This is a genomic window from Sphingomonas sp. GW821-FHT10F09 (assembly GCF_058809195.1).
Genome location: NZ_JBXASI010000004.1, coordinates 1 through 53657 on the forward strand (window position 1 = coordinate 1; position 53657 = coordinate 53657).

The following is a 53657-nucleotide window of genomic DNA, read 5'->3' on the forward strand; positions in this document are numbered from 1 at the left end:
TTGAATACGCCGCAGACCGCAAGCCGCCGCCCACATGTCCCTTCATCAATCAACAATGTCAAAGAGCCGACAAAAACCGACGCCTGGTCACACCCTCTTTTCGGAGGGCGACCTATGCGCCTGATTTTCGGTGACCGTAGAAGCGAACCGTGTGGCCCGTCGCTGCGGTGACGTCCCTCTAGGCGGGAGGTTCCGGCCGGTCAAACGCTTTTTGCATTTTTCTTGTCATATTCCTCGAAAAGCCCAGAAATCTGCGGGTTTACGGGATGTGAAGCATGGGGTCGCCATAGCTGCGGTCATGACATCCCCCCCGAATCACGCCGGCGACAAATCGGAATCGCTGGAAGCCCAGGTCCGCCGCGCGGTGCTGTGGCGGTCCGGCAGCCAGATTCTCGCGCAGATGGTGCAATGGGGCGCGACCTTCCTCGTCATCCGCATCCTCGATCCGCGCGATTACGGTCTCTATGCGATGACCGGGGTGGTGCTCGTCTTCCTCAACATGCTCAACGGATACGGGCTGGCGAGCGGACTGATCCAGCGCGACGACGTGACGCCGCGTCAGACGCGGCAATTGTTCGGGATGCTGATCGCGCTCAACGGCCTACTCGCCATCCTCCAGATCGCGATCGCGCCGATCGCTGCCGCCTATTACCGGCAACCGGAGGTGGCGCAGCTGCTGCGGGTGCAGGCGCTGATCTATCTCATCACGCCGTTCGCCGCGCTTCCCTATGCGTTGCTCAGCCGGGCTATGGAGTTCCGGCGGCAGGCGACCGCCAATATCGCGGCCTCGTTCGCCGGGGCCGCGGCGGCACTGGGCGGCGCGCTGGCCGGCCTGGGGGTGTGGACGCTCGTCTGGGCACCGATCGCGCTCTATGCGGTGCGCGCCGCGATGCTGACCTGGGGCGCGCGGTCGCTGATGTGGCCGAGCTTCGACTTTCGCGGGGCGGGGCATCTGGCGCGCTATGGCGGCGTGATGGCGGCGGGGCAGTTCTTCTGGTTCCTGCAGAGCCAGGTCGACGTGTTCATCGGCGGCCGCTGGTTCGATCCGCACCAGCTCGGCATCTACACCACCGCGCTGTTCCTCGCGCAGATCTTCGTCTCGAAGTTCGTGCCGCCGCTCAACGAGGTGGCGTTCAGCGCCTATGCGCGCATCCAGCATGACGAGGGTGCGGTGGCGCGGGCGTTCGTGCGGTCGGTGCGGATCATCATGCTGGTCGCTCTACCCTTCTACCTCGGGCTCGCTGCAACGGCCGAGCCGCTGGTGCTGACCGCGCTCGATTCGAAATGGGCGGAGGTGGCGCCGGTGGTGCGGCTGATCGCGCTGGCGATGCCGTTCATGACCGTGCAGGTGCTCTATTCGCCGGCCTGCGATGCGCGCGGGCGGCCGGGGATCGGCGCGCGCAACGGCGCCTTCGGGGCGGTCGTACTCGCCGCGGCCTTCCTCGTCGGCGTGCGCTGGGGGCCGGTCGGGCTCGCGTGGAGCTGGCTCGCGGCCTATCCGGTCTATCTGGCCGTCAGCACGTGGCGGTCGCTGCCGGTCATCGGCGCGCGCGTCCGCGATCTGGCCGATGCGATCGCACCGGCGGCCTGTGCCGCGATCGGCATGGCCGTGGTGGTGACGCTGGTCGATCGCAGCCTGCCCCCGCTCGCCCCGCCGGCTCGGCTCGCGGCGCTCGTCGCCATCGGCGCGGCCACCTATGGCGCGTGGCTGGCGCTGTTCGCACGCGGTACGGTGCGCGAGCTGATCGCGGTGGTACGCAAGCGCCCCGTCCCAGCGGCCAGCTAGGCGGTCTGGATATAGTCGCGCATCGCCGCGGCATCCGCCTCGATCCGGTCGATGCGGTATTTGACGAGGTCGCCGATCGAGACGAAGCCGACCATCCGCCCGTCCTCGACCACCGGCAGGTGACGGATGCGGCGACGGGTCATCAGCGACAGCGCGCCGATCGCCGGTTCGGCGGTGCCGACGCTCTGCACCGGCTGCGTCATCACCTCCGCCACCGGGCGGTCGAGCGCGGCGGGGCCGTGCGCCGCGAGGCAATAGACGACGTCGCGTTCGGAAAAGATGCCGACCACGGCCTCTCCCCCGCCGTCACCGTCGACCACCGGCACCGCGCCGATCCGCCGCTCGGCGAGCAACGCCACCGCCTGCCGCACCGTCGCGTCGCGTGGGAGCGATATGACCGCACCGCCCTTGCCGTTGAGAATTGCGCCAATCGTCATGCTTCCTCTCCTCATCGCCCGGCCTCGTGCGCAACGAAGACGGTGCTGGATTGAGCAGACCACGTTTGCGGGCCATTGGCAAAGCCATGCACGAAAAGCGGACAGGATTGGACGACCCCGCACAGGCTGCCCATGCGTGGCGCCGCTTTCGCGGGATCATGGCGTGGATGATCCTGGTCGGCGCGATCTGCAGCGCCGGGGCGATCGTCGCGCTGGCCTGGGTACAGGGGCCGCTGCGGCTGGTGACGATGGCCGCGGTGATCGGCGGGGTCGGCGGGTCGATCGTGATGGCCGGCGCGCTGATGGGACTGGTGTTCCTCAGCTCCGGCACCGGGCATGACGAGGATGTCGAGCGGTTCGACGGCTGAACGGACGCCGCGCCCAGGGTCCCGAACGCACGAAGGGCCGGCTCCCATAAGGAACCGGCCCTTCGCCTGTCCGACGGAGGCCGCCGGTTATTCGGCGGGCGCTTCCGCGGCCGGGGTGCGGACGGTGCGACGACGGCGGGGCTTGGGTGCCTCGTCGCCGGCATCGTTGGCCGCCGCGATGTTGAGCGAGGGCGGCAGGCGATCGGCGTCGACGCCGTTGCTCTCCGCCGCATCGTGGCCGGCACGATCGTCGCCCGCATCGGCCGTCGGCGCGGCCACCGGATCGACCTGCGCATCGCGGCGCGGACGGCCGCGGCGCGGCTTGGGCGCGAGCATCGGCGCATCCGCCTCGAGCACCGCTTCGGCACGTTCGTGCAGCGATTCCCCCGCGCTCACCGGATCGGCGCGGCGCTGGCCGGCGACCTCGACCGGCTGATCGGCGGTTTCGAAGCGCGGACGGCGGACGCGGTCCTCACGCTGCGGGCGATCCTCACGAGCGGCACGCTCTTCGCGTTGCGGACGATCGTCGCGCTGAGGACGGTCGTCGCGAGCGGCGCGCTCCTCGCGCTGCTGCGGACGATCGTCGCGATTGCCGTCGCGATTGCCATTGGCATCGCGGTTGCCGTTGCCGCGGTCTTCCCAGTTGCGGGCCTGACGCTGTTCGCCATCCTGACGGTCGCGGCGCTGCGGCCGGTCGTCGCGCTGCTGATAGTCGCGCTGGTTGCCCTCGCGCTGGCCACCGTCGCGCTGCTGCGTGTCGCGGGTGTCGCCGTCCTGCTCGCCGGCGCGGACCGGTTCGCCCTCGTCGCCGTAATCGTCGTCGTCGTTCAGGTCGAACGGCTGCTGGCGCTTGGGCTGGCTGTTGTCCTCGAACCGGCCACGCTGGTCGGCGAGCACGCGGAAATAATGGTCCGCGAACTGAAGGTAATATTCGGTGTTGACGCGGTCGCCCTGGCGCTGCGCTTCGCCGGCGAGGTTCTTGTATTTCTCGAACAGCTGGTTCGCGTTGCCGCGCGCACGGCTGTCGATGCGATTGCCGTTGTCGGGCCGTCCCTGGCCACCCTGGCGCGGACCGTTGCCGCCACCGTTATTGTTGCCGCCACGACCGCGACGACGGCCGTTCTGCTGCCGATTGTTGATCAAGCTACTGTCCCACGATCAGAGTATATCTGGTCCTCAAAACCAATTCGGCCACTACGGCCTTGCTCCCGGTCAACGGTGCAACCCTCCGGGTCGCGGCGTGCCATAAGCGACGCTCGAGCCTGTCACGGCCACCGGACACCAGCGGCTTCATGACGAAGGATGCGGGTCACCGCCCTGCGATCAACTCGAAAATCTGTTGATAGTGCGTGCCCCGGCCCGACCAATAGCTGGCGTGGGACCGATCCTACAAGCGAAATATGAGGATCATGACCGGTTCTTTCAAGGTGATGGCGCCAAAGTGACCAGAAGGCACCGATCGCGCATGCCGAGGTCGCGATGCACGACGCTGTCCAGCCCCTGTCCGGCGAACAGCGCGGACACCGCCGCCGCCTGGGTGTGGCCGATCTCCACCGCCGCGCAGCCGCCCGCCGCGATCAACCGGGGCAGCTGCCGCGCGAGGACGCGATAATCGTCGAGCCCGTCCGCACCGGCGAACAGCGCGGCGGCGGGTTCGTGGCCGCGCACCTCGTCGGGCAAGGGCTCGTCGATGCCGATATAGGGGGGATTGGCGAGGATCAGGTCGAAGCGCGCATCGATCGCCGCCGCCCAGTCGCCCAGCTCAAAGGTGGCCCGATCGCGCATGCCGAGCGCCGCGGCGTTGCGAACGGCATAGCCCAGCGCCTCCGGCGAGCGATCGATGCCCAGCCCCCGCGCCGGCCATTCGTCCAGCGCGGCGAGCAACAGCGTGCCTGGACCGGTGCCGAGGTCGAGCACGCTCGCCGGTGCGCGCGGCCCGAAATGCGCCGCGGCGGCGATCAGCAGCGTCTCGCTGTCGGGCCGCGGCACGAGCGCACCCGGACCCACCGCGATGTCGATTGTCCAGAAGCCGCGGGTGCCGGTGATATAGGCGACCGGCTCATGGCCGGCGCGGCGTTCGACCAACGCGGCGAAGCCCGGCGGGACGGGACGGTCCATGTCGAGCAGCAACCGGTTGCGATCGATCCCGATCGCATGCGCCATCAGCAGCTCCGCATCGAGCCGTGCGGTGGGCGAAAAGGCAAAGCGCGCGGCCGCCTCGGCGAGCGCGGTGCGAAGGGGGGTCATATTACCCGGTCCCGTCGCTGGAGGGGCCGGTAGAGAGAGTTCGCGCGAAGACGCGAAGACGCGAAAAAGACCGTATGCACGCAGACGCACGGAGGACGCGGCGATTTGCATACGGCGCAGCCGTTCTGCGTCTCGCCGTCGTTACGGGTCGGGAGAGCCAGATACCGAAACGGGCCACCCGCCCGATGCGAAACACCTCCGCGCCTCCGCGTCTCCGCGCGCCCCCCCTCTTCCCTGGCGTCTGCCTGTCGCGCGACCCTTCACGCCTCACGGCAAAGCAGCTCACATACGCCGCTTGCCCGCACTGCGTGCTGTCCCACTGAGGATATGATCGCTCGCGAAAATACGAAGCGGCCGAGAACGACGTATTCGCGCGGAGGCGCGGAGAACGCACAGAGTTGCGCCCGGCGCAGCCGTTTTTCGTCCCGCCGCCCGTCCGGGTCCAGAAACCCAAATATTCAGGCGGGCCACCCGCCCGAAGTGACACATCTCCGCGCCTCCGCGCCTCCGCGCGAACCCCCTTCTTCCCTGGCGTCTTCCTGTCGCGCGACCCTTCACGCCTCACGGCACAGCAGCTCACATACGCCGCTTGCCCGCACTGCGTGCCGTCCCACTGCGGATATGATCGCTCGCGAACATACGAAGCGGCCGAGAACGACGTATGCGCGCGGAGGCGCGGAGAACGCCGCGAATTGCGCCCGGCGCAGCCGTTTTTCATCCTGCCGCCGGTCCGGGTCCGGAAACCCGGATATTCAGGCGGGCCACCCGCCCGAAGTGACACATCTCCGCGCCTTCGCGCCTCCGCGCGAACCACTTTCTTCCTTCGCGGCTTCGCGCCTGCGCGTGAACACCCGTCTTTCACGCCGCCGCTCGGATGACGGAGGAGGTCAGCCATCCAGCGACGCCAGCCGCTCCGCCTCGTCCTCGGCGATCAGCGCGCCGATCAGTTCGTCCATCTCGCCCTGCAGGATTTCGGGCAGGCGATGTAGCGTCAGGTTGATGCGGTGGTCGGTCACCCGGCCCTGCGGAAAATTGTAGGTGCGGATGCGTTCGGAGCGATCGCCCGACCCGACCATCGCCTTGCGCGTGCCCGACCGTTCGCTTGCCAGCCGCTCGCGCTCCGCCTCGTACAGGCGGGTGCGCAACACCTTGAGCGCCTTGGCCTTGTTCTTGTGCTGCGACTTCTCGTCCTGCTGGATCACCACCAGCCCGGTGGGCAGATGGGTGATGCGCACCGCGCTATCTGTGGTGTTGACCGATTGGCCGCCCGGGCCGGACGAACGATAGACGTCGATGCGCAAGTCCCTCGCCTCGTCGATGCGGACGTCGACATCCTCCGCCTCGGGCAGCACCGCAACGGTGGCGGCGGAGGTGTGGATGCGCCCGCCCGCCTCGGTCGCGGGGACGCGCTGGACGCGGTGGACGCCGGCCTCGAACTTGAGCTTGGCGAACACGCCCGATCCGGTGACGCTGGCGACGACCTCCTTGAAGCCGCCCGCATCGGACGACGAGCCGCTGATGAGTTCGACGCGCCAGCCCTGCCCCTCGGCGTAGCGCTGGTACATGCGAAACAGATCGCCGGCGAACAGCGCCGCCTCGTCGCCGCCGGTGCCGGCGCGGATTTCCAGCATCGCCGCGCGTTCGTCGGCGGCATCGCGCGGCAGCAGCGCGAGCGCGAGCCGCCGGTCGGCGGCATCGAGCGAGCGCGCATTGTCGCGCAGCTCCTCGGCGGCCATCTGGCGCAACTCCTCGTCGCCGGTATCCTCGGCCATCCAGGCGAGGCTGTCCGCCTCCTGCCGCAGCCGCCGCACCTCGCCCGCGGCCTGCGCGACGGGTTCGAGCTCGGCATATTCCTTGGACACCGCGACGAAGCGGTCGGAGGGCAGGTCGCCGGTCGCCATCAGCGCCTGCAACTCGTCCCGCCGCGCCTCGATCTGCGCGATCCGTTCGAGGGAGATGGTGGTCATGCCCCGAGGGCCCCGTCATTCCCGCGAAGGCGGGAATCCATATTGGCTGACCGTACGGCTCCATCGCAATCGACGTGATTATGGATCCCCGCCTGCGCCGGGATGACGAAGGCAGCGATCACCGGGCCACCCCCTCGAGGATCGCAACGACAGCGCTCGACGTGTCGGTCGACGTTGCCGATCGCGTATTGATGACAGGAGCACCCTCGCGATTCCGCGTAACAGACGCGAGAACCTCCGCGTTCGCCTTCATGGCCTTGTCGAACCGCTTCCGCGGCGAACCGCTCGCGATGAGATCGGCGGAAAAGCCTCCGCTACGCAACGCCTTGAGCGCCTGAAACGCAAGGCCCATCAGGGCGTCGTCTTCCAACGCGACGATGACATTGAGTGGCGATGGGACCGGCTCCTCCAGCAGCATCGCCAGCCGCTCGACACCCGCTGCCCAGCCCACACCCGCGGTCGGCGCGCCGCCAAGCGACTCGACCAGCCCGTCATACCGCCCGCCCGCCAGCACCGTCCCCTGCGCGCCGAGCCGGTCGGTGACGAATTCGAAAGCGGTATGCCGGTAGTAATCCAAGCCGCGCACCAGCCGCGCGTTGCGCGTCCACGCCACGCCAGCCGCATCCAGCCCGGCGGTGACCGCGTCGAAAAACGCCTGCGCCTCCTCCGTCAGATACGCGTCGATATCGGGCGCGGCATCGGCGATCGGCCGGTCGCGCGGGTCCTTCGAATCGAGGATGCGCATCGGGTTCTTTTCCAGCCGGGTGAGGCTGTCTTCGGACAGGTCACCGCGATGCGCCTCGAAATGCGCGACCAGACCGGCGCGCCAGGCGTCGCGCGTCTCGGCATCGCCCAGCGTATTGAGCTGCAACGTCACGCCATCGGCGATGCCCAGTTCGCGCAGCAGCTGGTCGGCCATCACCAGCAGTTCGACGTCCGCCGCCGGTTCGGGCGCACCGAGGATCTCGGCATCGATCTGGTGGAACTGGCGATAGCGCCCCTTCTGCGGGCGTTCGTAGCGGAACACCGCGCCGCTGGTCGACAGCTTGAGCGGCGCATATTGCTGCCAGCCCTCGGTCAGGAACGCGCGGGCGATGCCGGCGGTGAATTCCGGCCGCAGGGTGAGCGAGTCGCCGCCGCGGTCGGGGAAGGTGTACATCTCCTTCGACACGACGTCGGTCGTCTCGCCGATCGAGCGGGCGAAGACCTCCGTCGCCTCGAACACCGGCAGGTCGACGCGCTGGAAGCAATAGAGCCGGCGCACGCGCTCGAACGTGTCGAGCACATGGGAAAAGCGGCGCTGTTCCTCGCCGAAGATGTCCTGGGTTCCGCGCACCCGGCGCGGCGTTTCGATACGGGCCATATGGCGGCGGTATCTAGGCGAGGTCGCGGGCAAGCGCTAGCACCTCGGCATGGCAGGATCGCAACGCTATTGGGGGATCGGCAGCCGGGTGGCGCCGCCGCGCTTTGCGCTCTTCGCCCTGCTGTTCGTGGTCGGGCTGGCCGCATTCATTCCGGCGTTCGGCCCCGGCCGCGGCACGATGGTGGCGTTCGACGTCGCCGCGACGGTGTTCCTGCTGACGGTCGCGACGCTGTTCCGCGACGCGGATCCGGTGCGGATGCGGCAGGCGGCGCGCGACAACGACGCCAATCGCGCGCTGCTGCTGGCGATCACGGGCGCAACCATGATCGTCATCCTCGTCGCGGTGGCAGGCGAGCTGAAGGGCAAGAGCGACACGCTGGCGATCGTGCTGGTGATCGCGACCCTGGTGCTGGCCTGGGCGTTCACCAACATGGTCTATGCGCTGCATTACGCCCACCTGTTCTACAGCGCGGACGCGTCGGGCAAGGATGCCGGCGGGCTGGAATTCCCCGCCTGCAACCAGCCCGACTATTGGGATTTCCTGTATTTCAGCGCGACGCTGGGGATGACGTTCCAGACGTCGGACGTGTCGATCACCGCGCGGTCGATCCGGCGCGTGGTGCTGGGCCACAGCCTTGCCGCCTTCGTCTTCAACCTCGGCGTGCTGGCGTTCACGATCAACGTGCTCGGCGGCGGCTAAGGGGCTGGACGGCTGACGTTTCGCGCGCTTACACCTCCGCAACAATCTTTCGCCGAAGGCTTCCTATGATCCGCACCGCCGCCATCGCCTCCCTCCTCCTGTCCGCCGCCGCGCCTGCGCTCGCGCAGGTCCCCGCCGGCAACAGCGCGCCGCAGCCGGTGCCGTTCGTCGACACCATCCCGATGGCGCGCGACGTCCCCTATCCCGGCACGCTGAAGCTCGACGTCGACGCGACCGACACCGAACGCGGCATCTTCCGCGTCCGCGAGACGATCCCGGTTGCCAAATCCGGCCCGATGGCGCTGCTGTTCCCCAAATGGCTGCCCGGGGCGCATAGCCCGCGCGGCGAGATCGAGAAGCTCGCCGGCCTCGTCATCCGCGGCAACGGCCGCATCCTGCCGTGGACGCGCGATCCGGTCGACGTCTTCGCCTTCCACATCGACGTGCCGGCCGGCGTCAAGACGCTCGACGCCGAATTCCAGTTCATCTCGGCGACCAAGCCGGATCAGGGCCGCATCGCGGTGACGCCCAATCTCATCAGCCTGCAGCCCAATTCGGTCAGCCTCTATCCGGCCGGCTATTTCACCCGGCAGATTCCGGTGCAGATGACGGTCAAGTTCCCGGCCGGCTGGACCGCGGCGGGTGCGATCCCCGCGAAGACCGGTTCGGGCGCGGCGGCATCGACCTACACCTACGACCAGACCAATTACGAGATCCTGGTCGATTCGCCGATCCTCGCCGGCCGCTACGGCAAGGTGTGGGCGCTGTCCCCGCGCGTCGACCTCAACGTCTTCGCCGATTCGCCCGACCAGCTCGCGGCCAAGCCCGAACAGATTGACGCGCACAAGCGGCTGGTCGAACAGGCCGCCAGGACCTTCGGCGCGCAGCATTACGATCGCTACGAATTCCTGCTGTCGATCTCCGACCAGCTCGGCGGCATCGGGCTGGAGCATCATCGCAGCTCCGAGAATGGCGTGCGTCCCGGCTATTTCACCGAATGGGATGCGGGCCCGGGCAGCCGCAACCTGCTGCCGCACGAATTCACCCACAGCTGGGACGGCAAGTTCCGCCGCGGCGCCGACCTGTGGACGCCCGATTTCCGCACGCCGATGCGCGATTCGCTGTTGTGGGTGTACGAAGGGCAGACGCAATTCTGGGGCTATGTGCTGCAGGCGCGCTCGGGGCTGGTCAGCAAGCAGGACACGCTCGACGCCTATGCCGGTATCGCCGGCAGCTACGACCTCGCGCCCGCACGCCAGTGGCGCAACCTGCTCGACACCACCAACGATCCGGTCATCTCGTCGCGCCGGCCCAAGGGCTGGACCAGCTGGCAGCGCAGCGAGGATTATTACAACGAGGGCCTGATGGTCTGGATGGAGGTCGACGCGATGCTCCGCCAGCAGTCGGGCGGCACCAAATCGATCGACGATTTCGCCAAGGCCTTCTTCGGCGTGCGCGACGGCGACTGGGGCGAGCTGACCTATTCGTTCGACGACGTCGCCGCGACGCTCAACGCGATCCAGCCCTATGACTGGGCCGGCTTCCTGAAGAAGCGGATCACCGAGACGGGCCAGCCCGCCCCGGTCAACGGCTTCGCGATGAACGGCTACAAGCTCGTCTACACCGCCGAACCGACCAGATACTTCACCAATGCCGAAAAGAGCGGCCCGACCAACGTCACCTATTCGATCGGCCTGTCGATCGCCAAGGACGGCGAGATCGGCGCGGTGATCTGGGACAGCCCGGCGTTCAAGGCGGGGCTGGACGTCGGCACCGTCGTGCAGGCGGTCAATGGCGTCGGCTATAGCGGCGATGTGATGAAGGCCGCGATCGTCACCGCACAGACATCGAAGGAGCCCATCCGACTTCTGGTCAAGAACGGAACACGCTATCGCGAAGTCCCCATCGACTATCACAATGGTCCCCGCTATCCGCGCCTGCAGAAGATTGGCACCGGTGACAGCGGCCTCGACAAACTTCTCATGCCGCGCTGAGGGGCAGTGCAGCAACAAGATTACACCGAAAGGTTATAGGGGACTTCCATGCGTATCGATCTGATTCCGGTCGGCAAGAGCCCGCCCGACGACCTCAACGTCATCATCGAGGTGCCGACCGGCGGCGAGCCCGTGAAGTATGAATTCGACAAGGCCAGCGGCGCGCTGTTCGTCGATCGCATCCTGCACACGCCGATGCGCTATCCGGCGAACTACGGCTTCGTGCCCCACACGCTCTCGCCCGACGGCGATCCGCTCGACGCGCTGGTGATCGCGCGCTCGCCGTTCATCCCGGGCTGCGTCGTGCGTGCGCGTCCGATCGCGGTGCTCAACCTCGAGGACGAGGCCGGCGGCGACGAAAAGCTCGTCTGCGTGCCGGTGAACGAGGTCTTCCCTTATTACTCCAACGTCGACGGCCGCGCCGACGTGCCGGAGATCGTGTTCGAACAGATCGAGCACTTCTTCACGCACTACAAGGACCTGGAAAAGAAGAAGTGGGTCCGCGTCGGCACCTGGGGCGACCGCGACGAGGCGCGCCGCATCACGATGGAGGCCGTGCAGCGCTACGACGAGGCCAAGGCCAAGGGCGAAGAACCGCACGACCACGACGTCCCGGGTCGCGAATTCTAAGATACAAGATCACGTCCGATGCGGAGACGGTTCCGCTCGGACGTGGTTCGCCGCTCGTCTAGTCCTTGAAAACAAACAAGGAGACGAGAGGATGACGTACCGGCGCAGGAACGCGAACGACACATGGCATTTCTGCCGCAATTGTTCGCTTTGGCCGACCAGCGATTACAAGGAACAGCAGAGCAAACCGACAACCGGCGAACTCTGCAACCAGTGCCGCAGCAAGGATAATGCCGGCACCTGCACGAAGTAGATCACACGGATCGGCGACCGGCCAGCTGCAGCAGCGCATCACCGCTGACGCGCTGGACGGTCCATTCCTCCAGACCGATCGCCCCCATCTGCCGGTAGAAGGCGATCGCATCGGCGTTCCAGTCGAGCACCGACCATTCGAACCGCCCACAGTCCCGCTCCACGGCCAACGCGGCGAGGTGGCGCAGCAGCGCCGTGCCGACGCCTTTGCCGCGCGCCTCGGGCGTGACGTACAGATCCTCGAGATACAGGCCACGGCGGCCCGTCCAAGTCGAGAAATTGTGGAAGAACAACGCGAAGCCGAGCGGCCCGCTGTCGTCCTCCGCGATCACCGCCTCCGCTGCCGGCGCGGCCCCGAACAGCGCCTCGGCCAGCGTCGCCTCGGTCGCTTCGACCGCGTCGGGCTCGCGTTCGAACGCGGCGAGATCGCGGACGAAGCGCAGGATCGTCGCGACATCGGCCGATGCGGCCGGGCGGATCACGGGTTCGTTCACAGGCTCGTTCACAGGGCGGCTTCCGTTTGCGGGCCGGGCGCGGGGCCGCGGATCGCGACCAGGCACCCGGCAATGATGAGCAACGCACCGGCCACCGTGTACGGCGACACGCGCTCGGCAAAGACCAGCCAGCCGAGCAGCGCCGACCAGACGAAGGCGGTATATTCGACCGGCGCCAGCACCTGCGCCTCCGCACGGGCATAGGCCCAGGCGAGCGCCACTGCCGAGATCGACCCGAGCAGCGCCGCCGCGACGATCGCGGGCATCTGATCCCCGGCCGGCCAACCGCCGAACCACGGCGAACCGATCAGCAGCAGCCCGCCGAGGACGATGCTGGTGAACAGCGCCACCTCCAGCGGATCGGCGGCCTGCGCCTGCCGTCGCAGCAGGATCAGGCTGCCCGCATAGAGCACCGACGCCGCGAGGATCGCGAGGCTGCCGAGCACCATCTCCTCCGACGCACGCGCCTGCACCTGCCCCGCCGCGATCGCCAGCACGCCCAGACTGGCGACCAGCGATCCGACGATCGCGGCGCGGCGGATCCGCTCGCCCAGCGTCAGGGCGGCGAGGAACAGCGCGATCAATGGTGCGAGGAACGTCAACGCGACGCCCTGCGCCATCGGCACACGCACCAGTCCCCAGAAGAACAGCAGCACCGACGCGCCACCGGTAGCACCCCGGGCGAGATGCAGCCGGAGCGCCGCCGCGGTCGGCCACGGCCTGCAACGGGCGAGATAGACCGGCGCCAGCAACGCGACGCCGGCGAGCGATCGCCACAGCACGACGGGATAGGCCCCACTCGCGATCGACAGCCCCTTCATGATCGCATCCATCGCCGAATAGACGGCGATCCCGCCCGCGGCGACGCCGAAGGCGACGAGCGGCGACGCGGACCGGCTCATCGAATGAGCCGGACGTCAATTCCCAATGCCGGATCTAGGTCGAGCTTCAACCAGTCCCGGTCGGCCGTGAGTATCGGTCTACCACTAAACATGCCCTGCACGAGACAAGCCCGGTCGCCGAAGCCCAGCCCAAAGGCCTTTGTCATCGGACGTAACAGCGCGGATTGCCGGGCATGCGCGTCGCGGAAAGCACGCGTACGAAACCCGTACGTGGTCAGCGTCTGTTGCACGATATCGACATCGGCGCCCTGTTCGACGGCCTTTGTCAGCACTTCGCAGACATTGACGATCGATACCTCCGCATCGCGCAGGTGCGGCCCGACAACATCGGCCCCTTGCTCATTCAACAGGACAGCCATGATGGCGGACGCATCGAGGACATACATCAGTCGTGTGCCGCATCGGCCCGACGATCCGCGATGAAATCGTCCACGTCGAACGGACGGCGGATGGTCGCTCGAAAGGCACGCTGCCCGGCGGCGATCACGTCGGCGTCCGTCTCCAGTACGATCCGAAGACCATCCTGATCGATACGGAACCGGTCGCCCGGCTTGAGCCCCATGGCGCGCGCCACGTCCGCCGGCAGCACCATCTCGCCATTGTCGGCAACCCGTGCATGATAGGTCATCGATCAGCCTCCTGACGGGATTCTATCATCGAGACTATTCCGCCGCCACCGCCTGCGGTCCCGCCGCATTCGCGGCCTCGTCCGCCGCTTCGATCTCGGCGGCCTTGGCCTCGACCAGCCGGACGATGTGGTCGACCATGTCGGCATCCTGCACGTGATGGTCGGTGACGCCCGACAGGTAGACCATGTGCTTGCCGTTGCCGCCGCCGGTGATGCCGATGTCGGTTTCGCGCGCCTCGCCCGGGCCGTTGACGACGCAGCCGAGCACCGACAGGCTCATCGGCGTGCGGATATGCTGGAGCCGCTCCTCCAGCGCCTGCACGGTGCGGATCACGTCGAAGCCCTGCCGCGCGCACGACGGGCAGGACACCACCCGCACGCCACGGTTGCGGATGCCGAGCGCCTTCAGGATCTCGAACCCGACGCGCACCTCGTCCTCCGGCTCGGCGGAGAGCGAGACGCGGATCGTGTCGCCGATGCCGAACCACAACAGGCTGCCGATGCCGATCGCCGACTTCACCGTGCCGCCGACGAAGCCGCCCGCCTCGGTGATGCCGAGGTGCAGCGGGCAATCCACCGCCTCGGCAAGCTGTTGATAGGCCGCGACCGCGAGGAACAGGTCCGACGCCTTCACGGCGACCTTATATTCGTGGAAGTCGTGGTCCTGCAGCAACTTGATATGGTCGAGCGCCGATTCGACCAGCGCGTCCGGACACGGCTCGCCGTACTTTTCGAGCAGATCCTTCTCGAGGCTGCCGCCGTTCACCCCGATGCGGATCGAACAGCCATTGGCCTTGGCGGCGCGCACCACCTCGGCGACGCGCTGCGATGAGCCGATATTGCCCGGATTGATCCGCAGGCAGGCCGCGCCCGCATCCGCCGCTTCCAGCGCGCGCTTGTAGTGGAAATGGATGTCGGCGACGATCGGCACCCGGCTGCCGCGGACGATCTGCTTCAGCGCCGCGGTCGAATCGGTGTCGGGGCAGGAGACGCGGATGATGTCCACGCCCGCCTCTTCGCAGCGCCGGATCTGGTCCAGCGTCGCGCGGATATTGGGCGTCGGCGTGTTGGTCATCGTCTGGACGGTGACCGGGGCGTCGCCACCCACGGGAACGTTGCCGACCATGATCTGGCGGCTCGGACGGCGGACGATATCGCGCCACGGACGTAAGGACATGGGCCCCGTATACAGCAGCCGGGTTGCGGTTCAAAGTCGGTGGTGTAGGGCATAAGTCATTCCGATGTCGCGCGTCCCGATCCCCCGCCATTACGGCCTCGACTGGCTGCGCGTCGCCGCCTTCGCGATCCTGATCGTCTATCACGTCGGCATGGTCTTCGTACCCTGGGGGTTTCACGCGAAGAGCCCGCATGGCGCCGATTGGGCGGTGCTGCCGATGCTGGCGGTCAACGCCTGGCGCCTCAGCCTGTTGTTCGTCGTATCGGGCTATGCCAGCCGCGCGCTGCTGACCCGTGCGCCGGGCGTAGGGCATTTCGTACGGCAGCGGACGCTGCGGCTGCTGGTGCCGCTGGCGTTCGGCGTCGCGGTGATCGTGCCGCCGCAGAGCTGGGTCGAGCTGGTGACGCAGCACGGCTATGGCGGCGGCTTCGCCGCGTTCTGGGCGCGCGACTATTTCCGCTTCGGTCCGCTGGGCGGCATCGTCCTGCCCGCACTCAACCATCTCTGGTTCGTGCTCTATCTGTGGATGTACACGCTGGTGCTGGGCGTGGCGGTGGTGGCGATCCGCTGGCGCGGACTGCAGGCGGCGTTCGACCGCGTCTTTGCCGGCGTCGCCTTGCTCGTCCTGCCGGCGGCGTGGCTGGTGTGCATCCATGCCTGGTGGTTCCCGATGGGCTATGAGACGCACGATCCGGTTCATGATGCGATGGCGCATCTCAGCTACCTGCCGGCATTCCTGTTCGGCTTCGCGCTGGCGGGGTCGGCGCCGGTGCTGGCCGCCTGCGTCCGCTGGCGCTGGACGGGCGCGGCGATGGGGATCGCGGGCTATGGCTTCATCCTCGCGGTGGAACTGGGCCTCGACGGCGGCACGCCACGCTGGGTCTACCCGCTGTACGGCGCCGCGCATGCGATCCAGCAATGGGGGACGATCGTCGCGCTGATCGGCCTCGCCGAGCGCCACTGGAACCGCGACGCGCGCGTCCGGCCGATGCTAACCGAGGCGGTATTCCCCTTCTACCTCGTCCACCAGACGATCATCGTGCTCGTCGCCTACTGGCTGATCCCCGCCAACCTGCCGGGCGGCGTCGAATTCGCGATCCTGATCGCGGCGACCGTCGCCGGCTGCTGGCTCTTCTATCTGGCCGGTCGCCGCATCGCGCTGCTCCGCCCGCTGATCGGCCTGCGTCCCCTGCCCCATCCCGCACATAAGGCTGCCCGATGACCGAAACCCCCGACTGGTCGCCCGATTGGTCTCTGGTGATTCACGGCGGCGCCGGATCGATCGAGCGCCACCGGCTGACCGCGGCGCAGGATAGCGGCGCGCGCGCGGCACTGGGACGGGCGGTCGACACCGGCAGCGCGATCCTGTCCGACGGCGGCAGCGCGGTCGACGCGGTCGAGGCGGCGGTGCGCGTGCTGGAGGAAGACCCGCATTTCAACGCCGGTCGCGGCGCCGCCTTCGCACGCGACGGCAGCATCGAACTCGACGCCGCGATCATGGACGGGCGCACCCGCGCCGCCGGTTCGGTCGCTGGCATCACCGCGACGCGCTCGCCCGTCGGCCTCGCCCGCCGGGTGATGGAGGCGAGCCCGCACGTCCTGCTGAGCGGCACCGGTGCGGAAGCCTTCGCCCGCGAACAGGGCCTGGCCGAGGCCGAGCCGGGCTGGTTCGCGACCGCGGAACGCCGCCGCCAGCTCGACGAACTGCTCGCGCGCAACGCCGACGCCTTCGACGTCGACATGAAATACGGCACCGTCGGCGCGGTGGCGCGCGACCGGTCGGGGCATCTCGCCGCCGCCACCTCGACCGGCGGCGTCACCGGCAAACGCTGGGGCCGGATCGGCGATTCGCCGCTGATCGGCGCGGGCACGCATGCCGACGACCGGTCGAGCGCGGTGTCCTGCACCGGATCGGGCGAGTTCTTCATCCGCATCGGTGTGGGGCTTGAGATCGCCGCGCGCATCCGCCTCGCCGGGGATACGCCGCAGGTCGCTGCCGATACGGTGATGGCGGAGGTACGGGCGCTCGGCGGCACCGGCGGGGTGATCGTCACCGGCCCGGCCGGAGAGGCGCTGTGGAGCTTCACCACGCCCGGCATGTACCGCGCCCGCGCCACCGCGGCGGGCCTGCGCGAGGTGGCGATCTACGGCGACGAATGACCGGCTTTTCATTGGAGCGGCGCGCCCGAACCGCTACAGCAGCGCCATGAAATCGCTTCGCTTTGTCGCCGCCGCGCTCCCGGCGCTCCTGTTCGCCGCGCCGGCGTCGGCCTATTGGGAGTTCGGGCACGAGACGGTGGCGAGGATCGCCTATGCCAATGTCGCGCCGCGCACCCGCGCCGCGATCCGCCGGCTGCTCGCCGAGACGCCGCGGCTCGACACGCCGACCTGCCCCGCGACGACGATCGAGGGGGCGAGCGTCTGGGCCGATTGCATCAAGCCGCTCAAAGGCCCCGACGGCAAGTCGCGCTTCGGCTATGCCTATAGCTGGCACTTCCAGGACGTGAACATCTGCCAGCCCTTCACGCTGGAGGAGGCGTGCAAGGACGGCAATTGCGTCTCCGCGCAGATCACCCGCGACGTCGCGATCCTGAAGGACAGGCGCGCGACGCCCAGGGCGCGGGCCGAGGCGCTGGTGTTCCTGATCCACTTCGTCGGCGACCTGCACCAGCCGCTGCATGCCGGCGAAAAGAACGACAAGGGCGGCAACGACCTCGCCGCCGCTTACGGCAGCTACAGCCCCAGGCGGTTCAACCTGCATTCGATCTGGGACGGCACGCTTGCCGAGCGCGCGATCACCAGCGGGCCGTCGCTGGTCCGCCGCTATCCCGCGGCCGAGCGGCGGCGGATCGCGGCGGGAACGGTCGAGGACTGGAGCCGCGAATCGTACAGGATCGCGCATGACGTCGTCTATGCGAGCGCGTTGAACGGCGATCCCTGCGCGCCCTCCCCGGCCAAGGTGACGCTCGACGAGGCGACGATCGAGCGGATCGTCCCGGTCGCACGGCTGGAAGTGGAGCGCGGCGGGCTGCGGCTGGCGAAGCTGCTCGACGCGGCGCTCGGCTGACGACCCTTCCCCCGCGCTACCAGCGCCAGCGCCACCCGCCGCGGGTATGGCGACGGGCGATCAGCGCGAATGCGATGGTCGCCAGCGCGATGATCCCCAGCGACCAGGATGGCGCGAACATCGTCGCGCCGGCAAGGATCGCGATATAGGCAGCGGCGAGTGCCCAGCCCTGCCACGCGATCGGCATGCCGGCGCCATAACCGAAACGCCTGGCCGCGAACCATGCGCCGCGATCGTCGTTCCCCCGGGCATCCGTACCGTCGGTCATACGTCCTCCTCCTTCTTCGGTCGCCCGCGCTTCGCCACGACCGGCGCGTCCAGCTTCACCCCCCGCCGCGCCAGCGCTTCGCGCAGGAGGCATTCGACCTCTGCATTGACGCTGCGCAGGTCGCCCGCCGCCGCCCGCTCGATCGCCGCGTAGAGTGCGGGATCGAGGCGGAGGGGAAAGGCCTTCTTGGGGGGAACCGTCATCCGCCGTCGCTTACTGGTAGAGCGAGCCGGCGTTGACGACGGGCTGGGTGTCGCGCTCGCCGCACAGCACCACCATCAGGTTCGACACCATCGCCGCGCGGCGTTCGTCGTCCAGCTCGACGACGTTCTTCGCCGACAGCTGCGCGAGCGCCAGCTCGACCATGCCGACCGCGCCCTCGACCAGGGTCGTGCGCGCCGCGACCACCGCCTGCGCCTGTTGCCGGCGCAGCATCGCCCCCGCGATCTCCTGCGCATAGGCGAGATGGGTGAAGCCGCATTCGTCGACGGTCATTCCCCCCACCACCAGCCGCGCGATCAGCTCGGCGCGTAATTGGCTGGCGACCGTGTCGTGGTTGCCGCGCAGCGTCACCTCCTGATGCTCGTAATCGTCATAGGGGTAGCGCGAGCCGATCGTCCGCACCGCCGCCTCAATCTGCACGTTCACGAACGCCTTGTAATCGTCGACATCGAACAGCGCCTGCGCGGTGTCGGTGACGCGCCACACCACCTGCGCCGCCATCTCGATCGGGTTGCCGCGCAGGTCGTTGACCTTGATCCGTTCGGAGATGACGTTGTTGGCGCGCACCGACACCTTGCGCCGCATCAGCCACGGCAACACCCAGCGCAGCCCGCTGGTCCGGTCGGTGCCGGCATAGCTGCCGAACAGGGTGATCGCCGCCGCCTGATTGGGCTGCAGCATGTAGAATCCGCAGGCGATGAACGCCGCGCCGAGCGCACAGGCGAGCGGCACGATCGCCATGATCGGCGGCGACAGCGCGTTTGCCAGCCGGACGACGGCGATCGCGCCGATCGCGACCAGCCCCGCCGTGATCCCCAGCATCGGATAGCCACTCGTCGTGCGCGCCCGCCGTTCCTGCGACCGCGTGAGACTCCCCTGTTCCACCATCTTGCCCTCCGTTTAATGTGATATCACATTTATATCGGATTTCAGGGGGCGCAAGGGGATTCGACGACACCATTCCTCGCCCGTCATCCCGGCGCGCGCCGGGATGACGCATGCGGACCTAGTTCAGGACGATGGTGACGGCGCGGCGGTTCTGCGCCCAGCTCGATTCGTCCGAACCCAGTGCGACCGGGCGTTCCTTGCCGTAGCTGATCGTGGTCAGCCGCGACGGGTCGATGCCGCGCGCGACCAGATAGTTCTTCGCGGCATTGGCGCGGCGATCGCCCAGGCCGAGATTGTATTCGCGCGTGCCGCGTTCGTCGGCATGGCCCTCGATCGTCGCCCGCACCTGCGGAAAGCGCTGGAGCCACGATGCCTGGCTGTCGAGGATCGCGCGCGCCTCGGGGTCGATGTCGGTCTGGTCGAGGCCGAACAGGATGGTGTTCGAACTCACCGAGCGGCGGAAGTCGGCGTCCGATCCGGGCACGACGGCGCCATCGACATTGCCGGTCGCCGGCGGCGGCGTGTTGAGGCCGGCGGTATTGTCGACCGGCGGCGGCGGCAGCTGCTTGGGCTTGCTGGCGCAGGCCGCCAGCGACGCGAGTGCGGCTGCGGTCAGCAGCGTGTTGGTGAGCTTTGCCATGATCGTATCTCCCGTGGTGATCGTTTCGCCCCCGAAATCCACCCTGTCGTAACGCGTCACGGCCGCAAGGGTCCCCAGGCCGGGTCGGACCCGTCGAGCGGCGTCGGTATCCGGCGCTCGACCTGCCCGGTCAGGTCGACCATCCACAGGTCCGCCTTGCCGCCGCTGCCCGCGCCGGAGCGGTAGAAGGTGATGACGCGGCCGTTGGGCGACCAGCTCGGCCCCTCGTCCTGGCCGTTGGTCAGGATCTTCTCGCCGCCGCCCGACGGCGACATCGTGCCGATGCGGAAGCTGCCGCCCAATTTGGTGAAGGCGATCAGGTCGCCGCGCGGGCTCCACACCGGCGTCGCATAGCGCCCGCCGCCGAAGCTGATTCGCTGCTGGTTCGATCCGTCGGCGTTCATCACATAGATCTGCTGGCCGCCCGACCGGTCGCTTTCAAAGGCGATGCGCGATCCGTCCGGCGAATAGCTGCCGCCGGTGTCGATCCCCGGCGAGGTCGTCAGCCGTTGCGGCGTGCCGCCGGCGCTCGACACGCGATAGATGTCGGTGTTGCCGTTCTGCGCCATCGAGAACAGGATATAGCGGCCATCCGGCGAGAAGCGCGGCGCGAAGGTGAGGCTGACGTTCTGCACCACCCGGCGCGGCCGCCCCGAGCCGAGATCGTAGACGTAGATCGACGGCCGGTCGTTCTCGTAGCTCATATAGACGATCGACTGCTGGTTGGGCGCGAAGCGCGGCGTCAGCACGATCGACTGGCCATTGGTCAGGAAACGGTGGTTGGCGCCGTCCTGATCCATGATCGCGAGCCGCTTGACCCGCTTGCCCTTGGGTCCGGTTTCCGAGACGTAGACGACGCGGCTGTCGAAATAGGGGCCTTCGCCGGTCAGCCGCGCATAGACCATGTCGGCGCATTTATGTCCGGCGCGACGCCAGTCGCCGGGCGACACGACGAAGCCCGACCGGGTCAGCTCGACCTTGGAAAAGACGTCGTACAGGTAGCAGCCGATCGTCAGATTGCCGTCGCCATTGGCGCGGACGAAGCCCTGCACCAGCGCCTGCGCGCCCGTACCGCCCCAATAATCGAACTGCGGCGCATTGACCTCCGGAAAGGCGACGGGGCGCAGCTGGTTGCTGCCGAGCGGGGTGAACAGGCCGGAATTGCGCAGATCGTTGGCGATGATGTCCGCCATCTGCCGGCCGAGCACGTCGGTCGATCCCGCCGGGGTCGAGACGACCTGCGCGGTCGGCATCGCCGGAATCGCGATCGGCATCGGCGCGGAGACGCCGCCGGTAACGGAGACTTCCAGCGGTGCCGGCCCCTGCTGGCCGGCGGCGGCCTGATCCTGCGGCGCTGGCGCGGGGGCGTCCTGCGCGAACGCGGGAAGAGCGACCGTGGCGCAGAGCACGACGAGCAAAGACCGGATCATACGCATCCTCAAAAACCCTTTCGCACGCGAGACGCGATACCCCCTAGCACAGGTTCCCCGTCACCCCGGCCTTGTACCGGGGTGACGGGAAAGGGGGACGCGGCTGTCATTGCAGCTTCCACTGGAAGTTGATGTTGTTCCACCCGCCCGACGGCGTCGAATAATATTCGGCGGGCAGCTTCAGCGGGGCGCAGCCCTTGAACGCGGCGACGCCGAGATCGACGACGCGCTGGCGATAGCGGTCGTTCTCGTCGGTGACGCCGGACTGGCGGACCATGCGCGGCGTGGCGGCGAGCGTGCCGTCCTCGTTGAGGCGCAGATTGAGCGTCGTCACGATCTCGTTCGCGCCCGGCCCCGGATTGACCTGCCGATCCGCGCACGGCTGGATCTGGCGGGCGATCGCCTGCACGATCGACGCCATCGCGCGCGCATCGACCTTGGCGGCGCGCGGCGCGGTCGACGTGCTGGTCGACGGTTCGCTGGTCAGCCCGTCGAGGAAGTTGCTCCCCAGCCGCGATCCGCGCGGTTTCGCCGCGGTCGATGTCGGCTTGCTGCCGGTGCCTTTCGCCGCCGCCGGCTTCGACGGTGCGGCGGGTGCCTTCGATGCCGTTTTCGCCGGAGCCGCGGGCGCGGGCCTGGCCGCCGGACGCGCCGGAGCGGGTTTGGCGGCAGGCTTGGCCGGCGCTTCGGCGGGGCGCGGCTTGGGCTGCGCCTTCACCGGCGCGGGCTTGGGCTGCGGGGCGGGGGCTGGCGCCGGCTTGGGCGGGGCGGGTTTCGGCGGCGCGGGCCTCGGCTGCGGCACCGGTGGTGCGGGTTCGGGCTCCGGCTCGGGTTCGGCCACCGTCTCGGCCGGCGGCGCGGCATCCTCGGGCGCGCCCTCGTCCGGGGCGACCGACTGCGCCGGCGGGGTCACCGCCTGCGGGGCGGTCGCCTCCAGCCCGACGTCCTCGACCAGGCTGACCTCCATCGGCGTCTGCTGCAGCTTTTCGGGATTGGGCGTCGAGAGAAAGCCAACCGACAGCAGGCCGAAGAGCACGACATGCCCGACGACCGCGACGCCCAGCCCGACCTTTTCCGCCCGATCCATCACTGCGCCGCCGATCCGCCCTCTACGGTCAGCAGCGACACGCGGTTGAGGCCGGCGCGGTTGAGTTCGCCCATCACCCGCATCACCCGGCCATAGTCGAGCGCGCGGTCGGCGCGCAGGAACACCTGCGGCGGTTCGCCGCCCGCCTGTACCGCGGCGATCTGCTCCAGCCGCTGCGGCAGGCTGGTCTCGGCGATCTCCTCGTCGTCGATGAAGAGCTTGCCCGCGGCATCGAGCGACAGCTGTACCGGCTTCTGGTCCTGATCCAGCGCCTTGGCGCGGCTGTCCGGCAGGTTGACCGGTACGCCCGCGGTCAGCAGCGGCGCGGTGACCATGAAGATGATGAGCAGCACCAGCATCACGTCGACCAGCGGCGTCACGTTGATGTCGGCGACCGGCGCACGACGGCCGCGCCCCCGGTTGGACGGCAGGTTCATCGCCATGTCATGCCCCTCCCGCGGGCAGGAACGGGCCGTGTCCGGGACCCGTCACCGGCCACCGTCCAGCTGGCGCGACAGCGTCGTGTGGAAGCCGTCGGCGAAGCGGTTCAGCGCCGCCTCGATCCGGTTCACGCCGTGGCTGAAGCGGTTGTAGGCGATCACCGCGGGAATCGCGGCGAACAGGCCGATCGCGGTCGCGAACAGCGCCTCGGCGATGCCCGGCGCGACCACCGCCAGCGACGAATTCTGCGCCTGCGCGATGCCGGTGAAGCTGCGCATGATGCCCCAGACGGTCCCGAACAGGCCGACGAACGGCGCGACCGAGCCGATCGTCGCGAGGATGTTGAGCCGGTCGCTGATCCGGTCGATCTCCATCGCCGCCGCCGCGCCCATCGCGGTGGCGAGCCGTTCGCGCGTGCCGTGCTTGTCGATCGACCCGCCCGCGGTCGACCGGCGCCATTCCTTCACGCCGGCGGCGAAGACGCGGGCCGAGGGCAGGTCCTTGTCCGCCTCCGCCTTGTAGAAGGCGTCGATGTCCTCCGCCTTCCAGAAGTCGCGCTCGAAGCCGGTCATGCCCTTGCGGATGCGCCCCAGCCGCCGCCAGAAGGCGATGATGAGCGCCCAGGTCCACACGCTGGCGAGCAGCAGCCCGCCCATCACGCCCTTCACCACCCAGTCCGCCTGAAGGAACAGCGCGACGGGCGATAGCGTCGCCGCATCCATGTTGAACACCGGATTCATGAATTGGTCCCCTGCCAGATCAGGCGTTGGTAGATGTCCGTCCAGCCGGCCGGTTGACGCTTCGGCCGTCCCGATGGCGCGACCAGCGCCGCCGTGACCTCGGCCTCGGTCAAGACAAGCGAACCGCGCCTGACTGTTTGATGAATGACGACGCTGGCGGCGCGTACCGCATGGATGCGGCTGACGACGAGCAGCGCATCGTCGAGCTTCGCGGGTGCGCGATAGCGGATCGCGAGGTCGGCGACGGCATAGGCGCCCTCGCCCGCCTCATGCACGGCGCGCTGGTCGATACCGGCGATGCGGAGCATGTCGGAGCGCGCCCGCTCCATATATCTCAGATAGTTGGCGTGATAGACGACGCCGGACAGATCGGTGTCCTCAAAGAACACGCGCACCGGATACCGGTGCTCGCGGCCCTCGAAGCGTCCCGCCTGTGGCTGGTCTGGACCATCATCGCTCATCCTGCCGCGCGTTAACCGAACCCACGCGCAGGGGGAACCCTGTTGACACATGTAACGCAAAGGTTACATGTAACCCCTGGGTTACACAGAAGGGTAAGAATGATGGACGCGATCGATCTGGCGGAACGGAAAAGCCGGACAATGGCAATGGCGCTTTATTGTCTGGGCGCAGTGCTGCTGCTGTCCGAGCTCATCGGCATGGCGATGCTGCGCTCCGACTTCGTCGACGGATTCTGGCTCGGCGTGGCGCTGGCATGCGCGCTGGCACTGATGCCGTGGCGGCGCTGGGTCCGTCCCCGCAGCGCGCTTAGCCGCCTCCTCGATGACGAATCGGCACGCGAACATCGCCGGATGAGCTGCGCCGCCGGTTTCTGGGCGAGCCTTGCCGCCGCATTGCTGACCGCACCCTTCGCCCATGACGGCGTCCTCGGTGCCTATGACGTGTCGCGCGTGGTGGCGACGGCGGCCCTGTTCGCGGCGATGGTCAGCTTCGCGACGCTGGAACTGCGGGCCGCGCGATGAACGAAACGCTGCGCAACACGCTCAAGGAGGAACGCGAGCGGCTGGGGCTGACGCAGGCGGCGCTGGCCGAGCGCGTCGGTGTCAGCCGCAAGACGATCAACACCGTGGAGAACGGTGTGTTCGTGCCCTCGACCATCCTCGCGCTGAAGCTCGCCGCGGCGCTGGACCGGCCGGTCGAGACGCTGTTCCGGATCAATTCGTGACGGTCGGGCTCGCCTCGGCGAAGACGCTGGGGTCGAGTTCCAGGCGGGGGCGCACAGCCGGGATCGCGGCGGGCACCGCCTGCACCGTCTGCACTGTGCGCGGGGTCATCGGCGTCGCCATCGCCATGCGGTTGGCGGCGGCACGCTCTGCCCGCCACGCATCGAACGCCGCGTAGAAATCGGTGAACGGCTTCTCCAGCACCGCGAGCCGCCCGGCGGCAAAGGCCGGCAAGTCCGCCGCCGTCACCGTCGTGCTGTCGGCGAGGGTCGCGACCGCAGCGTTGCAGAAGCCGTCGCGCGCCTGGCTTTGCGAAAAGAAATTGTAGAGCCGCGTCATCTGGTCGTCGTAGCGGTCCTGCCAGTCGGCCCCCTTCGCCCCGAAGCGCGCCTTGTATTCCGCCGTCAACCGGGTCTGCGCGCCGTTCAGCACGGCCTTCTGGCTGGCGAGCAGAGCATTGTAGCCGGCAACGATCGTCGCCTCGTCCGGCCCGCGACAGGCGAGCGCGGCGACGTTGAGCGCGGCGCGCAGATGCCAGACCGCGCCGTCGCCGGACAGGTTGCGGTTGGGCGTGGCGTAGCGGCCGTCGCTCATCAGTGCCGGGATCTGCATGCCGACATAGGCCCCCCTGGGCATCGCCAGCGGCGCGGGCGCGGGCGCAACCGGCGGCGGTGGCGCGACCGCGACCAGCTTCGGCCGGACCGCGCAACCGGCGAGCAGCGCGAGGCCGACGGCAGTGAGAGCAACATAACGGCGCATCGCCAACTCGTCCTTCCTGCCCCCCGGCAGGGAAGGGTTTGGCCGAACAATGGTTAACGCAGGGTAAGGATGGAATGCGGCCCGTCGCATTCCATCCGCCCCGTCGCCGAAAGGCTCTAGGGCCGATCGATATTCAGAAGATGACGTGCCGAAAACGGTGGTTTTGCGTGACCCGGAGCGCAGCGTACTATCGGTACGTGAGCACCGGAAGCACGCGAAACCGCCGTTTGCAGGCCGTCAGGGCTGAATGGCGATCGGCCCTAGCCCGCGCGCTTTTCCAGGGCCGAGGCCGCTTCGGCCATCAGCGCACCGATGATCTCGGCGATCGGCTCTTCCTTCGTCACCATGCCGACCGACTGGCCGGCCATTACCGAACCATGTTCGATATCGCCGTCGATCACCGCGCGGCGCAGCGCGCCCGCCCAGTAATGTTCGATCTGCAACTGCGCCTCGAGCATCTCGACCTTGCCGCCGTCGAGCAGCAGCGCCACCTCGCGCTGCTTGGCGCCGAACAATTCGCCCGCCGCATTCTTCAGCGCGCGCACCGGGATCACCGGCAGACGCGGGTCGATCTGCACGCTGGCGATCGCGTCGCGCGCGGAGGCGCGGATGAACGCCTTCTTGAAATTGGCATGCGCGATCGATTCGGTCGCGCAGACGAAGCGCGTGCCGAGCTGGACGCCCGCCGCACCCATGTCGAGATAGCCCGCGATCGCCTCGCCGCGGCCGATGCCGCCGGCAACGAACACCGGCACCAGCTCGGCGATCTCGGGCAGCATCTCCTGTGCGAGCACGCTGGTCGACACCGGGCCGATATGGCCGCCGGCCTCCATCCCCTCGATCACCAGCGCATCGACGCCCGAGCGGATCAGCTTCTTCGCCAGCGCCAGCGTCGGCGCGAAGCAGATCACCTTCGCGCCGCTCGCCTTGATCGCCTCCAGCGCCCCCTTGGGCGGCAGCCCGCCGGCGAGTACGACATGGCCGACCGCATGCTTCGCGCAGACCGCGATCAGGTCGAACAGCGCCGGATGCATGGTGATGAGGTTCACGCCGAACGGCCGGTCGGTCATCGCCCGGGTCGCGGCGATCTCCGCATCGAGCAGGTCGGGGGTCATCGCCCCGCAGGCGATCACACCGAAGCCGCCCGCGTTCGACATCGCCGACACGAGGTGGCGCTCGCTCACCCACGACATCGCGCCCGCCATGATCGCGACCTCGCTGCCGAGGAACGCCGCGCCGCGCGCCATCCGGCGCGTCAGGCGCTCGGTGCCGATACTATTTAAATTATTCACGAGGCAGCCAACCCTTGTCGTTACGGGCCGGTAAAGCCGCCCCCTTATCTTCCATCTTCTTTATAATGATACCTTCAAAAACTGGCGACCAACCATCCCAGTTTGACGCCCAGCAGCTATCGCAGAACGTCATCTCGTAGCGCCGAGCGTAATGTCCCTCGTAACTTCCGCCGCCCATTTGTATGGATCGCCCACATAAATCGCAGCGGAAGGGCGATGTCACGCCGCCGCCTCTGCATCTAACCCATAAGCGGTGTGGAGCACGCGGACGGCGAGTTCGGTCTCGTCCTCGTGGATCAGCACGCTGACCTTGATCTCGCTGGTCGAGATCGCCTGGATGTTGATCCCGCGCGCGCCCAATGTCGTGAACATCGTGCTGGCGACGCCTGCGTGGCTGCGCATGCCGACCCCGACGACCGAGATCTTGGCTACGCGCGTATCGTGGACCATCTCGGCAAAGCCGATCGCCTCGCGTCCCTGGTTGAGCGATTCGAGGCTGCGCGCCAGATCGGCGGACGGCACCGTGAAGGTGACGTCGGTCGAGCCGTGGTTGTGCGCGATGTTCTGGATGATCATGTCGACGTTGATGTTCGCCGCCGCCAGCGGTTCGAAGATCGCCGCGACCGCCCCGGGCTTGTCCGGCACGCTGATGAGCGTGATCTTCGCCTCGTTCTTGTCGTGCGCGATGCCGGTGATGAGCTGGCGTTCCACGTCGTCTATCTCCTCTTCGCCGACGATCATCGTGCCGGGCAATGTGTCCGCCATCGGTGCGTCCTCGCCGGTGAAGGACGAGAGCACCTGGACGCGGACCTGTTCCTTCATCGCGAGGCCGACCGAGCGGGTCTGCAACACCTTCGCGCCGACGCTGGCGAGTTCCAGCATCTCTTCATAGGTCACCTTGGCGAGCTTGCGCGCGCGCGGCACGATCCGGGGATCGGTGGTGTAGACGCCGTCGACGTCGGTGTAGATGTCGCAGCGGTCCGCCTTCATCGCCGCCGCCACCGCGACCGCCGACGTGTCCGACCCGCCGCGGCCGAGCGTCGTGATCCGGCCGCTGCCCCCGTTGGCGTCGTCCGCCACGCCCTGGAAGCCCGGGATCACCGCCACCTCGCCGGCCGACAGGCTGGCGTCGAGCGCCGCGGTGTCGATCGTGCCGATCCGCGCCTTGGCGAAGGCGTCGTCGGTGTGGATCGGCAGCTGCCAGCCCATCCACGAGCGCGCCTTGACGCCCGCCGCCTGCAACGCGATCGCGAGCAGCCCGCTGGTGATCTGTTCGCCGGCCGAGACGACGACGTCATATTCGCGCGGATCGTACAGCGACGACGCCTCGCGGCAGAAGCCGACCAGCCGGTCGGTCTCGCCCGCCATCGCCGAGACGACGACCGCGACCTGGTTGCCCGCCTCGACCTCGCGTTTGACGCGCGCGGCGACGCTCCGGATGCGCTCGATCCCGGCCATCGACGTGCCACCGAACTTCATCACGATCCGCGCCATCTGCGTCGCCAAACTCCTTGGGGTAAAGGGGCCGTCCTGATAGGTAGCGGTCATGATAAGCGCAAGCAGCACGATCGATACCCCGGGCGCGAGCACGATCGATCCCCCGGGCGGCAGCACGATCGATGCACGCGAGGCACGGCATTTCGGCACCATGGCGAAGGACTGGTGGGACCCGAAGGGGTCATCGGCGATGCTGCACAGGCTCAACCCGGCGCGGCTCGGCTATATCCGCGCCGCCGTCGACCTGCACTGGGACGGCGACGACACCAGCTTCACCCCGCTCGCCGGCAAGACCGCGCTCGACGTCGGCTGCGGCGCCGGGCTGCTATGCGAGCCGCTCGCCCGGCTCGGCGCGGCGGTGACCGGGATCGACGCGGCGGCGGAGAATATCGCGGTGGCGCGGGCGCATGCGGCCGGGAGCGGCCTCTCGATCGACTATCGCGCGATCGGCGTCGAGGCGATGACCGGCCGCTTCGACCTCGTCACCAGCCTCGAGGTGATCGAGCATGTCAGCGACCCGGCGGGCTTCGTGCGCGGGCTGGCGGAATCGCTCGCCGACGGCGGGCTGCTGGTGATGTCCACCCCCAACCGCACGCCGCTGTCGCGCCTCGCGCTCATCACGCTGGCGGAGGGGACGGGGCGCATCCCGCGCGGGACGCACGACTGGGACAAGTTCCTCACCCCCGACGAGCTCACCGACCTGATCGTCCGCGCCGGGCTGACCGTCACCGACGTGCGCGGGCTCGGCTTCTCGCCCGCGACCGGGTTCACGCTGAGCGATTCCACGCAACTCGATTATTTCGTGACGGCGAAGCGCGCCTAGGTCGGTTCCGCGATGGATATGCTGGCCAATCCGCGGCTGCGGCTGCCGATCCTGCTGCTCGTCGGCATCGCCGCGCGCTGGCTGACCTTCGGCAACCCGCTGGTCCATGTCGACGAGGAATTCTACTTCGTCACCGGCATGCGGATGTGGCAGGGCGCGCTGCCCTTCGTCGACATCTGGGATCGCAAGCCGGTCGGGCTGTTCCTCCTCTATGCCGTCCCCGGCGCGTTCGGCTTCCCGGCGGGCATCTGGGCCTATCAGCTGCTCGCGCTTGCCAGCGTCGTCGCCACCGCCTGGCTGATCGGCCGGCTCGCCGGGCGGATCGGCCACGCCACCGGCGCCACCGCGGCGGGCCTCGCCTATATCCTGTGGCTCGACCTGCTCGGCGGACAGGGCGGGCAGACGCCGGTCTTCTACAATCTGCTGACGATCGCGGCGGCGCTGGTGCTGCTGTCCTCGGCATCGTCACCGCACCGCCGGGCGCTCGGCCTGCTGGTCATGGCGCTGATCGGCGCGGGGCTGCAGATCAAGACGTCGCTGGTGTTCGAGGGCCTGTTCTTCGGCCTGTGGCTGCTCGCCGACGAATGGCGGCTGGTGCGCCGGCCGGCATGGTTCCTCGGCTATGGCGTGGTGCTGGTCGCGGTCGCGCTGCTGCCCGTCGTCGCGGCGGCGGGCTATTATCTTGCCGCCGGGCAATGGGATGCGTTCGTCTATGCGAACGTCGTGTCGATCTTCCAGCGCGTGCCCGACCCCGCATCGCTGCTGGCGGGCAATATCGGCAAGCTGGCGCTCATCGTGTCACCGGTGGTCGCGCTGGCGGTCGTCGCGCTGATCCGCGACCGGGCCTGCGCCGATCACCGGCGGGAACGGCGCTTCATCGCATGGTGGCTGGCGGTGGCGATCGCCAGCGTCGCGATCTTCCGGCCGTGGTTCGACCATTATGCGCTGCCGATCCTGCTGCCCGGCTGTGCCGCCGCCGCCGGCCTGCTCGGCAGCGCGGCATGGCGCCGCCGCTACACCCCCGCGCTGCTGCTGACCGCCGCGCTCGCCGGGCAGGTCGTGCTGGTCCTGCAGAACCGCGGCCGCGGCGATGCGCGCGAGCTGGCGGCGATGACGCAGGCGGTGGGCCACGGGCCCGGCTGCCTCTACGTCTATTCGGGGACGACGATGCTCTACGCCGCGACCGGCCGCTGCGCGCTGTCGCGCTATCTGATCCCCGCGCACCTGATCCGCGCGCGGGAGGCGGGCGCGACCGGCGTCGACCAGGATAGCGAGATCCGCCGCATCCTCGCGCAGCGCCCCGCGGTCGTGGTGATCCGCCCGCCCTACAAGGGCGAACGCCCGGCGGCGCATCGTCTGGTCATGGGGGCAATGGCGCGCGACTATCGCCTCGCCGCGACGCTGCCGATGGGCAACGAGGCGATCGGCATCTATCACCGCCGCCGATGAAACGCCTGTTCGCCTCGATCCACGACGTCTCGCCCCGCTTCGAGGGCGAGGTCGACCGGCTGCTCGACCATCTCGCGCCCCATGTCGGGCGGCGGCTGGCGATGCTGGTCGTGCCCGATCACTGGAGCAGCGCGCCGATCACCCCCGCCTTCGCGCGCCGCCTGCGCGGCTGGGCGGACGAGGGGATCGAGATGTTCGTCCACGGCTGGACGCATCGCGACGACAGCCGCCACGCCGGCGCCGCCGCGGGGTTCAAGGCGAAGCACATGACCGCCGGCGAGGGCGAGTTCCTCGGCCTGAGCCATGCCGAGGCGTTGCAGCGGATGCGGCGCGGCAAGGCGCTGGTCGAGGATATCACCGGCCGCGCGGCGACGGGCTTCATCGCCCCCGCCTGGCTCTATTCGGACGGCGCGCGCGCGGCGCTGGCGGATGCCGGCTTCGCGCTGGCGGAGGATCATGCGCGGGTCTGGCGCCCGGGCGGCGGGGTGGTCGCGCGCGGCCCGGTCATCACCTGGGCCAGCCGGTCGCGGATGCGGCAGTGGAGTTCGCTCGCCGCCGCCGGCGCGCTGCGCCACGCGCTGCAACCGACCCGCCACGTACGGATCGCGGTCCATCCCGGCGATACGACCGTCGCGGCGCTGCTCGCCAGCATCACCGCGACCTTCGCCGCCTTCGGGCGGCACCGGCCGTCGGCCTATGCGGACCTCTTGAGCGGCTGATCCCGCGCCGCGATCACCGCGGCATAATGCGCGACCAGATCGGCGGCATGCGCCTCGTCGCTGCGCACTCGCGTCGCTGCCACCGCCGCCGCGCGACGGACGAGGCCGCGGTCGCGCGCCAGCATGCGCAGGATCGCGTCGGCGCAGGAATGCGCGTCGCGCTGTTCGTAGACCTCGGCGAACAGCGGATCGGCGATCTCGGCGGTGCCGCCGCCGTCGGGAACGATCAGCGGCGTGCCGCTCGCCAGCGCCTCGGCGGGGACCAGCCCGAACGTCTCGGTGCCGCAGCCGTGGATATAGGCGTCGGCACTCGCCATGATCGTCGCCAGCCGGTGGCGGTCGTAGACGGGGCGGAACAGGCGGATGTGCGGGTTGTCGCCGATATGCTTTTCCAGCGTCTTCGTATCCATCCCCTGCCCCAGGATGACGAGCCCGACCGGCGCCTGCGTCCCGACCCGGCGCACCGCGTCGATCACCGTCGGCCAGCGCTTTTCGGGATGGTGCCGGCCGACGCCGAGCAGCAATTGCGCCTCCGGCGGCAGGCCGCATTGCTGCAGCAGCGCGGCGCGCAGGCCCTCGTCGCGCAGCGCGGGCGAAAAGTGGCGGCGTTCGATCCCCAGCGGCATCGTCGCATCGACGCGCACGCCCCGCCCCGCCAGCTTCTTCGTCAGCGACGGACCGTTGGTCACCACCGTGTCGTAGCCGGCAAGGCAGCGGCCCAGATAGCGGTCGTACCAGGCGAACGCCCGCTCGATCCGCCCGCTGGAGGCGACCGGCTTGAACCAGCGCTTGGCATAGGCTTCGAGATTGTCGTTGTGCATGAAGAACGAGCGGATCGCCCGCCCTTCCCAGCCCGCGACGACCCAGGCGCTGCGCCACGGCGAGCAATTCTCGACCACGTCGGGATCGAGCGCGTCGAGCCGCCGGCGCAGCGGTTCGGCATCCCAGAACAGGCCGTAATTGGCGTCGAACGGCATGCCCATCGCCTTGATGTAATGGACCGCGCCGCCGCCGGGCCGCGCCTCGACCCGATCCTCGCGGCCGGGGGCGAGGACGATCAGTTCGTGCCCCGTCGCCGCCAGCACCTCGATCTTGCGATCGATATAGGTGCGCACGCCACCACCGGTCGGCGAATAGATTTCGTTGACGTCGACGATTCTCATCCGCGGGCCCGAATCACTCGCTTTTGACCGGCGCGAAACCACCCAGCCCCCGGAGATATTGCATTCGCACCACACGCTCAGCAGTCACAACGCCGACGTCGACGATCGCGCGCTCGACCTTGGGCCGCGACATGCCGAGCTTGCCCTCGCCCGGAAATCCCGCGCCGTCGGCGAAGAAGTTAAACTTGTTCCTGCCGTCGCGGTCGTGGGTGACGAGCAGCGCGTAGCGGCCGGGATGCGGCACGCGGATGCAGATCGCGACCGCGCCGCTCGCCGGCACCCCCGTCCACACCCGGCGGAACGTCTTGCCCGCGGCGATCAACGCATCGTCGTCCTCGAGGAAATCCACCTCGTTGGCGGGATAGAGTTCCAGCTTCATCCGGCCCTTGCGGTCCTTCAGCCCGATCACCTCCGCCAAGATCGCCAGACCGCCGCCGGGACTGCACGCCGCCGCATCGCTGCCCAGGATCTGCGCCGACGCCGGCGCCGCAATCGTCAGCATGGCTGGCCCCGCGATCAGCAACCGCTTCATCCCCGCCTCCGCGTCGCGAGATGGTGCACTCCGAACAGCACGATCAGCAGCGCATGGACCAGCAGCACCGCCGCCGCGGTGAAGGCGATCAGTTCGGACAGCGCCTTGTCCTGGCCGATCATCAGGATCGCGAAATTGGCGAAGAGCAGGTCTTTGTTGGGCAGCAGCGGCAGGCGCGAGAACAGCAACCGCCCCGCCGACAGGAACAGCCAGGTGCCGATCGCCGCGCTCGGCATCGCCAGCGCCCAGGCGACCGCGAGCAGCAGCGTGCTCAGGATCAGCCGCGCGCAATGCATGCCGAACACCATCCACAGGTCGCGCCGCGGCAGCGAGAAGACCTTGCGCGAAAAGATCAGGAACGGCAGCGACGTGCCGAAGATGACGGCGAGCGATCCGTAGACCAGCCGCATCATGTCGGGCGAGATCAGGTCCCGCCCGACCGGCAGCGCCACCGCGATCATCGCCAGCGTCACCGCATTGCCGGCGATCGCCGACAGGATCGACACGTCCTTGACCGCGCCGAACGGCGCCGCGACCAATTGCGTCCGCGCCCGCGCCCAGGCGTAAAAATAGGCCTCGCCGGAATAGCCCATGACCACGTCGTTCGCGATCCGCTTCTTGATCAGCGCGACGAGGCCGGACAGCGGGATACGCCACAGCCGGCGGAAGATGAGGTAATCGGCCAGCGGCGGCACGAAATAGAGTGCGGCGAAGGCGATGTAGAACAGCGGGTTGCGCGGCGTGGCGCGATTGAGCCCGGCGAGGCCCGAGCTCAGCAGCTCGTGCCCCAGTCCTGCCAGCATGGCCAGGGTCACCAGCGCGCCGATGATCGCGGGCCAGCGGCTCTTGATGGTCTTCAAGGGTTGTAGTCCCGCAATGTCGGGGGACGCCGGCACGAAGTCGGTGCGGGGGCGGCCTGGACTATGGTCGATCTGCACCCGTAAATCCGAACGATGAAGGTGGCGCCGCTTAACGTCAAAAGGGCCGCGACGCACATGAAATCGGCTTCATCGGGGTGTCACAGGGGTCGTTGCCGGGGCGTGCCGCGGGGCGGTTTCGCACGCTTTGCGGGTAAGCCATTGCAGGCACGGCACTTCCCCCGGCGTCCGGCGCGATTATGCCGGTTCCGGTTCGTCCGCTTCGGACTCGCGTTCAGAACTGCGCTCCAGCGCAGTCTTGACCATCGCGGTCATCGGATCGGCCAGCGCGAGGCCGAGAATGCCGAACAGTGCGCTCGCCATGATCTGCGCGCCCAGCGTCAGCGCAGGCGGCAGATCGACCGTCTTCTTGGCGACGATCGGTAGCAGGACGTAGCCATCGAAACCCTGCACGACGATATAGGTCCCGATCGCCCAGAAGCCGACGTCGGTCCCCGCCGAAAAGCCGACCGCGACCATCAGCGCGCCGCTGATGAACGCGCCGATATTGGGGATGAAGGCGAGCAGCCCGGTGAGGATGCCGAGGATCATCGCCATCGGCACGCCGCCGATCGACAGCGCGATCCAGGTCAGGATGCCCTCCGCCAGCATGCCGAGCAGGCGGCCGGCGAGCAGGCGGCGGAGCGTCTTGCCCATCCGCTCCATCACCACCGCGAATTCAGCGCGATTGGACCGCGGCACCATCCATTCGACGCCGCGGCGGTAGGTGCCCGGGTCCATGGCGACGAACAGTCCGATGACGATTATCATGAACATCGTGGTCAGCGCGCCGAAGGCGGTGCCGACCCAGGAGGTGATCCGCCCGACCGAGCTCAACGCCTGGCGCGCGATGCCGCTGACGTCGGAGGCGCCGGGCATCAGCCCCTGTGCGCTCAGCCAACCGGCGACGCGGTTGGCCTGCGATTCCAGCGTCGTGCGCAGCTGCGCGAACTGCGCCGACACCTGCACCCCGGTGAGGTAGAAGGTGCCGACCAGAAAGGCGATGGTCAGCACCATGACGATCAGCAGCCGCCAGCCGCGCCCGATCGGCAGCACCTTGCCGAGCAGCCGCACGCCGCCGTCGAGCAGGGCGGCGAACACCAGCCCGGCGAAGATGATGAGCAGCGGCTGGACCAGGATCACCGCCAGCGCTATCCCGCCGGCCAGTCCCAGCCAGACCGTCGCGCGCTTCAGCTCCTGACGGATGAAGGGATCGCGCAGCTCGTTGGGGCTGGGCTCCTGCACGGGCTGCGACGAACCCATCCTACTTCCCTTCGGCCGGGTGGAGCGACACGCCGGCGCGGCCGGAGCGGAACGAGCCCCACCATGTCAGCGGGTTCCAGCCCGCATCGCCGTCGAGGCTGAAGGTCAGGAATTCGGCGCGGCCACCCAGATTCTCGTACGGCACCGGCCCGCCGAGCCCGAGCTGCGACAGCGAGAAGCGGCTGTCCGCCGAGCGATCGCGGTTGTCGCCCATCAGGAAGACGTGGCCAGCGGGGATCTTCACCGTCGCGAAATTGTCGCCAGGGCTGTCCGGCTCCATGTCGACGGTGTCGTAATAGCGGCCGTTGGGCAGCGTCTCGGTAACGATCGGCAGGTGGCAGACATAGCCGCCGCTGGCCCCGGGTGCGGGCCGGCGCGCGCCATAATATTCGCTGTCGCTGCACGGGCTGTTGGTATCGACCGGCAGGTCGACATAATGCATCGGCCCGCGTGCGATCGGCTTGCCGTTGAGGATCACCGTCCCGCCCTGCACCGCCAGCGTGTCGCCGGGCAGGCCGATGACGCGCTTGATATAGTCGTTGCGGGTGCCGGGCGGCGTGACGATGACGACGTCGCCGCGCTCCGGCAGGCTGCCGAACAGGCGGCCGTGGATGAAGGGCAGGCCGACGCTCCAGCTGTCCTCCTGCTGGCGCAGCACAACGCTGCGAAAGATCGCGACCGGATTGGGGATCGTCGGCGAGACGAAGGACCAGCCATAGGCGAACTTCGACACCACCAGCCGGTCGCCGATGCGCAGGCCCGGCAGCATCGATTCGGACGGGATGTAGAAGGGCTTGGCGACGAGGCTGTGGAAGCCGAGCACGATCAGGATCAGCCAGAAGATGCCCTTGATCTCGCCCCACCAGTCGGTCGTCTTCTTGGGGGCGGTGTCCGTCGGCGGAACGGTCCTCGCTTCGCTGGGCTGATTGCCGTCCAACACCGCGTCCTTCATGCCTTGGGATCCGGAATTGCCTCGATAATCACAAAGGCTTGCGCCCAGGGATGATCGTCGGTCAGGGTCAAATGTACGGCCGCGACGTGGCCTTCGGGGATCAACGCGTCAAGCCGTTGCTTGGCCCCGCCGGTCAGCGACAGGGTCGGCGCGCCCGAGGGGGCGTTGACGACGCCGATATCCTTCATGAACACGCCCGCCCGGAACCCGGTGCCGACCGCCTTGGAAAAGGCCTCCTTGGCGGCGAACCGCTTGGCGAGTGTCCCCGCCTTGGTGAACGGCCGCCGCGCCGCCTTGGCGCGCTCGTGCGCCGTGAACACCCGCGCCTCGAACCGCTCGCCGAACCGGTCGAGCGACTGCTGGATACGCTCGATATTGCACAGGTCGGAGCCGAGGCCGACGATCATGCCCCGGGTCCAGCAATGAGACGATGGGTTCGCGCAAAGACGTGGAGACGCGGAGAAGGAGGCAAGGAATGGGCCGCGATCGGGGGCCGTGTCGGGTATCGCGCCGAAGGCGCTGCCAAAGCAGGCCGGATCGACGGACCGCGACAGCGGCCGCTCCAAACCGGACGGCCGGCCGCACCTGCTTCCCCGAACAACCGCGCCGCCGCGCGAACCAGCCTTCTCCCTCCATGCAACAGCGTCTTCGCGAGACGATCACCCACGCGCCGCATCCATCTCCTCGCGCATCCGCCGCACGGCGTCGCCGAGCCCGACGAACAGCGCCTCGCCGACCAGGAAATGGCCGATGTTGAGCTCGCGCACCTGCGGGATCGCCGCGATCGGCCCGACATTGTCGAAGGTCAGGCCATGCCCGGCATGCACCTCGATCCCGTTCTTCGCCGCCAGCGCCGCCGCGTCCGACAGCCGGCGCAGCTCCACGGTGCGCGCCTCGCCGTCGATCTCCGCGTAACGGCCGGTGTGCAGTTCGACGACCGGTGCACCCAGCCGGATCGCCGCATCGATCTGCGCCGCATCGGGTTCGATAAACAGCGACACGCGGATGCCCGCATCGCGCAATTGCCCGACCAGCGGCGCCAGCCGGGCGAACTGCCCCGCCGCGTCCAGCCCGCCCTCGGTGGTCAGTTCCTCGCGCTTTTCCGGCACAATGCACGCCGCATGCGGACGATGGCGCAGCGCGATCGCCAGCATCTCGTCGGTCGCCGCCATTTCGAGGTTGAGCGGGATCGTCAGCTCGGCCGCCAGCCGCGCGATATCGTCGTCGGTGATGTGGCGCCGGTCCTCGCGCAGATGCGCGGTGATGCCGTCCGCCCCCGCCTCGGCCGCGAGCACGCCAGCCCGCACCGGATCGGGATAGCCCGCCCCGCGCGCGTTGCGCACGGTGGCGACATGGTCGATGTTGACGCCGAGGCGCAGCGACCGGCTCACGCCGCGCGGCTGCCCGGCTTGATCGCGGGGACCGCCGCCAGCTCCGGTGGCAGCGCGTCCGCTGCATAGGTCGGCACGTCGAGGCGGATCAGCGGAAAGAAGGGGACGCCCAGATCGACGGTGCCGCCCGACCGGTCGACCAGAGAGGCGCCGGCGATCACCCTGCCGCCCGCCGCCTCGATCGCCACGATCGCCTCGCGGCTCGACAGGCCGGTGGTGACGACGTCCTCCATCATCAGCACCGTCTGCCCGGGTTCGAGCCGGAAACCGCGGCGCAGTTCGAACGTGCCGGTGGGCCGCTCGACGAACATTGCCTCGACGCCCAGCGCGCGCGCCATCTCGTAACCGACGATCACGCCGCCCATCGCGGGGGCGACGACCGCGCTGATCCGCGCCTTGAGCTCTGCGGGAATGTGCGCGACCAGCGCCTCGCACAGGCGCGCGGCGCGGCGCGGGTCCATCAGCACGCGGGCGCATTGCAGGTAGCGCGAACTGTGCCGCCCCGACGACAGGATGAAATGCCCCTCCAGCAGGGCATCGGCGGCGCGGAATTCGGCCAGCACGTCGTCGTCGGTCATCGGCGGTCTCGCAAGCAATACGTCGGTCCTCGCGGCTCATAGGTTCTCATGCCCCGCTCGCCAAGCGGCCCATGCGTCATAAACATATGCGGGCGCTTGAGGCGGACGGCACCCCCGCGTATAGGCCATGGCAAAAGGGGTGCAGTCTTGCGCCCATAACGGCCCGTTCGCCGGGCGGGCGAGGGAATCTGGACGGGGTGACGACACGCATGCGCATGAGGTTCAAGGGGATCGCACTGGCCACCGGGCTGGCGCTGGCAGGACTGGGGGCCGCGTCGTACGCCGCACCTGCTCCGCAGGGCGCCGCCGCACCCGCCGGTGTGTCCAACATCGCCCCCACCACCGCCGGCGCGACCGCGCCTGCCGCCCCCGCCTCGCCGCTGCTCGCGCAGGACGGCGCGCCCGCGATCGCGATCGAACCGGGCGTCGGCCACCCGGTCGACGGCCGCATCGGCATCCAGCCGCAGGTGACGACCAACGGCGAATTCGCCCACTGGTTTCACGATTCGATCCTGTTCCCGCTGATTACCGTCATCAGCGTGTTCGTGCTGCTGCTGCTGATCTATGTCGTGATCCGCTTCCGCAAGGCGGCGAACCCGGTCCCGTCGAAGACCAGCCACAATACGGTGATCGAGATCATCTGGACGCTGGCTCCGGTCATCATCCTGGTCCTGATCGCGGTGCCGTCGATCGGGCTGCTCCAGGCGCAGTTCAAGCCCGCCCCGGCCGGCGCGGTGACGCTGAAGGCGATCGGCAACCAATGGTATTGGTCCTATCAATATCCCGATAACGGCGGGTTCGAGATCACCGCCAACATGCTGAAGGAAAAGGACCAGGTCGCCAAGGGCGAGCGGTTCCGCACCGACGCCGACGGGCCCCGCCTGCTCGCCGCCGACAACCGCATCGTGCTGCCGATCAAGACGCCGATCCGCCTCATCACCACCTCGCAGGACGTGATCCATAGCTGGGCGGTCCCCGCCTTCTGGATCAAGCTCGACGCGGTGCCGGGCAGGTTGAACGAGACCAGCTTCACGATCGACAAGCCGGGCCTGTACTTCGGTCAGTGTTCGGAACTGTGCGGCGCGCGGCATGCGTTCATGCCGATCGCGGTGCAGGCGGTGACCCAGGCGGAGTTCGCCGCTTGGGTCCGCGCCAAGGGCGGCACGATGCCGATCCCGGGCACACCGTCCGACAAGGTCATTCCGCAGCCCGGCGCCGAAGGCTCCGCGGCGAAGGAGGCGCAGGGCAATGCGGCCGACGCCGCCACCGGCCCGGTCGAGAACGTGACCAATGCAGCCCCCACTTCCACGCAGGGTGCGACCGGCAATCCGGCCACCGGCAACGCGGGACAGTAAGATGACCGATACCGCCCTCCATCCCTCCGCATTCGTCGCCCACGACGACCATGCGCATCACGATGCGGACCACAAGCCGGGCTTCTTCGCCCGCTGGTTCATGTCGACCAACCACAAGGACATCGGGACGCTCTACCTGATCTTCGCGATCGTCGCGGGGATCATTGGTGGCGCGATCTCGGGCCTGATGCGCGCCGAACTGGCGCACCCCGGCATCCAGTATCTGGTCGGCTGGGCGAACTTCCTGCCCGGCGGCGACGGCGGGCTCGACCATGCGCTCCACCTGTGGAACGTGCTCATCACCGCGCACGGCCTCATCATGGTGTTCTTCATGGTGATGCCGGCGATGATCGGCGGCTTCGGCAACTGGTTCGTGCCGATCATGATCGGCGCGCCCGACATGGCGTTCCCGCGCATGAACAACGTGTCGTTCTGGCTGCTGATCCCCGCCTTCTCGCTGCTGCTCGCCTCGCCCTTCTTCGGCGGCGCCGGCACCGGCTGGACGGTCTATGCCCCGCTCTCGACCTATGGCGAGCCGGGGCCGTCGGTGGACATGGCGATCCTGTCGCTCCACCTCGCGGGCGCCTCGTCGATCCTCGGCGCGATCAACTTCATCACGACCATCTTCAACATGCGCGCGCCGGGCATGACGCTGCACAAGATGCCGCTGTTCGTCTGGTCGGTGCTGGTCACCGCCTTCCTGCTGCTGCTCGCGCTGCCGGTGCTCGCCGCCGCCATCACGATGCTGCTGACCGACCGCAACTTCGGCACGACCTTCTTCGATCCGGCCGGCGGCGGCGATCCGATCCTGTACCAGCATTTGTTCTGGTTCTTCGGCCATCCCGAAGTCTACATCATGATCCTGCCGGGCTTCGGCATCGTCAGCCAGATCATCGCGACGTTCAGCCGCAAGCCCGTCTTCGGCTATCTCGGCATGGCCTATGCCATGGTCGCGATCGGCGTCGTCGGTTTCGTCGTCTGGGCGCACCACATGTTCGTCACCGGCCTCAGCGTGAACGTGAAGATGTACTTCACCGCTGCGACGATGGTGATCGCGGTGCCGACCGGCATCAAGATCTTCAGCTGGATCGCGACGATGTGGGGCGGTTCGCTGTCGTTCAAGACGCCGATGGTCTGGGCGATCGGCTTCATCTTCATGTTCACCGTCGGCGGCGTCACCGGCGTCGTTCTCGCCAATGGCGGCATCGACGATTACATGCAGGACACCTATTACGTGGTGGCGCACTTCCACTACGTGCTGAGCCTCGGTGCCGTGTTCGGCCTGTTCGCGGGCTTCTATTACTGGTTCCCGAAGATGTTCGGGAAGATGTACAACGAGTTCCTCGGCCAGCTGCACTTCTGGGTGTTCTTCGTCGGCGTGAACGTGTTGTTCTTCCCGATGCATTTCCTCGGCCTGCAGGGCATGCCGCGCCGCTATCCGGACTATCCGGACGCCTATGCGACGTGGAATGCGATGGCGAGCCACGGTTACGAGATCATGGCCGCGGGCATGGCGATCTTCTTCGTCAACGTGATCTGGTCGCTGATCGCGGGTCCGAAGGCACCGGACAATCCCTGGGGCGAAGGTGCGACGACGCTGGAATGGACGCTGTCCTCGCCGCCGCCGTATCACCAGTTCGAGACGCTTCCGCGGATCGATTGAGGGTGAGCAGGAGGGCCGCAACGGTGTTGCCGCCCTCCCGCTCAGCCCGGCTGACGCGGCAACGCCGTGCGTCGACGTCATGGGATCCACTCCCCTGACGGGCCAGCGACAGACAGACCACCAGAAAGCCCCGGGTCACCCTGGGGCTTTTTTGTTGCCCGCGCCCGCAGTCGTTACGCCTACGACCATTCCGGCCCCGTCCGCGCCAAACCGTTCGCCGTTAAGCCTGTTCGGTAAGACCCCGATCACCACGCCATGGTAAACAGGGACACGCGTCGGGATATCCGCGCGTACGGGGTCGGGGGATCTGCATCAGTGCTGGACGGTGAACGGACGGACGCCGACGCGTCGGTCGCCCATATCGAGGACGCCGGGGGGTCCTTCGTCGTCCCGACAGCCGGCGGGGCGGACCCGCTCACGCTCGGCGCGACGATCGCGCCCGCGCTGCTGCTCGCGGCCTGCGGCGGCGGCGAGGGCGGCACCGCGGCCACGCCGGCCGCGAGCGCGCCGGTCGTCGTCGCCCCCGCCGCGATCACCCCGACGCAGGCCAGCCGCTTCCTCGCGCAGGCGACGATGGGTGCGACCCGGCCGATGATCGAGGCCGTCGTCAGCCGCCGCTACGAAGGCTGGATCGACGACCAGTTCGCGCTGCCCCGCGCGACGTCGCATTGGGACTGGCTGGTCGCCAACGGCTATACCGCCGCGACCAACATGAACATCGAAGCGGGCTTCGACGCGACGATGTGGCGCCAGCAGATCGTCGAGCCCGACCAGCTGCGCCAGCGCGTCGGTATGGCGCTGCTCGACCTGCTCGTCGTCGGCATCGGCGGGGTCAACCTCAACTGGAAACAGTTCGCCACCGCCGCCTATGTCGACGTGCTGCTCGACAATGCGTTCGGCAATTACCGCACGATCCTCGACGCGATCACGACCAATGCGGCGATGGGGTCGTTCCTCACCTTCCTCGGCAACCGCAAGGCGAACACGACGACCGGCGCGCAGCCCGACGAGAATTACGCGCGCGAGCTGATGCAATTGTTCACGCTCGGCCTGTATCAGCTCAACCCGGACGGCAGCGTCAAGACCAGCGGCGGCGTGCCGATGGAAACCTACACCCCCGCCGACGTCGCCGGCCTCGCCCGCGTCTTCACCGGGCTGAGCCTCGCGACCAACGTCAGCACCACGCCCGATCGCTATCGCCAGCCGCTAGTGATGAACGCCGGGCTGAACGAGACGGGCAGCGCCAGCTTCCTCGGCACCTCGACCAGCGGCGGCGGTATGGCGGCGGTGAAACAGGCGCTCGACACGATCTTCGCGCACCCCAATTTGCCGCCGTTCGTTTCGCGGCAGCTGATCCAGCGCCTCGTCACCAGCAACCCCAGCGCGGCCTATGTCGGACGCGTGTCGGCGGTATTCGCCAGCAACGGCGCGGGCGTGCGCGGCGACATGAAGGCGGTCGTCAAGGCGATCCTGCTCGACAGCGAAGCGCGCAGCGACGATGCGCTCGCCAGCGCCACCGCGGGCAAATTGCGCGAACCGGTGATGCGGCTGACCGGCTGGGCGCGGATGTTCAAGGTCAATTCGCCGTCCAACGCCTGGGGCTTCGGCGACACGTCGAGTCAGTCGACCCGGCTCGGCCAGTCGATGGGGCGCAGCGCCACGGTCTTCAACTTCTTCCGCCCCGCCTATGCGCCGCCCGCCAGCGGGATCAGCAACGCCGGTCTCGTCGCGCCCGAATTCCAGATCACCAACGAACAGAGCGTCGTCGCCTACGTCAATTACATGCAGGGCCTCGTCGCCAACGGCACCGGCGATACCAAGCCGGATTATACCGACATCCTCACCAAGGCGGGCGACAGCGCCGCGCTGGTCGACGAGGTCAATCTGGTGCTCGCCGCCGGACAGCTGAGCGCTGCGACGGTGACTGCGATCCGCGCCGCCGTCGACAGCGTCGCCACGACCGCGACCAACGGGCCGATCAACCGGGTCGGCATCGCGATCCTGCTGACGCTCGCCTCCCCCGACTTCCTGACGCAGCGGTGATCCCCATGGACATGACCCGAGACGCCTCCCGCCGCGCCTTCCTGAAGCGCTCCGCCGCCCTCGGCGTCGCCGGCGTGGCGACCCCGTTCGTCACCAGCCTCGCCGCGATCGGCGAGGCCGCGGCGGCGACCGCGACCGATTACAAGGCGATGGTCTGCATCTTCCTGTACGGCGGCAACGATTATGCCAACACGCTGCCGCCCTATGACGCCGCCGGCCATGCGCAATATCAGGCGGCGCGCGCCAATATCGCGCTGACCCGCGAATCGCTGGCGGGGACGATGCTGACCCCGACGATCGGCCTGCCGGGTGGGCGGCAATATGCGCTGGCGCCGACGATGAAGTCGCTGATGCCGCTGTTCGATGCCGGCAAGCTGGCGGTGACGCTCAACGTCGGCACGCTCGTTCAGCCGACCACCAAGACGCAATACCAGCAGAATGCGGTCAAGCTGCCGCCCAAGCTGTTCAGCCACAACGACCAGCAGAGCTATTTCCAGGCGTCCAATCCCGAAGGCGCGACCAGCGGCTGGGGCGGCCGGATCGGCGACCTGTTCCAGTCGGGCAACGGCGCCTCGACGCTGACCTGCATCAACGCCAGCGGCAATGCGGTCTATCTGACCGGCAGGTCGGCGGTGCAATATGCGATCGGCACCGGCGGGCCGATTCCGCTCATCAACAATGCCGCCTCGCTCTACGGCTCGACCACCGCGGCAGCGACGCTGCGCAGCCTGATGACGGGCGGCAACGCCAATCTGTTCGCCAGCGAACACGCCCGCGTCAGCAAGCGGGCACTCGACACCTACACGCAGGTCAGCGGCGCGCTGGCGAGCGCGCCGGCATCGGGGTTCACGCTGTTCCCGACGGGCAACGGCCTCGCCGACCAGCTCAAGATGGTGGCGCGGCTAATCTCCGTCTCGTCGGAACTCGGCGCGAAGCGGCAGGTGTTCTTCGTCTCGATCGGCGGGTTCGACCTGCACGACAATCTCGTCGCACAGCATCCCGGACTGATCGGCAAGGTCGCCGACGCGATGCGCGCCTTCTACGACACCACCGTCGCGCTCGGCGTCGCGGACAAGGTGACGAGCTTCACCGCCTCCGATTTCGGCCGGACGTTACAGTCGAACGACGACGGATCGGATCACGGCTGGGGCAGCCACCACTTCGTCATGGGCGGCGCGGTGAAGGGGCGCCGCTTCTACGGCACGCCGCCGGGGATCGGCAACGGCACCCCCGACGACGTCGGTCAGGGTCGCCTGCTGCCGACGACCAGCGTCGACCAATATGCGGCGACGCTGGCAAGCTGGTTCGGTGTCGGCAACAGCGACTTGACCACCGTTCTGCCCAACATGGGCAATTACAATCCGTCGAGCTGGAACCTCGGCTTCGTCTAGGGCCGGGCGGCCGGCGGGATCAGCCCATCAGCACACCGCGATAGGCCTCGAAACAGCGCGCGCCGCAGCGCAGCCGGATCAGCGCGCCCTCCGCCATTGCGGTCGCGCGGCGCGGATCCTCGTCGACCGCGGGACGGATCGCCTCACGGTTCCAGTCCTCGCTATGCTTGACGTCGAGCACCGCGTGCAGATCGAAATAGCGCCGCTCCTTGTCGGAGAAGCCCAGCCGGCGCAGTCCCCGGGCGGTCGCGGCCGAACGATCGGGCGCGGTCAGTTCGATCACGCCGAGCGCGCCGACCGAATGCCACGCATAGCGGCGGCTGGTTGCCATCGCCGTCATCGCATTGGCGAGGCACAGGCTCTGCCACAGAGTGTTCTCGATCACCGGATCGACGGCGAGTGTCCCCGCCAGCGCGTTCAGCATCGGCCCGTGCATGCCCCTGACATTGCCGCGCCCCATTTCGTCCCAGTAATTGCGCGCCAGTTCGAGCTTGGGCAACGTCGGCAGCTTGACCTGCGTCATCGCTACGAGGTCGTCGAACCCCGCCTCGCCCGCGGCTTCCTGTTCGAAGAACCAGCGCATCTGGTCGAGGGTGGCGACATCCGCCAGCCACGGGAACAGCGCGTCGTGTTGGCCGGGACCACTCGCCTTCAGGTCCTCGAACCATGCGATGAAACCCTCGACATCGGTCGGCGCCGCGGCCGCTTCGGCGCGCACCTCCTCGCGTAGCTCCTCCAAAAATCCGCCCTCGAGACGCTGCATCCGCACGTCGCGATCGAGCACGCGCTGCCAGTCGGCGGTCGGGAAGGTCGGTTCGAGCCGCTCGCGGTTCCAGTGCGCCAGACCGCGCTGGAAGCTGTCGGTCAGAAACTGCGACGCCTGCACGTCGGCGCCGGCGATACGGGTGGCCATCGTCTTCTCCCCTAATGGGGCAAGCTAACCGCCTGATCTGTCGTTCGTTCCCGCCCCCGCCGAGTCGGTTGACGTCGATCAGCACGATAGGACGGCGGCGGTGCGGCGCCCTTCCCCCCGCCCCCTGCGGCGCGTATAGCGCCATGCATATGACGGTCGCGACGCCCCTTCTCCCCCCCGCCGACTGGCGCGACTTCCTGGCGTTGACCAAGCCGCGGGTGATGACGCTCGTCGTGTTCACCGGCCTGTGCGGCATGCTGGCGGCGCCGGTCGGTATCCACCCGGTGATCGGCTTCACCGCGATCCTGTGCATCGCGCTTGGCGCGGGCGCCGCGGGCGCGCTCAACCAATGGTATGAGGCGGACCTCGACGCCAAGATGCGGCGGACGCAGAAGCGGCCGCTGCCCGACGGGCGGATGGACCGGCAGGCAGCGCTGCATTTCGGCGTCGGGCTCGCGGCCTTTTCGGTCATCCTGATGTTCGTCGCGGTGAACGTCGCCGCGGCGGCGATCCTGACCGTCTCGATCCTGTTCTACGTCCTGATCTACACCGTCTGGCTGAAGCGCCGGACGCCGCAGAATATCGTCATCGGCGGCGCCGCCGGCGCCTTTCCGCCGCTGATCGGCTGGGCGGCGGCGACAGGCGATGTCGCGCTGCTGCCGCTGCTGCTGTTCGGGCTGGTCTTTCTGTGGACGCCGCCGCATTTTTGGGCGCTCGCGCTGTTCGTGAAGACTGATTACGCCAATGCCGGCGTGCCGATGCTGCCCGTCGTCGCGGGCGAGCGGGTGACGCGCCACCATGTCGGGCTCTACACGATCCCGATGGCGATCGCCGCGGTCGCGCCCTGGCCGCTGGGTCTCACCGGCCCGATCTACGGCGGGGTCGCCACCGTCACCACCGCGGTGTTCGCCGCGCTCGCATTGCACGTCGCGACGCGCACCACCCAAGCCGATGACACGATGAAGCCGGAGAAGCGCTTGTTCAGCTATTCGATCCTCTACCTTTTCGTGGTGTTCGGCGCGCTGGTCGTCGACCGCTGGGTGTTCGCATGACGCCGGACGAACAGGACCTGATCCGCCGCCGCCAGAAATCGCGCGCGATCGTCATGGCGCTGCTGCTCGGTGCATTCGTGATCCTGATCTTCGCGGTCGCGATCGTGAAGATCCGCGAAGGAATGATGTGACGCCCGCCGCCCCCTCGACGCGTCGCCAGCTGCGCACCGCGCTGTTCGCGGTGATCGGCATCTGTTTCATGACCGGCGTCGCCTGGGCGAGCATCCCTCTCTACCGCCTCTTCTGTCAGGTCACCGGCCTCAACGGCACGACGCAGCGCGGACTCGAGGCGCCGGGCGCGGTCGACAAGCTGATCCGCATCGATTTCGACAGCAACGTCGCCCCCGGCATGAAATGGCGCTTCCGCCCGGAGGCGGGGTCGGAGACGGTGAAGATCGGCGCGCGCGACATGGCGTTCTTCACCGCGACCAACACCGACACCAGACCGGTCACCGGCACCGCGACGTTCAACGTCACGCCCAGCCAGGCCGGCAAATATTTCACCAAGATCCAGTGTTTCTGCTTCACCCAGCAGACGCTGAAGCCCGGCGAGACGCAGCGCATGCCGGTCATCTTCTTCGTCGATCCGAAGATCATGGACGACCCCGACGCGCGCGATGTCGAGACGATCACCCTCTCCTATACGTTTTACCCGGTGGATTCCGCGAAAACGGCGGGCTAGAGCGTGGCATAAGAGGATAAGAACAGGGAAACGACATGGCCGGCGCCAAGAACCACGATTACCACATCCTGCCCCCCAGCATCTGGCCGCTGTTCGGATCGCTGTCGGCGCTGGTGATGGCGGCAGGCGCGATCATGTGGATGCATGGCGGCCACCTGTCCGCCGACAAGGCGAACGGCGGCGGCTGGATCTTTTTCGCCGGCCTCGCGGGCGTGCTGTTCACCATGTACAGCTGGTGGGCCGAGGTGGTGCGTGAGGCGCATCACGGCGACCATACCCCGGTCGTGCAGCTCCACTTCCGCTACGGCATGATCCTGTTCATCGCCTCCGAAGTCATGTTCTTCGTCGGCTGGTTCTGGGCGTTTTTCGACTTTTCGCTGTTCCCGACCGCGATGAGCTTCGTCGACGGCCAGGTCGAGCGCGCCGCCGAGGGCGCGACGGCGATCGCCGCGCAATGGCCGCCCAAGGGGCTGGAAGTCATCAACGCCTTTGAGCTGCCGCTGCTCAACACGCTGATCCTGCTGACCAGCGGCACCACCGTGACCTGGGCGCACCATGCGTTGATCCACAACCAACGCGGCGGTGAAAAGACCGGCCTGTGGGGCCTGCTCGGCGTCGGCAATCGCGACGGCGTGCTCAAGGGGCTGTGGCTCACCGTCCTGCTCGGCGCCCTGTTCAGCAGCATCCAGGCGTATGAATACATGCACGCGCCTTTCCCCTTCAAGGGGCTGAACTATGGCGCGGCCTTCTTCATGGCGACCGGCTTCCACGGTTTCCACGTGCTGATCGGCACGATCTTCCTGATCGTCTGCCTCATCCGCGCCTACAAGGGCGACTTCACCCCGCGCCAGCATTTCGGCTTCGAAGCCGCAGCTTGGTACTGGCATTTCGTCGACGTCGTGTGGCTGTTCCTGTTCGTCACCGTCTATGTCTGGGGTGGCTGGGGCGCGCCGGTCCACGGCGGCTGATCGCCACGACATGACGGGCGTCGCGCATGACTGATCCGACGCCCGTCCCCCCGGCGGCAGCGATGCCGTCGCCCGGGGCAGCGATGCCCTCCATCGTCCAGGCGGGGCTGCGTGGCCTGTGCCCTCGCTGCGGCCGGCCCACCTTGTTCGCCAAGGCGATCAAGTTCGCCGATCGCTGCCCGTCCTGCGGCCTCGACTTCACGCAGTTCAACGTCGGCGACGGGCCGGCGGCATTCCTGACGCTGATCCTCGGCACGCTCGTCGTGGCGGGCGCGATCACGCTGGAACTGACGCTGCACCCGCCGCTGTGGCTGCACATGCTGATCTGGATTCCGGTGACGCTCGCCGGCGTGATCTGGTCGCTCCGCCTAGCCAAGGGCGCGCTGATGTCCGCCGAATATCGCAACGCCGCGCGCGAGGGGCGGATCGATCCGCAGGGGCCGGACGCCACGCCATGAAGCGTATCCCGATCGTTTCGACGATCGTCGTCACCCTCGCGGTGGCGGCGATGATCGCCCTCGGCCTGTGGCAGCTGCTCGATCGCGCGCCGAAGAAGGCAGCCTATATCGCGCAGCTCGCGGCGAACCCGGCGCGGCCGCCGATCGCCTTTCCGGCCGTTGCCGACGAACGCCTGCTGTTCCGCCGCGCATCGGGCCTGTGCCTGACGCCCGTCGACCAGCGGCTCGCCGGGGCGGGTGCAGCCGGGTTCCGCCTGATCGTTACCTGCCGCACCGGTACCGGGGGGCCGGGGATGATCGTCCAGCTCGGCACCACGCCCGATCCCAAGTTCAAGGGTCGGTGGCAAGGTGGCCCGGTCAGCGGTTTCATCAGCCACGCCCCCGATTCGCGTTCGCTGATCGGGTCGTTGTTCGACCGCAGCCCGCAGCGGCTGATGCTGGTCGCCGATACGTCTGCGATCGGCCTCGGCGCGAACGGCAGGCCCGATCTGTCGTCAGTGCCCAACAACCATCTGTCCTATGCGGTGCAATGGTTCCTGTTCGCCGCCATCGCCGCGGTCATCTATGCGCTGGCGGTGCGGCGGCGGGGCTGAACGCCCGATAGCCGGACCTTGGCCGTGCCCAAGGAAACCCGGCGTTGCCCCATGCGCCTGCGGCCGCTACCCAGCCGCGATGCGCTATGTCAGCACCCGCGGGGCCGCGCCCGCCCTCGACTTCCGTGACGTCACCCTCGCCGGGCTGGCGTCGGACGGCGGCCTCTATCTGCCCGAGGCATGGCCCGGCCTCAGCCGCGAACAGATCGCCGGCCTCGCCAACCTCTCCTATGTCGACACCGCGGTCGCGGTGATGACCCCCTTCGTCGGCGATGCGCTCACCGTCGACGAGCTGAAGGACCTGTGTACCCGCGCTTATGGCCGCTTCAGCCATGCCGCGGTGACGCCGCTGGTGCAGCTCGATCACGACCAGTGGCTGCTCGAACTGTTCCACGGGCCGACGCTGGCGTTCAAGGACGTCGCACTGCAGCTGCTCGGGTTGCTGTTCGAGAAATTCCTGACCGGTACCGACACGCATCTGACGATCGTCGGCGCGACCAGCGGCGACACCGGCTCCGCCGCGATCGACGCGATCGCCGGGCGGCAGGGCGTCGATATCTTCATGCTCCACCCCGCCGGCCGGGTGTCGGACGTGCAGCGCCGCCAGATGACGACGGTGCTCGCCCCCAACGTCCACAACATCGCGATCGACGGCGATTTCGACACCGCGCAGGCGCTGGTAAAGCGGATGTTCAACGATCCCGGCTTTTCGGGCACATTCACGCTGTCGGCGGTCAATTCGATCAACTGGGCGCGGCTGATGGCGCAGGTGGTCTATTATTTCTACGCCGCGGTCCGGCTCGGCGCCCCCGATCGCGCGGTCGCCTTCTCCGTTCCGACCGGGAATTTCGGCGACGTCTTTGCCGGTTATGTCGCGGCGAAGATGGGCCTGCCGGTTGCGAAGCTGATCGTCGCGACCAACGTCAACGACATCCTGCACCGGGCGATCTCGGCGGGCGACTATAGCAAGGGCGTCGTCCGGCAGACGCCGACGCCGTCGATGGACATCCAGGTCAGCTCCAATTTCGAACGCCTGCTGTTCGATCTCGGCGCACGCGACGGCGCCGCGCTCGCCGCGCAGATGCAGGGTTTCGAATCGTCGGGCGCGATGCGGCTGACCAATGCGCAGCACACCGGGGCCGACCTGTTCGCCAGCGACCGCGTCGACCTCGACGACATGACGCTGGCGATGCGCTGGGCGCACGAGCGCGCGGGCGAGGTGATCGACCCGCACACCGCGATCGCGCTCGCCGCGGCGCGCCGCCACGCCAGTGACGTGCTGGTGGTGACGCTCGCCACCGCGCATCCCGCCAAGTTCCGCGACGCGGTGGAGCGTGCCACGGGGCAGCGCCCGGCGTTGCCCGGCCGGATCGGCGATCTGTTCGACCGCGAGGAACGCTTCGACAGCCTGCCCGGCACGTTCGAGGCGGTCACCGCCTATATCGCCGCACGCGCGGTGCCGCGGGGCTGATCGCGATGAAGCTCGACACGCTGATCGGCGAACCCTGGGCGGATTACGGCCTGGTCGATTCGGGCCATGGCAAGAAACTGGAACGCTACGGCCGCTTTCGCTTCGTCCGCCCCGAACCGCAGGCGATGTGGGCGCCCGCGCACGCGGAATGGAAGGCGCAGGGCGAGTTCGTGCCGGCCAGCGACGAGGATGGCGGCGGCCGCTGGGTCTTCGCCGAGCCGGTACCGCGCGAAGGCTGGCCGCTCCGCTGGAACGAGGTCCGCTTCACCGCGCAGACGACGCCGTTCCGCCATCTGGGATTTTTTCCCGACATGGCGCCGGTGTGGGACTGGATCCGCGAGCAGATCGCCGACAAGCCGGGTGCGGAATGCATCAACCTCTTCGGCTATACCGGCGTCGGCACCCTCGCCATGGCCAGCGCCGGCGCCAAGATGGTGCATGTCGATGCCTCCAAGAAGTCGGTCGAGGCGGCGAAGGCCAATGCCGCGCTGTCGGGCATGCAGGATGCGCCGGTGCGCTGGATCGTCGACGATGCCGCGAAGTTCATCGCGCGCGAGGTGCGCCGCAACCGCCGCTATGACGGCATTCTGCTCGATCCGCCCAAATACGGGCGCGGGCCGGAGGGCGAGGTGTGGCGACTGGAGGAGGATCTGCCCCGCCTGATCGCCGATTGCCGCAAGCTGATCGACGCCGACAGCCGGTTCCTGTTCCTCACCGTCTATGCGGTGCGGATGTCGGCGCTGGCGATCGGCGAATTGCTCAGCCAGCTGTTCGCCGACCTGCCCGGCACGGTCGAGACGGGCGAGCTGGGCGTGCGCGAGGAAGCGCGCGGGCTGGCGCTGCCGACAGCCATCTGGGCGCGCTGGAGCCGCTGACGGGGCGCCGGACGCCATTCGTCCCGATTCCGGCGCCTGCTGCATCGCAGCAAGAATTCGTTACGGAACGCTCGTCGAACAGAAGAATTGTGATGCGCATATGCTGTTGCCCATCCCCAAGGAGGCACGCGATGCAGACCAACGACGACCGCTCCAATACCGGTGCCGACGACCAGCCGCTCAACCCGCTGTGGGGTAGACTAGCCCTGCTGATGTTCGGCCTGACCGTACTCGCTTTTCTTACCGCGATCGATCGTCCGGAATGGTTTCGCCTGAAACCGGCGACCGGCACGGCCGCAGCCATGGTCTATGCTTCGGATCATCAGAACTGAACTGACGCCTAGTCCATTCCCGCCCGGATCGCTGCCGCCGCGATCCATGGCGCGCCGGCGGTCAGCAACAGGCTGACCGCGCCGAGCAGCTTCAATGCACCGATGCCCCCGTCCAGCGATCCCGCGCCGAAGATGAGCAGCGGGATCGCCAGCGGCAGCATCACCAGCCCCGCCACCGCGCCGCCGCCGCGCAGCCCCGCGACCAGCGCCGATGTCGCCACCGCCAGCGCGGCGAGGCCCGGCGTGCCGATCGCGAGCCCCAGTTCGACCCGCAGCAGCGTCGCTGCCGACAGGTCGAACAGGCCTGCGGCGACCACTGCCGCCAGCATCAGCGGCGGCGCGAACCCCAGCCAGTGCGCGATCGTCTTCGCGAAGCCGATCAACACCAGCGGCACACCGCGTACCGCCAGCTGGTCGATCACGCCCGCCTCGACATCCGGCCCGACCAGCCGCTCGATCGGCAGCAGGGCGGCGAGCAGTGCCGCCGCCCAGATCACGCCGCCGCCGATTCGCGTCAGCAACGCGACGTCGGGCCCGACCGCGAAGGGAAACAGGCAGGCGACGAGCAGGAAGAAGGCGACCGGCCATGCCATACCGCCGCCCTGCCAGGCACGGCGCAGGTCGCGCGCGATGAGCGTCGCAAGCCGCATCAGCCGAGCCGCACCGGGATCGCATCGGGCAGGGCGACCGGCTGATGCGTCGCAACGACCGTGACGCCGCCGCCCGCACGATGCGCGGCGATCGCCGTCTCGAGCATCGCGATCCCCGCCGGATCGAGGCCGTTGGCCGGCTCGTCGAGCAGCCAGATGCTCGCCGCCGCCCCGATCACCCGCGCCAGTCCGGCCCGCCGCCGCTGCCCGGTCGATAACAGGCGCACCGGTACATCGGCGAGGTAATCCAGCCCGACCGCGGCCATCGCCGGTTCAGTCCGTGCGCCGACCCAGAAGGCGAGCGCCCGCACGAGTGGTCGTTCGGGGTCGAGCGCATGCGCCTCGCCCAGCAGCGCCACCGCACCGTCGCGGGAAACGGTGCCGGTCGCGGGCGGGAGCAGCCCCGCAGCGATGCGCAGCAGGCTCGACTTGCCGATGCCGTTCGGCCCCGACACCAGGGCGGCGTCACCGGCCCCGAGCGTCAGGTTCAGTCCGTCGAACAGCATCCGGCCGCCGCGGACGCAGGCGACGTCGGCAAGGACGAGTGCGCTCAATCCGTCACCGCATCTTCCAGCGTGTGCATGTCGTCGTCGGACAGGCCGAAATGATGGCCGATCTCATGCACGGTGACGTGGCGCACCAGATCGTCCAGCCGCACCCCGGTTTCGACCCATTCCACCAGGATCGCCTGCCGATAGAGGTGGATGCGATCGGGCATCGTACCGGAATCCATCGAGGATTTTTCGCCGAGCGGACGCCCGTGGTACAGGCCGGTCAGATCGAGCGGATGTTCCAGCCCGAGCGCGGCCAGCGTGTCGGCATCCGCCTCTTCCTCGACCAGGAGCAGCACGTCGCCGAGATGCGCGGCGAACGCCTGCGGCAGTCGCGCGATCGTATCGCGGGCGATCCGTTCGATCGCATCGGCGTCCGGCGCCACTCCAAACACATCTTGCCCGCTCATCGC

Annotated in this window: 60 protein-coding genes; 26 read left to right on the forward strand and 34 right to left on the reverse strand. The window is 68.3% G+C overall.

The window, feature by feature from the left end:
* Positions 1-298 precede the first annotated feature (298 nt).
* Entirely contained in the window at positions 299-1786 is a 1488-nt protein-coding gene (locus AC1RTO_RS12755; protein ID WP_493161216.1) for a lipopolysaccharide biosynthesis protein, read from the forward strand.
* Here the strand turns inward: AC1RTO_RS12755 and AC1RTO_RS12760 are convergent.
* The gene (locus tag AC1RTO_RS12760) at positions 1783-2223 is read right to left on the reverse strand and encodes a CBS domain-containing protein (protein ID WP_493161217.1); all 441 of its coding nucleotides are present in this window, start codon (positions 2221-2223) and stop codon (positions 1783-1785) included. The genes AC1RTO_RS12755 and AC1RTO_RS12760 overlap by 4 nt on opposite strands.
* Positions 2224-2381: 158 nt before the next feature.
* Between AC1RTO_RS12760 and AC1RTO_RS12765 the strand changes: the two genes are divergently transcribed.
* The gene (locus tag AC1RTO_RS12765; protein ID WP_493161218.1) at positions 2382-2591 is read left to right on the forward strand and encodes a hypothetical protein; all 210 of its coding nucleotides are present in this window, start codon (positions 2382-2384) and stop codon (positions 2589-2591) included.
* Between the two features lie 87 nt (positions 2592-2678).
* On the opposite strand, the gene AC1RTO_RS12770 is transcribed toward AC1RTO_RS12765, so the two are convergent.
* The 4 genes from AC1RTO_RS12770 to hisS all read right to left on the reverse strand — a co-directional run bounded on the left by AC1RTO_RS12770 (position 2679) and on the right by hisS (position 8168).
* Positions 2679-3734 carry a DUF4167 domain-containing protein gene (locus AC1RTO_RS12770; RefSeq protein ID WP_493161219.1) on the reverse strand — a complete coding sequence of 352 codons (1056 nt, stop codon included), beginning with the start codon at positions 3732-3734 and terminating at the stop codon, positions 2679-2681.
* Between the two features lie 279 nt (positions 3735-4013).
* A complete protein-coding gene (prmC, locus tag AC1RTO_RS12775) occupies positions 4014-4838 on the reverse strand; it encodes a peptide chain release factor N(5)-glutamine methyltransferase (protein ID WP_493161220.1) in 825 nt (274 codons plus the stop codon).
* 887 nt (positions 4839-5725) lie between these two features.
* A complete protein-coding gene (gene prfA, locus AC1RTO_RS12780; RefSeq protein ID WP_493161221.1) occupies positions 5726-6805 on the reverse strand; it encodes a peptide chain release factor 1 in 1080 nt (359 codons plus the stop codon).
* Between the two features lie 118 nt (positions 6806-6923).
* A complete protein-coding gene (gene hisS, locus AC1RTO_RS12785) occupies positions 6924-8168 on the reverse strand; it encodes a histidine--tRNA ligase (RefSeq protein WP_493161222.1) in 1245 nt (414 codons plus the stop codon).
* 49 nt (positions 8169-8217) lie between these two features.
* Here hisS and AC1RTO_RS12790 point away from each other — a divergent pair, with 49 nt between their 5' ends.
* The 3 genes from AC1RTO_RS12790 to ppa all read left to right on the forward strand — a co-directional run bounded on the left by AC1RTO_RS12790 (position 8218) and on the right by ppa (position 11492).
* Positions 8218-8868, forward strand: a complete 651-nt coding sequence (locus AC1RTO_RS12790; protein ID WP_493161223.1) for a DUF1345 domain-containing protein — start codon at positions 8218-8220, stop codon at positions 8866-8868.
* Between the two features lie 65 nt (positions 8869-8933).
* On the forward strand, positions 8934-10862 hold the full coding sequence (locus AC1RTO_RS12795) for a M61 family metallopeptidase (protein ID WP_493161224.1): 1929 nt from the start codon (positions 8934-8936) through the stop codon (positions 10860-10862).
* Positions 10863-10910: 48 nt separating this feature from the next.
* Entirely contained in the window at positions 10911-11492 is a 582-nt protein-coding gene (ppa, locus tag AC1RTO_RS12800; protein ID WP_493161225.1) for an inorganic diphosphatase, read from the forward strand.
* Between the two features lie 254 nt (positions 11493-11746).
* On the opposite strand, the gene AC1RTO_RS12805 is transcribed toward ppa, so the two are convergent.
* Genes AC1RTO_RS12805 through ispG form a run of 5 tightly spaced genes read right to left on the reverse strand, consistent with a single transcriptional unit; the run spans position 11747 to position 14945 of the window.
* The gene (locus tag AC1RTO_RS12805) at positions 11747-12250 is read right to left on the reverse strand and encodes a GNAT family N-acetyltransferase (RefSeq protein WP_493161226.1); all 504 of its coding nucleotides are present in this window, start codon (positions 12248-12250) and stop codon (positions 11747-11749) included.
* Positions 12247-13140, reverse strand: a complete 894-nt coding sequence (locus AC1RTO_RS12810) for a DMT family transporter (protein WP_493161227.1) — start codon at positions 13138-13140, stop codon at positions 12247-12249. Before AC1RTO_RS12810 ends, AC1RTO_RS12805 begins: the two co-directional genes overlap by 4 nt.
* On the reverse strand, positions 13137-13526 hold the full coding sequence (locus AC1RTO_RS12815; RefSeq protein WP_493161228.1) for a type II toxin-antitoxin system VapC family toxin: 390 nt from the start codon (positions 13524-13526) through the stop codon (positions 13137-13139). The genes AC1RTO_RS12810 and AC1RTO_RS12815 overlap by 4 nt, the downstream gene beginning before the upstream one ends.
* Positions 13526-13768, reverse strand: coding sequence for an AbrB/MazE/SpoVT family DNA-binding domain-containing protein (locus AC1RTO_RS12820; RefSeq protein WP_293874771.1), 243 nt, complete (start codon positions 13766-13768; stop codon positions 13526-13528). Before AC1RTO_RS12820 ends, AC1RTO_RS12815 begins: the two co-directional genes overlap by 1 nt.
* A gap of 34 nt (positions 13769-13802) precedes the next feature.
* Positions 13803-14945: a flavodoxin-dependent (E)-4-hydroxy-3-methylbut-2-enyl-diphosphate synthase gene (ispG, locus tag AC1RTO_RS12825; protein ID WP_493161229.1), complete on the reverse strand. Its 1143-nt coding sequence runs from the start codon at positions 14943-14945 to the stop codon at positions 13803-13805.
* Between the two features lie 64 nt (positions 14946-15009).
* Between ispG and AC1RTO_RS12830 the strand changes: the two genes are divergently transcribed.
* Genes AC1RTO_RS12830 through AC1RTO_RS12840 form a run of 3 tightly spaced genes read left to right on the forward strand, consistent with a single transcriptional unit; the run spans position 15010 to position 18012 of the window.
* Entirely contained in the window at positions 15010-16167 is a 1158-nt protein-coding gene (locus tag AC1RTO_RS12830; RefSeq protein ID WP_493161230.1) for an acyltransferase family protein, read from the forward strand.
* A complete protein-coding gene (locus AC1RTO_RS12835; protein WP_493161231.1) occupies positions 16164-17105 on the forward strand; it encodes an isoaspartyl peptidase/L-asparaginase family protein in 942 nt (313 codons plus the stop codon). Before AC1RTO_RS12830 ends, AC1RTO_RS12835 begins: the two co-directional genes overlap by 4 nt.
* A 46-nt stretch (positions 17106-17151) precedes the next feature.
* Entirely contained in the window at positions 17152-18012 is an 861-nt protein-coding gene (locus AC1RTO_RS12840; protein ID WP_493161232.1) for a S1/P1 nuclease, read from the forward strand.
* Positions 18013-18028: 16 nt separating this feature from the next.
* Here the strand turns inward: AC1RTO_RS12840 and AC1RTO_RS12845 are convergent, their stop codons facing one another.
* The 9 genes from AC1RTO_RS12845 to AC1RTO_RS12885 form a co-directional block, all read right to left on the reverse strand.
* Positions 18029-18280 (reverse strand): hypothetical protein, encoded by a 252-nt coding sequence (locus AC1RTO_RS12845; protein ID WP_493161233.1) that lies wholly within the window; start codon positions 18278-18280, stop codon positions 18029-18031.
* On the reverse strand, positions 18277-18483 hold the full coding sequence (locus AC1RTO_RS12850; protein ID WP_493161234.1) for a type II toxin-antitoxin system antitoxin: 207 nt from the start codon (positions 18481-18483) through the stop codon (positions 18277-18279). Before AC1RTO_RS12850 ends, AC1RTO_RS12845 begins: the two co-directional genes overlap by 4 nt.
* A gap of 10 nt (positions 18484-18493) precedes the next feature.
* On the reverse strand, positions 18494-19390 hold the full coding sequence (locus AC1RTO_RS12855; RefSeq protein WP_493161235.1) for an SPFH domain-containing protein: 897 nt from the start codon (positions 19388-19390) through the stop codon (positions 18494-18496).
* A 118-nt stretch (positions 19391-19508) separates the two neighbouring features.
* Positions 19509-20030, reverse strand: a complete 522-nt coding sequence (pal, locus tag AC1RTO_RS12860) for a peptidoglycan-associated lipoprotein Pal (RefSeq protein WP_293874779.1) — start codon at positions 20028-20030, stop codon at positions 19509-19511.
* A gap of 56 nt (positions 20031-20086) precedes the next feature.
* Positions 20087-21466 (reverse strand): Tol-Pal system beta propeller repeat protein TolB, encoded by a 1380-nt coding sequence (gene tolB, locus AC1RTO_RS12865; protein WP_493161236.1) that lies wholly within the window; start codon positions 21464-21466, stop codon positions 20087-20089.
* A gap of 100 nt (positions 21467-21566) precedes the next feature.
* Entirely contained in the window at positions 21567-22547 is a 981-nt protein-coding gene (locus AC1RTO_RS12870; protein WP_493161237.1) for a cell envelope biogenesis protein TolA, read from the reverse strand.
* Positions 22547-22990 (reverse strand): protein TolR, encoded by a 444-nt coding sequence (gene tolR, locus AC1RTO_RS12875; protein ID WP_493161238.1) that lies wholly within the window; start codon positions 22988-22990, stop codon positions 22547-22549. Before tolR ends, AC1RTO_RS12870 begins: the two co-directional genes overlap by 1 nt.
* A gap of 45 nt (positions 22991-23035) precedes the next feature.
* Entirely contained in the window at positions 23036-23728 is a 693-nt protein-coding gene (gene tolQ / locus AC1RTO_RS12880; RefSeq protein WP_293874784.1) for a protein TolQ, read from the reverse strand.
* Positions 23725-24189 carry a YbgC/FadM family acyl-CoA thioesterase gene (locus tag AC1RTO_RS12885; RefSeq protein ID WP_493161239.1) on the reverse strand — a complete coding sequence of 155 codons (465 nt, stop codon included), beginning with the start codon at positions 24187-24189 and terminating at the stop codon, positions 23725-23727. The genes tolQ and AC1RTO_RS12885 overlap by 4 nt, the downstream gene beginning before the upstream one ends.
* A 141-nt stretch (positions 24190-24330) precedes the next feature.
* Here AC1RTO_RS12885 and AC1RTO_RS12890 point away from each other — a divergent pair, with 141 nt between their 5' ends.
* Positions 24331-24711 (forward strand): hypothetical protein, encoded by a 381-nt coding sequence (locus AC1RTO_RS12890; RefSeq protein ID WP_493161240.1) that lies wholly within the window; start codon positions 24331-24333, stop codon positions 24709-24711.
* A complete protein-coding gene (locus tag AC1RTO_RS12895; protein ID WP_493161241.1) occupies positions 24708-24914 on the forward strand; it encodes a helix-turn-helix transcriptional regulator in 207 nt (68 codons plus the stop codon). The genes AC1RTO_RS12890 and AC1RTO_RS12895 overlap by 4 nt, the downstream gene beginning before the upstream one ends.
* Here AC1RTO_RS12895 and AC1RTO_RS12900 read toward each other — a convergent pair.
* The 3 genes from AC1RTO_RS12900 to AC1RTO_RS12910 form a co-directional block, all read right to left on the reverse strand.
* The gene (locus tag AC1RTO_RS12900) at positions 24904-25671 is read right to left on the reverse strand and encodes a hypothetical protein (RefSeq protein ID WP_493161242.1); all 768 of its coding nucleotides are present in this window, start codon (positions 25669-25671) and stop codon (positions 24904-24906) included. The genes AC1RTO_RS12895 and AC1RTO_RS12900 overlap by 11 nt on opposite strands.
* Positions 25672-25931: 260 nt before the next feature.
* Positions 25932-26918 carry an NAD(P)H-dependent flavin oxidoreductase gene (locus AC1RTO_RS12905; RefSeq protein WP_293874788.1) on the reverse strand — a complete coding sequence of 329 codons (987 nt, stop codon included), beginning with the start codon at positions 26916-26918 and terminating at the stop codon, positions 25932-25934.
* Positions 26919-27182: 264 nt separating this feature from the next.
* On the reverse strand, positions 27183-28457 hold the full coding sequence (locus AC1RTO_RS12910; RefSeq protein ID WP_493161594.1) for an aspartate kinase: 1275 nt from the start codon (positions 28455-28457) through the stop codon (positions 27183-27185).
* A gap of 52 nt (positions 28458-28509) precedes the next feature.
* On the opposite strand from AC1RTO_RS12910, the gene ubiG reads away from it, so the two are divergent.
* The 3 genes from ubiG to AC1RTO_RS12925 are packed head-to-tail and all read left to right on the forward strand — an operon-like array spanning position 28510 to position 31451.
* Positions 28510-29283 (forward strand): bifunctional 2-polyprenyl-6-hydroxyphenol methylase/3-demethylubiquinol 3-O-methyltransferase UbiG, encoded by a 774-nt coding sequence (gene ubiG / locus AC1RTO_RS12915; protein WP_493161243.1) that lies wholly within the window; start codon positions 28510-28512, stop codon positions 29281-29283.
* 12 nt (positions 29284-29295) lie between these two features.
* Positions 29296-30732, forward strand: coding sequence for an ArnT family glycosyltransferase (locus AC1RTO_RS12920; protein ID WP_493161244.1), 1437 nt, complete (start codon positions 29296-29298; stop codon positions 30730-30732).
* Positions 30729-31451: a DUF2334 domain-containing protein gene (locus AC1RTO_RS12925; protein WP_493161245.1), complete on the forward strand. Its 723-nt coding sequence runs from the start codon at positions 30729-30731 to the stop codon at positions 31449-31451. The genes AC1RTO_RS12920 and AC1RTO_RS12925 overlap by 4 nt, the downstream gene beginning before the upstream one ends.
* Here the strand turns inward: AC1RTO_RS12925 and AC1RTO_RS12930 are convergent.
* The 8 genes from AC1RTO_RS12930 to pyrE all read right to left on the reverse strand — a co-directional run bounded on the left by AC1RTO_RS12930 (position 31427) and on the right by pyrE (position 38247).
* Positions 31427-32614, reverse strand: a complete 1188-nt coding sequence (locus AC1RTO_RS12930; protein ID WP_493161246.1) for a glycosyltransferase — start codon at positions 32612-32614, stop codon at positions 31427-31429. The two genes, AC1RTO_RS12925 and AC1RTO_RS12930, sit on opposite strands and share 25 nt — an antisense overlap.
* A 13-nt stretch (positions 32615-32627) precedes the next feature.
* Positions 32628-33146 (reverse strand): DUF2141 domain-containing protein, encoded by a 519-nt coding sequence (locus tag AC1RTO_RS12935; RefSeq protein WP_493161247.1) that lies wholly within the window; start codon positions 33144-33146, stop codon positions 32628-32630.
* Positions 33143-34006, reverse strand: a complete 864-nt coding sequence (locus tag AC1RTO_RS12940) for a hypothetical protein (RefSeq protein ID WP_493161248.1) — start codon at positions 34004-34006, stop codon at positions 33143-33145. The genes AC1RTO_RS12935 and AC1RTO_RS12940 overlap by 4 nt, the downstream gene beginning before the upstream one ends.
* Positions 34007-34261: 255 nt before the next feature.
* Positions 34262-35326, reverse strand: a complete 1065-nt coding sequence (locus AC1RTO_RS12945; RefSeq protein ID WP_493161249.1) for an AI-2E family transporter — start codon at positions 35324-35326, stop codon at positions 34262-34264.
* 1 nt (position 35327) lies between these two features.
* Positions 35328-36278, reverse strand: a complete 951-nt coding sequence (lepB, locus tag AC1RTO_RS12950; RefSeq protein WP_493161250.1) for a signal peptidase I — start codon at positions 36276-36278, stop codon at positions 35328-35330.
* Positions 36275-36685 carry a holo-ACP synthase gene (acpS, locus tag AC1RTO_RS12955; protein WP_493161251.1) on the reverse strand — a complete coding sequence of 137 codons (411 nt, stop codon included), beginning with the start codon at positions 36683-36685 and terminating at the stop codon, positions 36275-36277. Before acpS ends, lepB begins: the two co-directional genes overlap by 4 nt.
* Positions 36686-36937: 252 nt before the next feature.
* Positions 36938-37669 carry a pyridoxine 5'-phosphate synthase gene (locus AC1RTO_RS12960; protein ID WP_493161252.1) on the reverse strand — a complete coding sequence of 244 codons (732 nt, stop codon included), beginning with the start codon at positions 37667-37669 and terminating at the stop codon, positions 36938-36940.
* Positions 37666-38247, reverse strand: coding sequence for an orotate phosphoribosyltransferase (pyrE, locus tag AC1RTO_RS12965; RefSeq protein WP_493161253.1), 582 nt, complete (start codon positions 38245-38247; stop codon positions 37666-37668). Before pyrE ends, AC1RTO_RS12960 begins: the two co-directional genes overlap by 4 nt.
* Before the next feature lie 215 nt (positions 38248-38462).
* On the opposite strand from pyrE, the gene coxB reads away from it, so the two are divergent.
* From coxB to AC1RTO_RS12985, 4 genes are all read left to right on the forward strand, one after another.
* The gene (gene coxB, locus AC1RTO_RS12970) at positions 38463-39602 is read left to right on the forward strand and encodes a cytochrome c oxidase subunit II (protein ID WP_493161254.1); all 1140 of its coding nucleotides are present in this window, start codon (positions 38463-38465) and stop codon (positions 39600-39602) included.
* A gap of 1 nt (position 39603) precedes the next feature.
* On the forward strand, positions 39604-41265 hold the full coding sequence (gene ctaD / locus AC1RTO_RS12975) for a cytochrome c oxidase subunit I (RefSeq protein WP_493161255.1): 1662 nt from the start codon (positions 39604-39606) through the stop codon (positions 41263-41265).
* 315 nt (positions 41266-41580) lie between these two features.
* A complete protein-coding gene (locus AC1RTO_RS12980; RefSeq protein ID WP_493161256.1) occupies positions 41581-43308 on the forward strand; it encodes a DUF1800 domain-containing protein in 1728 nt (575 codons plus the stop codon).
* 11 nt (positions 43309-43319) lie between these two features.
* Positions 43320-44699 (forward strand): DUF1501 domain-containing protein, encoded by a 1380-nt coding sequence (locus tag AC1RTO_RS12985; protein ID WP_493161257.1) that lies wholly within the window; start codon positions 43320-43322, stop codon positions 44697-44699.
* 19 nt (positions 44700-44718) lie between these two features.
* On the opposite strand, the gene AC1RTO_RS12990 is transcribed toward AC1RTO_RS12985, so the two are convergent.
* Positions 44719-45612 (reverse strand): iron-containing redox enzyme family protein, encoded by an 894-nt coding sequence (locus tag AC1RTO_RS12990; protein WP_493161258.1) that lies wholly within the window; start codon positions 45610-45612, stop codon positions 44719-44721.
* A gap of 149 nt (positions 45613-45761) precedes the next feature.
* Here AC1RTO_RS12990 and AC1RTO_RS12995 point away from each other — a divergent pair, with 149 nt between their 5' ends.
* The 9 genes from AC1RTO_RS12995 (at position 45762) to AC1RTO_RS13035 (ending at position 52043) form a co-directional block, all read left to right on the forward strand.
* On the forward strand, positions 45762-46664 hold the full coding sequence (locus AC1RTO_RS12995; protein WP_493161259.1) for a heme o synthase: 903 nt from the start codon (positions 45762-45764) through the stop codon (positions 46662-46664).
* The gene (locus AC1RTO_RS13000) at positions 46661-46795 is read left to right on the forward strand and encodes a cytochrome c oxidase system small membrane protein (RefSeq protein ID WP_293874826.1); all 135 of its coding nucleotides are present in this window, start codon (positions 46661-46663) and stop codon (positions 46793-46795) included. Before AC1RTO_RS12995 ends, AC1RTO_RS13000 begins: the two co-directional genes overlap by 4 nt.
* Entirely contained in the window at positions 46792-47346 is a 555-nt protein-coding gene (locus tag AC1RTO_RS13005; protein ID WP_493161260.1) for a cytochrome c oxidase assembly protein, read from the forward strand. Before AC1RTO_RS13000 ends, AC1RTO_RS13005 begins: the two co-directional genes overlap by 4 nt.
* Positions 47347-47381: 35 nt before the next feature.
* Positions 47382-48314, forward strand: coding sequence for a cytochrome c oxidase subunit 3 (locus AC1RTO_RS13010; protein WP_493161261.1), 933 nt, complete (start codon positions 47382-47384; stop codon positions 48312-48314).
* Between the two features lie 26 nt (positions 48315-48340).
* A complete protein-coding gene (locus AC1RTO_RS13015) occupies positions 48341-48772 on the forward strand; it encodes a DUF983 domain-containing protein (RefSeq protein WP_493161262.1) in 432 nt (143 codons plus the stop codon).
* Positions 48769-49365, forward strand: coding sequence for an SURF1 family protein (locus AC1RTO_RS13020; RefSeq protein ID WP_493161263.1), 597 nt, complete (start codon positions 48769-48771; stop codon positions 49363-49365). The genes AC1RTO_RS13015 and AC1RTO_RS13020 overlap by 4 nt, the downstream gene beginning before the upstream one ends.
* 79 nt (positions 49366-49444) lie before the next feature.
* Positions 49445-50836 carry a threonine synthase gene (gene thrC / locus AC1RTO_RS13025; RefSeq protein WP_493161264.1) on the forward strand — a complete coding sequence of 464 codons (1392 nt, stop codon included), beginning with the start codon at positions 49445-49447 and terminating at the stop codon, positions 50834-50836.
* Positions 50837-50841: 5 nt separating this feature from the next.
* Complete coding sequence (locus AC1RTO_RS13030; RefSeq protein WP_493161265.1) at positions 50842-51711, forward strand: class I SAM-dependent methyltransferase; 870 nt, start codon at positions 50842-50844, stop codon at positions 51709-51711.
* Between the two features lie 131 nt (positions 51712-51842).
* Positions 51843-52043 carry a hypothetical protein gene (locus AC1RTO_RS13035; protein WP_293874841.1) on the forward strand — a complete coding sequence of 67 codons (201 nt, stop codon included), beginning with the start codon at positions 51843-51845 and terminating at the stop codon, positions 52041-52043.
* A gap of 8 nt (positions 52044-52051) precedes the next feature.
* Here the strand turns inward: AC1RTO_RS13035 and AC1RTO_RS13040 are convergent, their stop codons facing one another.
* The 3 genes from AC1RTO_RS13040 to AC1RTO_RS13050 are packed head-to-tail and all read right to left on the reverse strand — an operon-like array spanning position 52052 to position 53654.
* Positions 52052-52693, reverse strand: coding sequence for a heme exporter protein CcmB (locus AC1RTO_RS13040; RefSeq protein WP_493161266.1), 642 nt, complete (start codon positions 52691-52693; stop codon positions 52052-52054).
* Positions 52693-53247, reverse strand: coding sequence for a heme ABC exporter ATP-binding protein CcmA (gene ccmA, locus AC1RTO_RS13045; protein WP_493161267.1), 555 nt, complete (start codon positions 53245-53247; stop codon positions 52693-52695). The genes AC1RTO_RS13040 and ccmA overlap by 1 nt, the downstream gene beginning before the upstream one ends.
* Positions 53244-53654: a metallopeptidase family protein gene (locus AC1RTO_RS13050; RefSeq protein WP_493161268.1), complete on the reverse strand. Its 411-nt coding sequence runs from the start codon at positions 53652-53654 to the stop codon at positions 53244-53246. The genes ccmA and AC1RTO_RS13050 overlap by 4 nt, the downstream gene beginning before the upstream one ends.
* Between the last annotated feature and the right edge of the window lie 3 nt (positions 53655-53657).

Coding starts and splice junctions, on each gene's coding strand:
- AC1RTO_RS12755 (WP_493161216.1), top strand. CDS start 299: ATGACATCCCCCCCGAATCACGCCGGCGACAAATCGGAATCGCTGGAA.
- AC1RTO_RS12760 (WP_493161217.1), bottom strand. CDS start 2,223: ATGACGATTGGCGCAATTCTCAACGGCAAGGGCGGTGCGGTCATATCG.
- AC1RTO_RS12765 (WP_493161218.1), top strand. CDS start 2,382: ATGGCGTGGATGATCCTGGTCGGCGCGATCTGCAGCGCCGGGGCGATC.
- prmC (WP_493161220.1), bottom strand. CDS start 4,838: ATGACCCCCCTTCGCACCGCGCTCGCCGAGGCGGCCGCGCGCTTTGCC.
- prfA (WP_493161221.1), bottom strand. CDS start 6,805: ATGACCACCATCTCCCTCGAACGGATCGCGCAGATCGAGGCGCGGCGG.
- hisS (WP_493161222.1), bottom strand. CDS start 8,168: ATGGCCCGTATCGAAACGCCGCGCCGGGTGCGCGGAACCCAGGACATC.
- AC1RTO_RS12790 (WP_493161223.1), top strand. CDS start 8,218: ATGGCAGGATCGCAACGCTATTGGGGGATCGGCAGCCGGGTGGCGCCG.
- AC1RTO_RS12795 (WP_493161224.1), top strand. CDS start 8,934: ATGATCCGCACCGCCGCCATCGCCTCCCTCCTCCTGTCCGCCGCCGCG.
- ppa (WP_493161225.1), top strand. CDS start 10,911: ATGCGTATCGATCTGATTCCGGTCGGCAAGAGCCCGCCCGACGACCTC.
- AC1RTO_RS12810 (WP_493161227.1), bottom strand. CDS start 13,140: ATGAGCCGGTCCGCGTCGCCGCTCGTCGCCTTCGGCGTCGCCGCGGGC.
- AC1RTO_RS12815 (WP_493161228.1), bottom strand. CDS start 13,526: ATGTATGTCCTCGATGCGTCCGCCATCATGGCTGTCCTGTTGAATGAG.
- AC1RTO_RS12820 (WP_293874771.1), bottom strand. CDS start 13,768: ATGACCTATCATGCACGGGTTGCCGACAATGGCGAGATGGTGCTGCCG.
- ispG (WP_493161229.1), bottom strand. CDS start 14,945: ATGTCCTTACGTCCGTGGCGCGATATCGTCCGCCGTCCGAGCCGCCAG.
- AC1RTO_RS12830 (WP_493161230.1), top strand. CDS start 15,010: ATGTCGCGCGTCCCGATCCCCCGCCATTACGGCCTCGACTGGCTGCGC.
- AC1RTO_RS12835 (WP_493161231.1), top strand. CDS start 16,164: ATGACCGAAACCCCCGACTGGTCGCCCGATTGGTCTCTGGTGATTCAC.
- AC1RTO_RS12840 (WP_493161232.1), top strand. CDS start 17,152: ATGAAATCGCTTCGCTTTGTCGCCGCCGCGCTCCCGGCGCTCCTGTTC.
- AC1RTO_RS12845 (WP_493161233.1), bottom strand. CDS start 18,280: ATGACCGACGGTACGGATGCCCGGGGGAACGACGATCGCGGCGCATGG.
- AC1RTO_RS12850 (WP_493161234.1), bottom strand. CDS start 18,483: ATGACGGTTCCCCCCAAGAAGGCCTTTCCCCTCCGCCTCGATCCCGCA.
- AC1RTO_RS12855 (WP_493161235.1), bottom strand. CDS start 19,390: ATGGTGGAACAGGGGAGTCTCACGCGGTCGCAGGAACGGCGGGCGCGC.
- pal (WP_293874779.1), bottom strand. CDS start 20,030: ATGGCAAAGCTCACCAACACGCTGCTGACCGCAGCCGCACTCGCGTCG.
- tolB (WP_493161236.1), bottom strand. CDS start 21,466: ATGCGTATGATCCGGTCTTTGCTCGTCGTGCTCTGCGCCACGGTCGCT.
- AC1RTO_RS12870 (WP_493161237.1), bottom strand. CDS start 22,547: ATGGATCGGGCGGAAAAGGTCGGGCTGGGCGTCGCGGTCGTCGGGCAT.
- tolR (WP_493161238.1), bottom strand. CDS start 22,990: ATGGCGATGAACCTGCCGTCCAACCGGGGGCGCGGCCGTCGTGCGCCG.
- tolQ (WP_293874784.1), bottom strand. CDS start 23,728: ATGAATCCGGTGTTCAACATGGATGCGGCGACGCTATCGCCCGTCGCG.
- AC1RTO_RS12885 (WP_493161239.1), bottom strand. CDS start 24,189: ATGAGCGATGATGGTCCAGACCAGCCACAGGCGGGACGCTTCGAGGGC.
- AC1RTO_RS12890 (WP_493161240.1), top strand. CDS start 24,331: ATGGCAATGGCGCTTTATTGTCTGGGCGCAGTGCTGCTGCTGTCCGAG.
- AC1RTO_RS12895 (WP_493161241.1), top strand. CDS start 24,708: ATGAACGAAACGCTGCGCAACACGCTCAAGGAGGAACGCGAGCGGCTG.
- AC1RTO_RS12900 (WP_493161242.1), bottom strand. CDS start 25,671: ATGCGCCGTTATGTTGCTCTCACTGCCGTCGGCCTCGCGCTGCTCGCC.
- AC1RTO_RS12905 (WP_293874788.1), bottom strand. CDS start 26,918: ATGGCGCGCGGCGCGGCGTTCCTCGGCAGCGAGGTCGCGATCATGGCG.
- AC1RTO_RS12910 (WP_493161594.1), bottom strand. CDS start 28,457: ATGGCGCGGATCGTGATGAAGTTCGGTGGCACGTCGATGGCCGGGATC.
- ubiG (WP_493161243.1), top strand. CDS start 28,510: ATGATAAGCGCAAGCAGCACGATCGATACCCCGGGCGCGAGCACGATC.
- AC1RTO_RS12920 (WP_493161244.1), top strand. CDS start 29,296: ATGGATATGCTGGCCAATCCGCGGCTGCGGCTGCCGATCCTGCTGCTC.
- AC1RTO_RS12925 (WP_493161245.1), top strand. CDS start 30,729: ATGAAACGCCTGTTCGCCTCGATCCACGACGTCTCGCCCCGCTTCGAG.
- AC1RTO_RS12930 (WP_493161246.1), bottom strand. CDS start 32,614: ATGAGAATCGTCGACGTCAACGAAATCTATTCGCCGACCGGTGGTGGC.
- AC1RTO_RS12935 (WP_493161247.1), bottom strand. CDS start 33,146: ATGAAGCGGTTGCTGATCGCGGGGCCAGCCATGCTGACGATTGCGGCG.
- AC1RTO_RS12945 (WP_493161249.1), bottom strand. CDS start 35,326: ATGGGTTCGTCGCAGCCCGTGCAGGAGCCCAGCCCCAACGAGCTGCGC.
- lepB (WP_493161250.1), bottom strand. CDS start 36,278: ATGAAGGACGCGGTGTTGGACGGCAATCAGCCCAGCGAAGCGAGGACC.
- acpS (WP_493161251.1), bottom strand. CDS start 36,685: ATGATCGTCGGCCTCGGCTCCGACCTGTGCAATATCGAGCGTATCCAG.
- pyrE (WP_493161253.1), bottom strand. CDS start 38,247: ATGACCGACGACGACGTGCTGGCCGAATTCCGCGCCGCCGATGCCCTG.
- coxB (WP_493161254.1), top strand. CDS start 38,463: ATGAGGTTCAAGGGGATCGCACTGGCCACCGGGCTGGCGCTGGCAGGA.
- ctaD (WP_493161255.1), top strand. CDS start 39,604: ATGACCGATACCGCCCTCCATCCCTCCGCATTCGTCGCCCACGACGAC.
- AC1RTO_RS12985 (WP_493161257.1), top strand. CDS start 43,320: ATGACCCGAGACGCCTCCCGCCGCGCCTTCCTGAAGCGCTCCGCCGCC.
- AC1RTO_RS12990 (WP_493161258.1), bottom strand. CDS start 45,612: ATGGCCACCCGTATCGCCGGCGCCGACGTGCAGGCGTCGCAGTTTCTG.
- AC1RTO_RS12995 (WP_493161259.1), top strand. CDS start 45,762: ATGACGGTCGCGACGCCCCTTCTCCCCCCCGCCGACTGGCGCGACTTC.
- AC1RTO_RS13000 (WP_293874826.1), top strand. CDS start 46,661: ATGACGCCGGACGAACAGGACCTGATCCGCCGCCGCCAGAAATCGCGC.
- AC1RTO_RS13010 (WP_493161261.1), top strand. CDS start 47,382: ATGGCCGGCGCCAAGAACCACGATTACCACATCCTGCCCCCCAGCATC.
- AC1RTO_RS13015 (WP_493161262.1), top strand. CDS start 48,341: ATGACTGATCCGACGCCCGTCCCCCCGGCGGCAGCGATGCCGTCGCCC.
- AC1RTO_RS13020 (WP_493161263.1), top strand. CDS start 48,769: ATGAAGCGTATCCCGATCGTTTCGACGATCGTCGTCACCCTCGCGGTG.
- thrC (WP_493161264.1), top strand. CDS start 49,445: ATGCGCTATGTCAGCACCCGCGGGGCCGCGCCCGCCCTCGACTTCCGT.
- AC1RTO_RS13030 (WP_493161265.1), top strand. CDS start 50,842: ATGAAGCTCGACACGCTGATCGGCGAACCCTGGGCGGATTACGGCCTG.
- AC1RTO_RS13035 (WP_293874841.1), top strand. CDS start 51,843: ATGCAGACCAACGACGACCGCTCCAATACCGGTGCCGACGACCAGCCG.
- AC1RTO_RS13040 (WP_493161266.1), bottom strand. CDS start 52,693: ATGCGGCTTGCGACGCTCATCGCGCGCGACCTGCGCCGTGCCTGGCAG.
- AC1RTO_RS13050 (WP_493161268.1), bottom strand. CDS start 53,654: ATGAGCGGGCAAGATGTGTTTGGAGTGGCGCCGGACGCCGATGCGATC.